This is a genomic window from Haemophilus seminalis, from assembly GCF_006384255.1.
Taxonomy (GTDB): domain Bacteria; phylum Pseudomonadota; class Gammaproteobacteria; order Enterobacterales; family Pasteurellaceae; genus Haemophilus; species Haemophilus seminalis.
In genome coordinates this window covers 287593-345263 of sequence record NZ_VCED01000003.1, presented here as the reverse complement: position 1 = coordinate 345263, position 57671 = coordinate 287593, and the positions used below count along the sequence as shown (strand labels likewise).

Annotated in this window: 50 protein-coding genes, 4 tRNA genes and 1 other annotated feature (2 of these 55 only partly in view); of the genes, 34 read left to right on the top strand and 20 right to left on the bottom strand. The window is 38.0% G+C overall.

Translation table 11 applies throughout. The annotated features are described in order from the left end of the window. The 5 genes in view from tsaE to glnE are tightly spaced (at most 7 nt apart) and all read left to right on the top strand, a layout consistent with a single transcriptional unit that may run on beyond the window. Positions 1-309, top strand: the 3' portion of a protein-coding gene (gene tsaE, locus FE813_RS06065) for a tRNA (adenosine(37)-N6)-threonylcarbamoyltransferase complex ATPase subunit type 1 TsaE (RefSeq protein WP_139989870.1). It extends 168 nt beyond the left edge of the window; the window shows 309 of its 477 coding nt (coding positions 169-477); the start codon falls outside the window, past its left edge; its stop codon occupies positions 307-309. Positions 310-316: 7 nt separating this feature from the next. After that, on the top strand, positions 317-1687 hold the full coding sequence (locus tag FE813_RS06060) for an N-acetylmuramoyl-L-alanine amidase (RefSeq protein ID WP_139989869.1): 1371 nt from the start codon (positions 317-319) through the stop codon (positions 1685-1687). Next, entirely contained in the window at positions 1688-3577 is a 1890-nt protein-coding gene (mutL, locus tag FE813_RS06055; RefSeq protein WP_139989868.1) for a DNA mismatch repair endonuclease MutL, read from the top strand. It abuts the gene before it with no gap. 7 nt (positions 3578-3584) lie between these two features. Continuing rightward, the gene (gene miaA, locus FE813_RS06050; RefSeq protein ID WP_139989867.1) at positions 3585-4520 is read left to right on the top strand and encodes a tRNA (adenosine(37)-N6)-dimethylallyltransferase MiaA; all 936 of its coding nucleotides are present in this window, start codon (positions 3585-3587) and stop codon (positions 4518-4520) included. Between the two features lie 5 nt (positions 4521-4525). Then, positions 4526-7471: a bifunctional [glutamate--ammonia ligase]-adenylyl-L-tyrosine phosphorylase/[glutamate--ammonia-ligase] adenylyltransferase gene (gene glnE / locus FE813_RS06045; protein ID WP_139989866.1), complete on the top strand. Its 2946-nt coding sequence runs from the start codon at positions 4526-4528 to the stop codon at positions 7469-7471. A 20-nt stretch (positions 7472-7491) separates the two neighbouring features. Here glnE and recN read toward each other — a convergent pair whose 3' ends face one another. Beyond that, entirely contained in the window at positions 7492-9168 is a 1677-nt protein-coding gene (gene recN, locus FE813_RS06040; RefSeq protein ID WP_139989865.1) for a DNA repair protein RecN, read from the bottom strand. Between the two features lie 110 nt (positions 9169-9278). Next, entirely contained in the window at positions 9279-10169 is an 891-nt protein-coding gene (locus tag FE813_RS06035) for an NAD(+) kinase (protein ID WP_032825633.1), read from the bottom strand. Between the two features lie 100 nt (positions 10170-10269). Between FE813_RS06035 and grpE the strand changes: the two genes are divergently transcribed. The 6 genes from grpE to FE813_RS06005 all read left to right on the top strand — a co-directional run bounded on the left by grpE (position 10270) and on the right by FE813_RS06005 (position 16366). Then, complete coding sequence (gene grpE, locus FE813_RS06030; protein WP_048954173.1) at positions 10270-10866, top strand: nucleotide exchange factor GrpE; 597 nt, start codon at positions 10270-10272, stop codon at positions 10864-10866. A 67-nt stretch (positions 10867-10933) separates the two neighbouring features. Continuing rightward, entirely contained in the window at positions 10934-11353 is a 420-nt protein-coding gene (locus FE813_RS06025) for a nucleotidyltransferase substrate binding protein (RefSeq protein WP_139989864.1), read from the top strand. Then, complete coding sequence (locus tag FE813_RS06020; RefSeq protein ID WP_111696527.1) at positions 11337-11630, top strand: nucleotidyltransferase family protein; 294 nt, start codon at positions 11337-11339, stop codon at positions 11628-11630. Before FE813_RS06025 ends, FE813_RS06020 begins: the two co-directional genes overlap by 17 nt. A 224-nt stretch (positions 11631-11854) precedes the next feature. After that, positions 11855-13978 carry an anaerobic ribonucleoside-triphosphate reductase gene (nrdD, locus tag FE813_RS06015; protein WP_139989863.1) on the top strand — a complete coding sequence of 708 codons (2124 nt, stop codon included), beginning with the start codon at positions 11855-11857 and terminating at the stop codon, positions 13976-13978. 650 nt (positions 13979-14628) lie between these two features. After that, positions 14629-15489: an acyl-CoA thioesterase II gene (gene tesB / locus FE813_RS06010; protein WP_139989862.1), complete on the top strand. Its 861-nt coding sequence runs from the start codon at positions 14629-14631 to the stop codon at positions 15487-15489. A gap of 10 nt (positions 15490-15499) precedes the next feature. Next, entirely contained in the window at positions 15500-16366 is an 867-nt protein-coding gene (locus tag FE813_RS06005) for a ferritin-like domain-containing protein (protein WP_139989861.1), read from the top strand. A 192-nt stretch (positions 16367-16558) separates the two neighbouring features. Here FE813_RS06005 and trxA read toward each other — a convergent pair whose 3' ends face one another. Further along, positions 16559-16882 (bottom strand): thioredoxin, encoded by a 324-nt coding sequence (gene trxA / locus FE813_RS06000; protein WP_048954178.1) that lies wholly within the window; start codon positions 16880-16882, stop codon positions 16559-16561. 149 nt (positions 16883-17031) lie between these two features. Next, positions 17032-18141: a methionine biosynthesis PLP-dependent protein gene (locus FE813_RS05995; RefSeq protein ID WP_139989860.1), complete on the bottom strand. Its 1110-nt coding sequence runs from the start codon at positions 18139-18141 to the stop codon at positions 17032-17034. Between the two features lie 246 nt (positions 18142-18387). Here FE813_RS05995 and FE813_RS05990 point away from each other — a divergent pair. From FE813_RS05990 to FE813_RS05975, 4 genes are all read left to right on the top strand, one after another. Further along, positions 18388-18463 (top strand) — tRNA-Gly (locus tag FE813_RS05990). Between the two features lie 6 nt (positions 18464-18469). Beyond that, positions 18470-18543, top strand: a tRNA-Cys gene (locus FE813_RS05985). Between the two features lie 27 nt (positions 18544-18570). Beyond that, positions 18571-18657: transfer RNA gene (locus FE813_RS05980), tRNA-Leu, on the top strand. 50 nt (positions 18658-18707) lie between these two features. Then, positions 18708-18783 (top strand) — tRNA-Lys (locus FE813_RS05975). 144 nt (positions 18784-18927) lie between these two features. Here FE813_RS05975 and FE813_RS05970 read toward each other — a convergent pair. Beyond that, positions 18928-19548 carry a YagU family protein gene (locus FE813_RS05970; protein ID WP_139989859.1) on the bottom strand — a complete coding sequence of 207 codons (621 nt, stop codon included), beginning with the start codon at positions 19546-19548 and terminating at the stop codon, positions 18928-18930. Positions 19549-19745: 197 nt separating this feature from the next. Between FE813_RS05970 and FE813_RS05965 the strand changes: the two genes are divergently transcribed. Then, complete coding sequence (locus tag FE813_RS05965) at positions 19746-20795, top strand: AI-2E family transporter (protein ID WP_139989858.1); 1050 nt, start codon at positions 19746-19748, stop codon at positions 20793-20795. Between the two features lie 62 nt (positions 20796-20857). Here FE813_RS05965 and xerD read toward each other — a convergent pair whose 3' ends face one another. From xerD to proC, 3 genes are read right to left on the bottom strand one after another with little or no spacing between them, the layout of a single operon-like run. Continuing rightward, complete coding sequence (gene xerD / locus FE813_RS05960; RefSeq protein ID WP_139989857.1) at positions 20858-21751, bottom strand: site-specific tyrosine recombinase XerD; 894 nt, start codon at positions 21749-21751, stop codon at positions 20858-20860. Between the two features lie 30 nt (positions 21752-21781). After that, positions 21782-22948, bottom strand: a complete 1167-nt coding sequence (locus FE813_RS05955) for a 3-phenylpropionate MFS transporter (RefSeq protein ID WP_139989856.1) — start codon at positions 22946-22948, stop codon at positions 21782-21784. Next, entirely contained in the window at positions 22948-23763 is an 816-nt protein-coding gene (gene proC, locus FE813_RS05950; protein WP_139989855.1) for a pyrroline-5-carboxylate reductase, read from the bottom strand. The genes FE813_RS05955 and proC overlap by 1 nt, the downstream gene beginning before the upstream one ends. A gap of 65 nt (positions 23764-23828) precedes the next feature. On the opposite strand from proC, the gene rdgC reads away from it, so the two are divergent. Then, positions 23829-24737: a recombination-associated protein RdgC gene (gene rdgC, locus FE813_RS05945; protein ID WP_139989854.1), complete on the top strand. Its 909-nt coding sequence runs from the start codon at positions 23829-23831 to the stop codon at positions 24735-24737. Positions 24738-24765: 28 nt separating this feature from the next. Here the strand turns inward: rdgC and brnQ are convergent, their stop codons facing one another. Beyond that, entirely contained in the window at positions 24766-26076 is a 1311-nt protein-coding gene (gene brnQ, locus FE813_RS05940; RefSeq protein WP_139989853.1) for a branched-chain amino acid transport system II carrier protein, read from the bottom strand. Positions 26077-26310: 234 nt separating this feature from the next. On the opposite strand from brnQ, the gene nhaA reads away from it, so the two are divergent. Further along, the gene (nhaA, locus tag FE813_RS05935; protein WP_139989852.1) at positions 26311-27474 is read left to right on the top strand and encodes a Na+/H+ antiporter NhaA; all 1164 of its coding nucleotides are present in this window, start codon (positions 26311-26313) and stop codon (positions 27472-27474) included. A gap of 38 nt (positions 27475-27512) precedes the next feature. Here the strand turns inward: nhaA and FE813_RS05930 are convergent, their stop codons facing one another. Beyond that, on the bottom strand, positions 27513-27974 hold the full coding sequence (locus tag FE813_RS05930; protein WP_048954187.1) for an Lrp/AsnC family transcriptional regulator: 462 nt from the start codon (positions 27972-27974) through the stop codon (positions 27513-27515). Positions 27975-28093: 119 nt separating this feature from the next. Here FE813_RS05930 and rarD point away from each other — a divergent pair, with 119 nt between their 5' ends. Together rarD and FE813_RS05920 are read left to right on the top strand one after the other, a co-directional pair. Further along, complete coding sequence (rarD, locus tag FE813_RS05925; RefSeq protein ID WP_180978692.1) at positions 28094-28984, top strand: EamA family transporter RarD; 891 nt, start codon at positions 28094-28096, stop codon at positions 28982-28984. Positions 28985-29121: 137 nt separating this feature from the next. Next, positions 29122-30540 (top strand): sucrose-specific PTS transporter subunit IIBC, encoded by a 1419-nt coding sequence (locus FE813_RS05920; protein WP_139989851.1) that lies wholly within the window; start codon positions 29122-29124, stop codon positions 30538-30540. 103 nt (positions 30541-30643) lie between these two features. Here the strand turns inward: FE813_RS05920 and uvrA are convergent, their stop codons facing one another. Next, positions 30644-33475, bottom strand: a complete 2832-nt coding sequence (gene uvrA, locus FE813_RS05915) for an excinuclease ABC subunit UvrA (RefSeq protein ID WP_139989850.1) — start codon at positions 33473-33475, stop codon at positions 30644-30646. A 152-nt stretch (positions 33476-33627) separates the two neighbouring features. On the opposite strand from uvrA, the gene FE813_RS05910 reads away from it, so the two are divergent. The 11 genes from FE813_RS05910 to FE813_RS05860 all read left to right on the top strand — a co-directional run bounded on the left by FE813_RS05910 (position 33628) and on the right by FE813_RS05860 (position 44991). Next, on the top strand, positions 33628-34119 hold the full coding sequence (locus FE813_RS05910; RefSeq protein WP_139989849.1) for a single-stranded DNA-binding protein: 492 nt from the start codon (positions 33628-33630) through the stop codon (positions 34117-34119). A gap of 199 nt (positions 34120-34318) precedes the next feature. Continuing rightward, positions 34319-35956 (top strand): glutamine hydrolyzing CTP synthase, encoded by a 1638-nt coding sequence (gene pyrG, locus FE813_RS05905; RefSeq protein WP_005636432.1) that lies wholly within the window; start codon positions 34319-34321, stop codon positions 35954-35956. Positions 35957-36145: 189 nt separating this feature from the next. After that, positions 36146-37456, top strand: a complete 1311-nt coding sequence (gene eno / locus FE813_RS05900; protein WP_139989848.1) for a phosphopyruvate hydratase — start codon at positions 36146-36148, stop codon at positions 37454-37456. 83 nt (positions 37457-37539) lie between these two features. Next, positions 37540-37959: a DUF2251 domain-containing protein gene (locus tag FE813_RS05895; protein ID WP_005636440.1), complete on the top strand. Its 420-nt coding sequence runs from the start codon at positions 37540-37542 to the stop codon at positions 37957-37959. A gap of 12 nt (positions 37960-37971) precedes the next feature. Continuing rightward, entirely contained in the window at positions 37972-38553 is a 582-nt protein-coding gene (locus tag FE813_RS05890; RefSeq protein WP_139989847.1) for a DUF1190 domain-containing protein, read from the top strand. Continuing rightward, positions 38554-39735 carry a glutathionylspermidine synthase family protein gene (locus FE813_RS05885; RefSeq protein WP_139989846.1) on the top strand — a complete coding sequence of 394 codons (1182 nt, stop codon included), beginning with the start codon at positions 38554-38556 and terminating at the stop codon, positions 39733-39735. A gap of 285 nt (positions 39736-40020) precedes the next feature. Next, complete coding sequence (gene focA / locus FE813_RS05880) at positions 40021-40875, top strand: formate transporter FocA (protein WP_106013457.1); 855 nt, start codon at positions 40021-40023, stop codon at positions 40873-40875. A 48-nt stretch (positions 40876-40923) separates the two neighbouring features. Next, positions 40924-43236 (top strand): formate C-acetyltransferase, encoded by a 2313-nt coding sequence (gene pflB / locus FE813_RS05875; protein ID WP_180978691.1) that lies wholly within the window; start codon positions 40924-40926, stop codon positions 43234-43236. 82 nt (positions 43237-43318) lie between these two features. Beyond that, a complete protein-coding gene (locus tag FE813_RS05870; protein WP_005636456.1) occupies positions 43319-43609 on the top strand; it encodes a putative quinol monooxygenase in 291 nt (96 codons plus the stop codon). 115 nt (positions 43610-43724) lie between these two features. Then, positions 43725-44465, top strand: a complete 741-nt coding sequence (gene pflA, locus FE813_RS05865; RefSeq protein WP_005635116.1) for a pyruvate formate lyase 1-activating protein — start codon at positions 43725-43727, stop codon at positions 44463-44465. 31 nt (positions 44466-44496) lie between these two features. Beyond that, entirely contained in the window at positions 44497-44991 is a 495-nt protein-coding gene (locus tag FE813_RS05860) for a surface-adhesin E family protein (RefSeq protein WP_139989844.1), read from the top strand. Positions 44992-45038: 47 nt separating this feature from the next. Here FE813_RS05860 and FE813_RS05855 read toward each other — a convergent pair whose 3' ends face one another. The 4 genes from FE813_RS05855 to thrA form a co-directional block, all read right to left on the bottom strand. Further along, positions 45039-45755 (bottom strand): DUF554 domain-containing protein, encoded by a 717-nt coding sequence (locus FE813_RS05855; RefSeq protein WP_139989843.1) that lies wholly within the window; start codon positions 45753-45755, stop codon positions 45039-45041. Between the two features lie 87 nt (positions 45756-45842). Continuing rightward, on the bottom strand, positions 45843-47117 hold the full coding sequence (gene thrC / locus FE813_RS05850; protein ID WP_139989842.1) for a threonine synthase: 1275 nt from the start codon (positions 47115-47117) through the stop codon (positions 45843-45845). 42 nt (positions 47118-47159) lie between these two features. Further along, the gene (gene thrB, locus FE813_RS05845) at positions 47160-48104 is read right to left on the bottom strand and encodes a homoserine kinase (RefSeq protein ID WP_139989841.1); all 945 of its coding nucleotides are present in this window, start codon (positions 48102-48104) and stop codon (positions 47160-47162) included. 12 nt (positions 48105-48116) lie between these two features. Beyond that, positions 48117-50564 (bottom strand): bifunctional aspartate kinase/homoserine dehydrogenase I, encoded by a 2448-nt coding sequence (gene thrA / locus FE813_RS05840; RefSeq protein WP_139989840.1) that lies wholly within the window; start codon positions 50562-50564, stop codon positions 48117-48119. Positions 50565-50599: 35 nt separating this feature from the next. Next, positions 50600-50718, bottom strand: a sequence feature (Thr leader region). 170 nt (positions 50719-50888) lie between these two features. On the opposite strand from thrA, the gene FE813_RS05835 reads away from it, so the two are divergent. After that, positions 50889-51593, top strand: coding sequence for a YggS family pyridoxal phosphate-dependent enzyme (locus FE813_RS05835; protein ID WP_139989839.1), 705 nt, complete (start codon positions 50889-50891; stop codon positions 51591-51593). Between the two features lie 76 nt (positions 51594-51669). Here FE813_RS05835 and FE813_RS05830 read toward each other — a convergent pair whose 3' ends face one another. The 3 genes from FE813_RS05830 to rlmD all read right to left on the bottom strand — a co-directional run bounded on the left by FE813_RS05830 (position 51670) and on the right by rlmD (position 55666). Then, positions 51670-52026, bottom strand: a complete 357-nt coding sequence (locus tag FE813_RS05830) for a diacylglycerol kinase (protein WP_139989838.1) — start codon at positions 52024-52026, stop codon at positions 51670-51672. Positions 52027-52040: 14 nt separating this feature from the next. Further along, positions 52041-54272, bottom strand: coding sequence for a GTP diphosphokinase (gene relA / locus FE813_RS05825; RefSeq protein WP_139989837.1), 2232 nt, complete (start codon positions 54270-54272; stop codon positions 52041-52043). Positions 54273-54349: 77 nt separating this feature from the next. Next, positions 54350-55666, bottom strand: a complete 1317-nt coding sequence (gene rlmD, locus FE813_RS05820; RefSeq protein ID WP_139989836.1) for a 23S rRNA (uracil(1939)-C(5))-methyltransferase RlmD — start codon at positions 55664-55666, stop codon at positions 54350-54352. 333 nt (positions 55667-55999) lie between these two features. Here rlmD and FE813_RS05815 point away from each other — a divergent pair, with 333 nt between their 5' ends. Both FE813_RS05815 and FE813_RS05810 read left to right on the top strand, forming a co-directional pair. Continuing rightward, positions 56000-56365 carry an SEL1-like repeat protein gene (locus FE813_RS05815; protein WP_139989835.1) on the top strand — a complete coding sequence of 122 codons (366 nt, stop codon included), beginning with the start codon at positions 56000-56002 and terminating at the stop codon, positions 56363-56365. A gap of 4 nt (positions 56366-56369) precedes the next feature. After that, entirely contained in the window at positions 56370-56663 is a 294-nt protein-coding gene (locus FE813_RS05810) for a hypothetical protein (RefSeq protein WP_139989834.1), read from the top strand. 53 nt (positions 56664-56716) lie between these two features. On the opposite strand, the gene recO is transcribed toward FE813_RS05810, so the two are convergent. Further along, entirely contained in the window at positions 56717-57427 is a 711-nt protein-coding gene (gene recO / locus FE813_RS05805; protein ID WP_114908633.1) for a DNA repair protein RecO, read from the bottom strand. 2 nt (positions 57428-57429) lie between these two features. Then, positions 57430-57671, bottom strand: partial view of an Opacity-associated protein OapB gene (locus FE813_RS05800; protein WP_118855516.1) — the 3' portion only. 163 nt of this gene lie beyond the right edge of the window; 242 of the gene's 405 nt are visible here — the last part of the coding sequence; its start codon lies off the right edge, out of view — the gene reads right to left on this strand; it ends in the stop codon at positions 57430-57432.

Sequence of the window (57671 nt, the reverse complement as noted above, 5' to 3'; positions counted from 1 at the left end):
ATCGGTCATCAAGGTAATGTAAAAAGCCCAACTTATACGCTGGTTGAAGAATACAATATTGCAGGCAAAATGATTTATCATTTTGATTTATATCGGTTAGCAGATCCTGAAGAACTCGAATTTATGGGTATTAGAGATTATTTTAATACTGATAGCATTTGCTTAATTGAATGGTCTGAAAAAGGTCAAGGCATATTGCCAGAAGCTGATATTTTAGTAAATATTGATTATTACGATGATGCACGAAATATTGAATTAATCGCACAAACAAACTTAGGTAAAAATATTATAAAAGTATTCTCTAATTAATTTATTTATGAAAACTAAAATTTTATTTTTTCTTTTTTTCTCAACGTTTAGCTTCTCTCTTTTTGCAGCCCCAATTACGATTGCGATTGACCCAGGTCATGGAGGAAAAGATCCAGGTGCAATCAGCCGAAATTTAGGCATTTATGAAAAAAATGTCACTCTTTCGATTGCAAAAGAGTTAAAAGCCTTACTCGATAAAGATCCAAATTTTCGCGGCGTATTAACACGAAGCGGTGATTACTATATTTCCGTGCCTGAGCGTTCAGAAATCGCACGTAAATTTAAAGCGAATTATCTCATTTCCATTCATGCGGATTCATCTGAATCACCTGAACGTCGCGGTGCCTCTGTCTGGGTGTTATCAAACCGTCGAGCCAATGATGAAATGGGTCAATGGTTAGAAGACGATGAAAAACGCTCCGAATTACTTGGTGGTGCAGGAAAAGTGCTTTCGCACAATAACGATAAATATCTTGACCAAACTGTGCTTGATTTACAATTTGGCCATAGCCAACGTACCGGTTATGAACTTGGCAAACATATTTTAAGTCATTTTTCTAAAGTGACGACCTTAAGCCGCAGTGTTCCTCAACACGCAAGCCTTGGTGTTTTACGTTCACCTGATATTCCTTCCGTATTAGTGGAAACAGGTTTTCTATCAAATTCTGATGAAGAACAAAAACTTAACTCCCCTGCTTATCGTCGTCGTATCGCCTATATGATTTATGAGGGATTAGTGGTTTTCCGCGGCGGAAAAGCTAAATCTTTCATAAGTGATGATATTGTTCAGAATAGCAAACAAAGTGATACAAAAAATACTGAAAAAAATGACCGCTATTCTGATAAAAATACCAATGAGAGCAGCGTAAAAGATAGTGGACTTCGGCACACAGTCAAAAATGGGGAAAGTTTAGGAAGCCTTGCGGATAAATATGATGTCAAAGTAGCAGACATTGTGACGTTAAATAAATTAAAACGCGAAGCACTTTGGATTGGTGAAACCATCAAAATTCCAGATAATGGAAAAACTCAGAAAGCACAAGATGAAAAAATAAATTCATCAAAAAATAAAGAAAGTTCGGTGAAAAAGGCAGAGAAAACGACTGAAAAAACCAACACTCCAAAAGTAGAAAAATCAGAAAATAAAACGGATAAAAATAAATCCTCAAATAAAACAAAAAAAGAGGAAACCTCATCCACTAAAAAATCTGATGAGAAAAAAGAAATCCCACTTTACCATGTCATTCAAAAAGATCAGACAATCTATGCTGTATCGCGAGAATACAATATTTCAGTCAACCAAATTTTAAAGCTGAATCCAAAATTAAAAGATGGTAAAGCCCTGAGCGGACAAAAAATTAAATTAAGAGAAAAATAAATGCCAATTAAAATTCTTTCCCCACAACTTGCTAACCAAATTGCTGCTGGTGAAGTGGTAGAACGCCCTGCGTCTGTGGTGAAAGAATTAGTGGAAAATAGCCTTGATGCAGGTGCAAATAAAATCCAAATCGATATCGAAAATGGTGGGGCAAATTTAATCCGCATTCGTGACAATGGCTGTGGTATTCCAAAAGAAGAATTAAGTCTTGCTTTGGCACGACATGCTACGAGTAAAATAGCCGACCTTGACGATCTAGAAGCCATTTTAAGTTTAGGGTTTCGTGGCGAAGCATTGGCGAGTATCAGCTCTGTATCGCGCTTAACGCTCACCTCTCGCACCGAAGCGCAAACTGAAGCTTGGCAAGTTTATGCACAAGGTCGTGATATGGAAACAACAATCAAACCCGCATCACATCCTGTCGGCACAACAGTTGAAGTTGCCAATCTTTTTTTCAACACGCCAGCCCGCCGAAAATTTTTGCGCACAGATAAAACAGAATTTGCGCATATTGATGAAGTCATTCGCCGCATTGCTTTAACAAAATTCAATACGGCATTTACATTAACACATAATGGGAAAATCATCCGTCAATATCGTCCTGCTGAAGAGCTCAATCAGCAACTAAAACGTGTCGCAGCTATTTGTGGGGATGATTTTGTCAAAAATGCCTTACGAATTGATTGGAAACACGATGATTTACACTTATCGGGCTGGGTAGCCACACCAAATTTTAGCCGAACTCAAAATGATTTAAGTTATTGCTACATTAATGGCCGAATGGTTCGAGATAAAGTGATCAGTCATGCTATTCGACAAGCCTATGCTCAATATTTACCAACGGATGCTTATCCTGCATTTGTGTTGTTTATTGACTTAAATCCACATGATGTGGATGTCAATGTCCATCCAACCAAACATGAAGTGCGCTTTCACCAACAACGCCTCATTCATGATTTCATTTACGAAGGCATCAGCTATGCGCTAAACAATCAAGAACAGCTTAATTGGCACACAGAGCAAAGTGCGGTAGAAAATCACGAAGAAAATACGGTGCGTGAACCCCAACCGAATTACAGCATTCGTCCTAATCGTGCAGCTGCGGGGCAAAATATCTTTGCGCCACAATATCATGAAAAACCACAGCAAAATCAACCGCACTTTTCTAACACACCAGTGTTGCCAAATCATGTAAGTACTGGTTATCGAGATTACCGTTCCGATGCACCGAGTAAAACTGAGCAACATTTATATGGTGAATTATTACGCACATTACCGCCTACAGAGCAAAAGGATATATCGAATACAGCACAACAAAATATTTCAGATACAACTAAAATCATCTCAACTGAAATAATTGAGTGTTCATCACATCTGCGCGCCCTTTCACTTATTGAAAATCGCGCGCTGTTATTACAACAGAAACAAGATTTCTTTTTGCTTTCATTGGAGAAATTACAACGCTTGCAATGGCAATTAGCTTTACAACAAATACAGATTGAACAACAACCATTGTTGATTCCAATCGTGTTTCGCTTAACTGAATCACAATTTCAAGCATGGCAACAATATTCAGATGACTTCAAAAAAATTGGCTTTGAATTTATTGAAAATCAAGCACAATTACGCTTAACCTTAAATAAAGTGCCAAGTTTATTGCGTACACAAAATCTACAAAAATGCGTGATGGCAATACTGACTAGAGATGAAAATTCATCACCATTTTTAACCGAACTTTGCGCACAATTAGAATGCAAAACCTTTAACACTTTAGCGGATGCACTTAATTTATTGAGCGATACAGAACGTTTACTGACGCAAACAAATCGCACGGCATTTTCCCAGTTGCTAAAACCGGTTAACTGGCAGCCTTTATTAAACGAAATTTAGATTCTTCATGAAACCAACAGCAATTTTTTTAATGGGCCCTACGGCCTCAGGCAAAACGGATTTAGCCATTCAACTACGAAGCCAATTTCCAGTCGAAGTGATTAGTGTGGATTCGGCTCTTATTTATAAGGGAATGGATATTGGCACAGCGAAACCATCAAAAGAAGAACTTGCTCTTGCGCCTCACCGTTTGATTGATATTTTAGATCCTTCGGAAAGCTATTCCGCAATGAATTTCCGCGATGATGCGCTACGAGAAATGGCAGAAATTACCGCTCAAGGCAAAATTCCGTTACTAGTGGGTGGTACGATGTTGTATTACAAAGCCTTAATCGAAGGGCTTTCGCCCTTGCCTTCTGCTGATGAAAATATTCGCGCCGAGCTTGAACAAAAAGCAGCTCAACAAAGTTGGGCAGCATTACATGCCGAACTCGCCAAAATCGATCCTATTTCTGCCTCCCGAATTAATCCAAGTGATTCTCAACGAATCAATCGTGCTTTAGAGGTTTTTTATATCACGGGAAAATCACTCACAGAGCTGACGGAAGAAAAAGGCGAAGCCTTGCCTTATGATTTTGTGCAATTTGCAATTGCCCCCCAAGATCGTCATATTTTGCATGACCGCATTGAACAACGCTTTCATAAAATGATTGAACTGGGCTTTAAAGAAGAGGTAGAAAAACTTTATGTGCGTGATGATTTAAATATTAATCTACCGTCAATTCGCTGTGTAGGCTATCGTCAAATGTGGGAATATTTACAAGGTGATTACGATCACGAGGAAATGATTTTCCGTGGTATTTGCGCAACTCGCCAACTTGCAAAACGCCAGCTTACTTGGCTGCGCGGTTGGAAAACACCAATACAATGGCTGGATAGTTTACAACCTAAACAAGCGAAAGAAACCGTATTACGTCACTTAGATTCCTATCAAAAAGGTTAGAAAAAATGACCGCACTTTCTGCCCTCATTGAACAAAAATTACAATCTCTTGGCACAATCCTGTGCCAATCTTTTCCAGAACTTTCCCCAGAAAAAATTCACGAAGCTATTCAACAAAATTCAAATCATCCAGAACTGCCTGTTTATCAATTAGGCTATGCTATGGCAATGTCTGACTTTGTGGAAAAAGTCTTGCAAAAATACCCGCACTTGGTGAAACAATGGTGGGAAAAATCGCCCTGTTTTGCAGATTGCTCTGCCTATATTGAACGTTTGAATAGAGAGTTAGCCAATGTACATGACGAAACCGCACTCTATCAAACATTACGCCAATTCCGTAACATTGAAATGGTAAAATTAAGTTTTTGTCAAAGTTTGAATCTTGCGACTGTTGAGGAAATTTTTGTTCAGCTTTCACAACTTGCAGAAAGTTTAATTATCGCTGCCCGCGATTGGCTTTATTATCAAGCCTGTGCAGAAATGGGTACGCCAATGGATGAACAAGGCAACCCGCAACAGCTTTATATTCTAGGCATGGGGAAATTAGGTGGCTTTGAACTCAATTTTTCCTCGGATATTGATTTAATTTTCACTTATCCATCACAAGGGGAAACGTCTATTGAGAATACGAATGCTCGACGTTCGGTGGATAATGGAAAATTTTTTACGCGTTTAGGGCAACGCCTTATTTCTGCCTTAGATGAATTTACTTCTGATGGTTTTGTGTATCGAACCGATATGCGCTTGCGCCCATTTGGTGACAGCGGTGCACTTGTTCTCAGCTTTGCGGCAATGGAACAATATTATCAAGATCAAGGTAGAGATTGGGAACGCTATGCGATGATTAAAGGGCGAGTATTGGGCGCACAAACAAAGGATCCCAACGTTTCAAAATTGCAAAAAATGTTACGCCCCTTTGTGTATCGTCGCTATATTGACTTTAGTGTGATTCAATCTTTACGCGAAATGAAAGGCAAAATTGAGCGAGAAGTACGCCGTCGTGGTTTGAAAAATAATATTAAACTAGGTGCAGGTGGTATTCGTGAAGTCGAATTTATCGTGCAAGTTTTTCAACTCATTCGAGGCGGGCGAGAAATCAATCTGCAACAACATTCACTCTTAAAGATCTTGCCTGAAATTACCAAACTAGGATTAATTACCGAGCAACAATTCCACGATTTACGTGAAAGTTATATTTTTTTACGCCGCGTAGAAAACATTCTACAAGCTATTAACGATCAACAAACTCAAACACTACCAACCGATGAAATAGATCAAATTCGTTTAGTCGAGGCATGTAAAACATTCACCTGTTTAAATGAAAATAATCAAACCATTGAAAAACATTATCCAATAGAAAATTGGGACGATTTTTACCGCACTTTGCAACAAAAACAAGAAAAAGTGCGGGCGGTATTTACTCAATTAATCGGTGATGAACAAGACGAGCCTTCACAAACTGATAGCCAATGGCAAGATTTTTTAGAAGCAGATTTTGAGGATATTGAACAGATATTATTAGAGAGCGGAATATCAGAAAATAATATTGACGAAGTTTTAGAAAAGCTTGCTCAATTCAAAGACAGCCTAAATCACAGAGTGATTGGTTCGCGTGGGCGTGATGTTTTGAGTCATTTGATGCCAACAGTACTTGCACTCATTTTTGAACAAGAAAATTACCGCACTTTGCTTCCACGGATTCTGAACATTATTGAAAAAATTTCGAGTCGCACGACTTATTTAGAATTATTATTGGAAAATCCTCGCGCACTTCAGCAAGTTATTGAACTTTGTGCGCAGTCTCAACTTATTTCAGAGCAACTGGCCCGCCATCCTATCTTATTAGATGAATTGCTTAATACAGAAGCGCTACGCCATCCGTTGCCATTTACCCAATATCCTGCAGAGTTACACCAATATTTGCTTCGTTTACCACCTGATGATGAAGAACAGCTTATTGATGCTTTACGTCAATTTAAACAAGCAACCCTATTAAAAGTGGCCGCAGCAGATATATTGGGGACATTACCGGTGATGAAGGTAAGCGATCATTTAACCTATCTTGCCGAAGCGATTATTGAAGTCGTTGTGAATCTAGCTTGGAAACAAGTTTCATCTAGATTTGGTGTACCTGAACATTTACAAAATGATGAAAAAGGATTTTTAGTGATTGGTTATGGAAAACTGGGTGGTATTGAACTCGGTTATAAATCCGATTTAGACCTCGTATTTTTGTACGATGCCGTAGAAAGTCAAACAACAGGTGGAAAAAAAGTGATTGATAGCAATCAATTTTACCTACGCTTGGCACAAAAGATTGTAAGTATTTTCAGCATAAATACTTCCGCTGGCGTACTTTATGAGGCTGATATGCGCCTACGCCCGTCTGGCGATGCTGGCTTAATTGGCTGCTCTCTTTCTGCATTTGCCCATTATCAATTAAATGAAGCTTGGACATGGGAAAAACAAGCGCTTGTGCGTGCTCGCCCAGTATTTGGTGAATCATCTCTTAAAACGAAATTTGAGCATATCCGCCAACAAGTACTTTCTGCATCACGAGATATTGAGCAATTAAAACGAGATGTTGTGGAGATGCGAGAAAAAATGTTCACACATTTGTCCCATTCAAAAGATGGTGAATTTAATCTTAAAACAGATCGCGGCGGTATCACTGATATTGAATTTATCGCTCAATATTTAATGCTTGCCAATGCTCCGCAAAACCCACAACTGACAAAATGGTCAGACAACGTACGTATTTTCAATGATATGGCAGAGGCTCAAATTATTAGCCAAACAGACTGCGACACATTAAAACAATGTTATGTTGATTTACGCAATGCTATTCACCATTTAAATTTGATAGGTAAATCCTCTGTTGTAGATGAAACTGAATTTGTCAAAGAGCGGTCATTTATTCAAGCATTTTGGGATAAGCTATTTAATTCATAAAATAGAAATTAAACCCCATTTTAATGAACTAGATCTAGCATTTCCTGTGCATTGGCTAAGGCTAATTCTGTAATTTCACTTCCGCCCAAAAGTCTTGCCAAGGCTGGTACACGTTCAGCTTGTGAAAGTGCGGTCATTTGTGTTTCAGTTTTATTATCCACAGTAAATTTTTCTACATTGAACTGATGGTGGCCATGACAAGCAACCTGTGGCAAGTGGGTTACGCATAATACTTGGCAACGTTCACTTAATTGACGTAAAAGTTTTCCGACAACACTGGCTGTTTTTCCGCTAATACCCACATCCACTTCATCGAAAATTAACGTTGGAATAGCCGATTGATCAGAAGTTAAAACTTGAATGGCTAAAGAAATACGAGAAAGCTCACCACCAGAGGCAATTTTAGCTAACGGTTGAGGTTGTTGACCTAAATTACTACGCAAAGTAAAAATCACATTATCCGCACCGTTTGATCCTACTTTATCTAAATCCGTATTCAACTCTACATAAAATTCTGCATTTTCCATTGCAAGTTGTTTTATCGACTGCGTGACATTCTGCGCTAAGCGAGCTGCAGAGTGCTGACGACTTGCAGTTAATGCGCTAGCTATTGCTTGCATTTGTTCAAATGCGAGTTTTTCTTGCTCAATCAACATATCTTCACTTTCAGAAAAATCTAAAAGTGCGGTTAATTCTGCTTTTAATTTTTTGTGATGTTCCACAAGATCTTCAGGCTTAACTTGATGTTTACGAGCAAGTTGTAAAGCCTGACTAATTCTCTGTTCGATTTCCTGTAAAAGTTGAGGATCCTGCTCGATATTACTCGATAAATTTCGCACTTCACTGGTTGCTTCTTGCACTTGAATCAATGCATCATTCAACATACTTTGCACTTCAGCATATTGCGGATCAAGTTCAGCTAATTCATCAATATATTGTGTCGCACGATAAAGCAAACTATCGATATTTACCGTATCATTTTCACTTAAAATTTGCAGGGCTGATTGAGAAAGTTGAGTTAACTGTTCACTGCTAGATAAACGACGTTGTTCATCTTCTAATTCCAAATATTCATTTGGTCGAAGGTTAAACTCATCTAACTCATCCACTTGATACTGTAAAAGTTGTTTACGAGCTTCATTTTCTGCCACTTTTTGTTGAAAGGTTTTAACTTGATTTTGAAGATTTTTCCATGCCTGATAATCTTCACGCATTTTCACAAGTAATTCAGAATGAGCGGCAAAATTATCAACTAACTGAAGCTGATAGTCATTTTTTAGCAATAATTGAGAAGCGTGCTGCCCATTAATATGAACAAGATATTGACCAATTTCTTTTAATTGAGACGCGGATACAGGAGTACTATTAATAAAAGCTTTAGAACGTCCGTCCGCATTAATCACACGACGCAAAATACATTCAGTTGGATTATCTGGATCTTGTAATTCTTGCTCATTCAACCATTGATAAGCAGGATTATGCGATTCTAGTTGAAAAGTTGCACAAATTTCTGCACGTTCTTGCCCTTCGCGTACCATTGAGGTTTCTACTCTTTGTCCGAAACATAAACCTAAAGCATCAATGGCAATAGATTTACCAGCCCCAGTTTCTCCAGTAATAACAGACATTCCTTTCGCCAATTCGATATCAAGCTGGCGAACAATCGCAAAATTATTGATAGTAAGTTGAGTAAGCATAGCAAAATCCTTTAACTGTATATCAATCATATTACAGCTGATTTAATTTACAGTAAAGGATTTTTTTACAGTATTTTACTGATACATTTCCACTAGGCTTTTTATAAAAATCAAAATGATTTCAACCAACCTAATTTGGTACTTAATACATTGTAATAATTATAATTTTTCAGATGAAGCAAGCGAAGTTTATGCTCGCTTTTTTGAATATGCACCACGTCATCAGGCGTAAAAGGTAAGGCTATTTGACTATCACAACCCACTTCCAATTGAGATGTATTATGCTCAGCAAAACGAATCGATATTTTGCTATCACCATCAATAACAAGGGGACGAGAAGTTAATGTATGCGGAAACATTGGCACTAGCGCAATCGCATTAAGATTCGGTGTCAAAATCGGACCACCAGCGGAAAGAGAATAAGCCGTAGAGCCTGTTGGAGTAGAAACAATTAATCCATCAGAACGTTGTGAAAATGCAAACTTATCATTGATATATACATGAAAATCGATCATATGCGCAATTTTTGCAGGGTGAATAACCGCCTCATTCACAGCATTCCCAGTCGATACAATTTCACCTGCACGCTCAATTTTTGCTTCCAATAAAAAACGTTCTTCCACAAAGAATTCTCCACGCTCTAAACAAGCTTCAAGTTGAGCATAAGCATTTTTCGGGTCAATATCTGTTAAAAATCCCAAATTACCACGGTTGATACCAATCAATGGAATATCATATTTTGCTAATACGCGAGCACGCCCCAACATATTGCCATCACCACCAATCACAATAACCAACTGTGCTTGGCAACCAATTTCATCAAGTGTTGCAAGATTTTCTGCAGGAAGCCCCAGTTTTTCAGCAACATCTTTTTCCATCATTACTTGATAGCCGCGTTCCGTTAACCAGTGAAACAAATTTTTGTGCATTTGTAGGTTAATATCATTTCTAGGTTTTCCTACAAGCCCAATGGTTTTAAAGGAACGATATAAATTATTCATAAAATAAACCGCACTTGAATTTAACATTTTCGTCATTATATAGTTTTTTGTTAGACTATAGATAACGACTATGGCGAATTTTGTATTTACGGAGAAAAAAATGTCAGAACAAGAACAAAAAATTGAAACCCCAGAAGTAGAAAAGCAAGAAGACGCTGTTGTGGAAGAAACACAACAAACAGAGCCTTCTCAAGAACTTGATCCTTTAGAAGAAGCTATTGCGCGAGTGCAAGAGCTTGAAGAACAGCTAAAAACTCAAATAGAAGAAGCGGCAAACAAAGAACAGGATATTTTACTTCGCTCTCGTGCTGAAATTGAAAATCTTCGTCGTCGTACTGAACAAGACGTAGAAAAAGCACATAAATTCGCATTAGAAAAATTCTCAAAAGACATTTTGAATACTATCGATAACCTAGAGCGTGCACTTGCCACTCCAGCAAATAAAGAAGATGAAAGCGTAAAAGCCTTATTTGACGGCGTAGAACTGACCTTAAAAGAATTAGTTTCAACCGTTGGTCGTTTTGGTGTAGAAGCTGTGGGGGTTGTCGGTGAAGCATTTAATCCTGATTTACATCAAGCCATTTCAATGCAGCCTGCTGAAGGCTTTGAAACCAATCAAATTAGCGTCGTATTGCAAAAAGGCTACACCTTAAATGGTCGAGTCATTCGCCCAGCGATGGTAATGGTGGCCGCTTAAGCCATAAGATAAAAAAGAGCGGTCGATTTTTCGGCCGTTTTTACCAATCACTCCATAAGGATCCGCAATGGTTGATTTCGATCTCACACCTTTAAAAAAGGCTATTTTACGGTTAGAAGAGGGTCTAATTCGTTATCAAGAAGACATTTCTGATATTCAAATTCGCGATGGTTTGGTTCAACGCTTTGAATTTACGTATGAAATTAGCCATAAAATCCTTAAACGTTATTTAGAAAAAACCTCCGCTAACCCTGATGAATTTGATGAAATGACTTTTCAAAATATCATCCGATTAGGAAATGAAAAAAATCTATTAATGAGAGATTGGACATATTGGCGAAAATTTCGAGATATGCGAAGCCGTACAAGCCACACTTACGATGAAGAAACTGCCATTCAGGTTGTATCTGGCATACCTGAATTTTTACAAGAAGCCAAATTTTTACAACAGGCTCTACAAGAGAAATTAGATGCTTATCATTTCTAGTCAAGAGCTTGAGATTATCAAAGCAATTTTGCAACGCTATGTGCCCGAACATTCTGTTTGGGCATTTGGTTCACGTGTTAAAGGCACGACAAAACCCTATTCAGATTTAGATTTGGCCATCATAACAAACACCCCGCTTAATTTACAAACTCACGCCGATCTAGTTGATGCCTTTTCCGAATCTGACTTGCCTTGGCGCGTTGATCTTGTAGATTGGTCATTAACTAGCGAAAAATTTAAACAAATCATTTTAAATTGTTACGAAGTCATTCAGTAATCTATTCCCTCAGTCAAAACTTTGATCTCGCTCACAAAATCAAAAAATATTTGAGAAAAGTTCTCAACAACTTAATTTGATATTTTTCTAATAAAATCAATCTCTAACAAAATTCTCTTGCAATGAAACGCCTAAAAACACTACATATTGTGTGTTGATTATCTTTTTAGATCTATATATAGTGCACTCCGCATTTCAAAAACACTATATATTGGAGCTATATCATGAGTAACTTTGGGGTCATCAAGCGCGATGGTTCTCGTGCAGAGTTTGAGATTCAACGTATCATCAATGCCATTAAAAAAGCCGCAAGTGCGGTCAATATTTCCGATGAATTTTATTGCCACCAAATTGGGCAAGAAGTAGGAAATGAAATTTTCACCCATCATCAAGGCGAGATTGATATTAATCAGATTCAAAAAATCGTTGAAGATAAATTGATGGCAAGTCGTTATCCCGAGGTTGCTCGTGCGTATATCGAATATCGTCATGATCGTGATTTAGCCCGTGAAAAACGTAGTCAGTTAACAAAAGAAATTGAAGGTTTGATTGAACAAAGCAACGTCGAATTACTTAATGAAAACGCCAATAAAGACGCGAAAGTGATTCCAACACAACGTGATTTGCTTGCTGGTATTGTGGCAAAACATTATGCCAAACACCATATTCTTCCACGCGATGTGGTGGAGGCTCATGAAAAAGGGGAAATTCATTATCACGATTTAGATTACGCGCCGTTCTTCCCAATGTTTAACTGTATGTTAGTTGATTTAAAAGGGATGCTTTCTCGTGGTTTTAAAATGGGCAATGCGGAAATCGAACCGCCAAAATCCATTGGCACCGCAACAGCAGTGACAGCACAAATTATTGCCCAAGTTGCCAGCCATATTTACGGCGGCACAACCATTAATCGAATTGATGAAGTACTTTCCCCTTATGTACAAATCAGTTACGAAAAACACCTCAAACATGCCCAAGAATGGAATGTGCCTGATGTTGAAGGTTATGCAAAAGCATTAATTGAAAAAGAATGTTTCGATGCCTTCCAATCTTTAGAATATGAAGTCAATACACTGCATACTTCGAATGGACAAACACCATTTGTTACCTTTGGTTTTGGTTTAGGTACAAGCTGGCAATCCCGCTTAATTCAGCAAGCTATTTTGAAAAATCGGATTCGTGGACTTGGAAAAAATCATAAAACGCCAGTATTTCCAAAACTTGTTTTCACCATCAAAAAAGGCTTGAACCAAACTAAAGGCGATCCGAATTACGATATCAAACAACTCGCATTGGAATGTGCATCAAAACGTATGTATCCAGATATTCTCAATTACGATCAGGTTGTCAAAGTCACGGGCTCTTTTAAAGCCCCAATGGGATGCCGTAGCTTTCTAGGTGCATACGAAGAAAACGGACGTGAAATTCATGATGGACGTAATAATCTTGGTGTAGTGAGTTTGAATTTACCGCGTATCGCGTTGGAGTCTAAAAACGAAGAAGACTTCTACCGCACTTTAGATGAACGTTTGGCTATTGCGAAAAAAGCATTAATGACGCGTGTTGCCCGCCTTGAAAATACCAAAGCTCGCGTTGCTCCCATTCTTTATATGGAAGGCGCATGCGGAGTACGGTTAAAAGCGGATGAAAATGTGGCACAAATTTTCAAAAATGGACGCGCCTCTATTTCGCTCGGCTATATCGGTATTCACGAAACCATTAATGCACTGTATAAAAAAGGGCATATTTTTGATGATGAACAATTACGTGAAAAAGGCATTGCAATTGTTCACCACCTTAGCGAGGCAGTTAAACGCTGGCAAAAAGAAACTGGCTATGCCTTCAGCCTTTACTCCACGCCAAGCGAAAACTTATGCGACCGCTTCTGCCGTCTAGACACCAAAAAATTTGGCGTGATTGAAGACGTAACGGATAAAGGCTACTACACAAATAGTTACCACTTAGATGTAGAAAAGAAAGTGAATCCTTACGACAAACTGGATTTTGAAATGGCATATCCCCCACTCGCCAGCGGTGGTTTTATTTGCTACGGTGAATATCCAAATATTCAACACAACTTAAAAGCATTGGAAGATGTGTGGGATTATAGCTACGATCGCGTGCCTTACTACGGCACAAACACACCGATTGACGAATGTTATGAATGTGGTTTCACTGGCGAGTTTGAATGTACCAGCAAAGGTTTTGTTTGCCCAAAATGTGGCAATCACGATAGCACAAAAGTGTCTGTCACTCGCCGCGTATGTGGCTATCTAGGCAGCCCTGATGCCCGCCCATTTAATGCGGGAAAACAGGAAGAAGTGAAACGGAGAGTGAAACATTTATAAAAGTGCGGCTAAATTTAGCCGATAACTTAGTACATTTTTTGAAAATAATAGGGCGTGCAATACGCCCTTTATTACGCCTATATTACTCCTATTAGCTTTTCGATATTTTTATCAATAATAAATCTCTATCTACCTCACAATCCCTTTCGAATAGGGCAATGTCTTTCGACTTAAGAAATTCTGCTACTTCAATTTTGTTGTCATGGATGTAATTGAATATCATAGTAAAAACAAAATCGGGTACAGGTCGAGATTTATCACTACCGACTTTACGTTGCCAACAGTTTACTTGGGATTTTGTGATTGAATAACCTTGCTCTTTCATGTAATCAATGAATAATTCTACATTATAAGAAAAAGGGGTCATTCTAAATAATTTAGCAAAGATTGTATTTTTATCCATATTTTCGTAAATATTCAAAATCATTGTTAAAGTTTCTAATTATAACTGTTTAAAGAGAAAATAGCCCTATAAATAACACATAGGGCATTAATTATTTATGTATTGGCCTAGTTGAAAGACATTGCCCTGTTCCAAAGGGATTAAAATTAAGTTTTTACTTCTATCTTAAAATTATTGCTAACTTTGGCATTCCCCAAAATCTCCGCTAAAATAACCGCACTTTTATCGTCTCTTCAAGGAAAGCAATATGTCAGATATTCTCAATAACCTCATTAATCTTCTTAAACTTGAAAAAATTGATGATTTAATCTTTCGCGGTGAAAGCCAAGATTTAGGTTTTCGCCAAGTATTTGGCGGGCAAGTTGTGGCTCAAGCATTATCAGCAGCAATGCAAGTGGCGCCAGAAGATCGCATTTTACATTCTTGTCATGCCTATTTCCTTGCTCCAGGAGACAGCCAATATCCGATTATTTACGATGTGGAAACCTTGCGTGAAGGGCGTAATTTTTCTGCATTACGCGTAAAAGCCATTCAACATAAAAATACCGTTTGTCATGTAACCGCCTCTTTCCAAGTGCCAGAAAAAGGTTTTGAACATCAAAATACGATGCCAAATGTTGGCACGCCTGAAGACTTTACAGATGAAAATGTAATGCTACAAAAAGTGGCTCAAACCTTGCCAGAACCACTCAATGAAAAATTTTCGGCAGAGCGTCCATTTGAGGTACGTACCAAATATTTGAATAATCCATTTAATGGGACAAAATTGCCAGCCGAACAATATTCTTGGTTTAAAACCAATAGTGAAACGCCGCTTGATATGAAAATTCAGCAATGTTTATTGGCTTATTTTTCCGATTTTCACTGTATTTTGACCGCACTTCATCCGCATGAAAAAGGCTTTTTACAAAAAGGAATGAAAGTAGCAACCATTGATCATAGTATTTGGTTCCATCGTCCGTTTGATTTAAATCACTGGCATTTGCACGCAATTGAAAGCAATAATGCGTTTGGAGGCCGTGGCTTAGCACGCGGGCAGATTTTCTCGCAAGATGGTCAATTAATCGCGACAACACAACAAGAAGGCTTGATCCGTTTTAACGAATAAGAGAGAAAAAATGACCGCACTTATTACACAATTTTGGCAACAAGTTGAAATCGCACTAAAAACAGCGAATCCACAAGAAAAATGTAGTTTAGTTAATGATCTCTACGATAATCTTCTGCCACAAATTCAATTGATTAAATTAGAAGATTTTCCTGAAGTCGTGCCGCAAAATAATATTGCTGCTTTTCCTGAAAAACCGCTCTTAGTTGCACCAAAAGATGTGCCAAAACGTTCTTTTGCCACAGAAGAAGGCTATGCTGCCACATTGCACGCAATCGCACATATTGAATTTAATGCGATTAATTTAGGCTTAGATGCGGCTTGGCGATTCGGGCGTAATGCACAAGAAGAACTTGGCGAAGGTTTGGCTTTTGTGAAAGATTGGCTGCGTGTCGCTCGTGAAGAAAGCACGCATTTTTCCTTATTCAATGAACATTTGAAAACATTGGGCTATCAATATGGTGATTTTGAAGGTCATGCTGGATTATGGGAAATGGCGCAAGCCACCGCACACGATATTTGGGAACGAATGGCGTTAGTTCCTCGTGTATTAGAAGCAAGAGGTCTCGATGCAACACCTGTTCTGCAAGAGAAAATCGCACAACGTAAAGATTTCGCCGCGGTGAATATTTTGGATATTATTTTGCGCGATGAAATTGGCCATGTGTATATCGGCAATCATTGGTATCACGCCCTTTCTAAAAAACGTGGTTTGGATGCGATGAAATGCTTTACAGAGCTTTTACACAAATATCGTATTGTGATTTTTAAAGGTGTCATTAATACCGATGCTCGTATTCAAGCAGGTTTCACGCAGCATGAGTTGGATTGGATTTATGAAGTGGAACAAACATTAAAATCTTACATGAAAAAATAAATATCTTAATGTCTTAGACTTTTGTCGTTTGTGCTATTTCTTACTTCCTCATTATGATCTTCAAACTGGAAAACAGAACGCTCAACCCAGCCATCATAAAATAACTACAACAAACAACCACTCAAATTAAAATGATAGGTGATATAAAAAAGCCATACAATTTGTAACTGTATGGCTTTATAGAACATAAAATTAAATGTGTTGATTAATAAAATTTGCCAATTGTGTTTTTGGTAATGCCCCAACTTGAGTAGCAACAACTTGACCATTTTTGATCAATAATAATGTTGGGATACTACGAACACCAAATTGTGCCGGCGTTGTTTGGTTATCATCCACATTCATTTTTACAATTTTTACTTTACCTGCAAATTCAGGAGCAAGCTCATCTAAAACAGGCGCAATCATTTTACAAGGACCACACCACGGTGCCCAAAAATCTAATAATACAGGGATATCTGAATTCACAACAATACTTTCAAAGTCAGCATCATTAATATGTAATACTTCGCTCATTTTTATTTCCTTATTTTATGAATAATGTTCAACACAAGAACATTTTTGATTTACTAGTGAAATGAAGAATAACACTGTTTTAACAAATGTAAACTTATTGTTTTAATTGTCAAAAACTAAATAGCAAGTAAAATCTCACTTTATTCTTATTATTTCAAATTAGAAAATGCCTGTAATAAATCAGCCTTAATATCTTCTACATCTTCAATACCGACTGAAAAACGCAGCAAGGTATTCGTAATTCCACGGGCTACACGCTCAGATTCCGGAATATCCATATGGGTTTGCGTTGCTGGATAAGTAATAAAACTTTCTGTGCCTCCTAGACTTTCTGCAAAAGTAATCAATTTGATGGATTTTAAGAACGTATTAACCCAAGCTTCATCTTGCAAACGGAAAGACAACATCCCACCTTTATTTGGATAAAGCACCGATTCCACTTGTGGTTGAACTTTTAAAAATTCCGCGATGGCTTGTGCATTTTCTTGATGGCGTTTCATGCGCAAAGAAAGGGTCTTCATACCGCGAATAGTCAGCCAAGAATCAAAAGGTGAAAGTACTGCACCCGCACCATTTTGAATATAAGCAATGCGATCACAAAGTTCTTGCCCTTTTGCAACGATTAAACCAACAAGTGCATCATTATGACCAGCAATATATTTAGTCCCGCTGTGAATTACCACATCCGCACCTAAATCTAACGGACGAGAAAGCACAGGCGTTAGAAACGTATTATCCACGATCAACATCAAATTATATTTTTTCGCAAGTTTTGCAATTTCAACCACATCACATTCTTCCATTAAAGGATTTGATGGGGTTTCAATAAAAATCGCTTTTGTATTTGGGTTAATTGCCGCCTCAATTTCATAAGCAGATGCTGTATTGACATAAACAGGTTTTACACTATTGTTATTTTTATAAGAAAAATCTAATAGTCGATAAGTACCACCATACACATCGCTAGAAACGATCCATTCATCTGGTGCGGTGAAAAGCGTCATCAAAACTTGAATGGCAGCCATACCAGAAGAAAACGCAAAGCCACGATCTCCATTCTCTAATTTAGCTATCGTTTCTTCTAATACTGTACGAGTTGGGTTTTTAGTCCGCGTATAGTCAAACCCTGTACTCTCACCAATTCCATGATGCCCATAAGCCGTAGAAAGAAAAATTGGCGCAGAAACTGAACCAGTTCGCTTATCACTTCGATTACCAGCTTGCGCTAATAAGGTATCAATTGCATATTGTTGTATCATAACATCCTCTAAAAACAATAAAAATTCACCGCACTTTCATGCTATAAAATACAGCTGAACATTTTGGCATAAAGGGGAAAGTGATAAAAGCAGAAATTATATTATTGAATAAATTTCTATTTATTCATCATTTTGTGAGAATTATTTAAACAAAGTGAATCTTTTTTAAACGGTTAAAAAAAATTTTTTACTCTATGATTGACAGCTTTTTAAATTTCCGTAAAATGCGCACCACTAACAGCGAATGCGGGAATAGCTCAGTTGGTAGAGCACGACCTTGCCAAGGTCGGGGTCGCGAGTTCGAGCCTCGTTTCCCGCTCCAATTCGTGGCGTGTTAGCAAAGCGGTTATGCACTGGATTGCAAATCCATGTAGCTCGGTTCGACTCCGGGACACGCCTCCATAATACGCAAATGTTAGTTGTCTATATGCCCGAGTGGTGGAATCGGTAGACACAAGGGATTTAAAATCCCTCGCCTTTCGAGGCGTGCCAGTTCAAGTCTGGCTTCGGGCACCATTTAAACACCAATCCAAAGATTTTAAAATTTACTTTAAAATCATCTAATTGGGTCGTTAGCTCAGTCGGTAGAGCAGCGGACTTTTAATCCGTTGGTCGAAGGTTCGAATCCTTCACGACCCACCAATATTAAAAACTTACAACGCTTAAAATTTTATCTTTCGATTACACAAAAAATACTAAATATATTATTCATATTCTATTTAAAATGAAAAAAATAACTGCACTTAGTTTCCTAATATGCAGTTATCTTCATATTAGCTAGAGAAATTAACGTACCTGACCTAATGGAATCTCTGCGTCTGGTTCATTTGTAATGCGATTACGTAAATCACGACGAATCACTTCAATAGTCCAGAACCAGAAAATATGTCCCACTAATTCTGAAATATGTTCATATAATGGCCACTCTGCAACTGGCGGTGTTAAACCTAATGCAGGGAAAGTAATATAGTGAACACAAATATTGGCAATAATACCAGCTCCGATACCCTGCCAAAATTTAATTTTAGGGAAGCGTTCTGCAACTATACAATAACCAATAGCAAATACTAAAGAGAAAATAATATGCGTGACACCAATCCAGTTAAATGCATGATCCGAAAATGTAAATGCAGCTTGAGTCGGGTCAATACCAATATAATCACGTAAAAAAACATGTGGTGGATTTAGAAATGCACGTGAGCATACAGAAAGAATCTGGTCTTGACTTAAACCTGTCACATCCACTTTACAAGCTGCGGCAAAGAAATCAATTGGGCTACGTGGTGGAAATGGATGCTCAGCTCCCCATTTTACAAATGCAGAAATAATTCCTGCGATGATGCCGACAAAAATAGCTACACCATAACGACGACGATTTGCAGGGCTTTGAGTAAAAATACCTGACATATTTTGCTCCGAAATTAAGAAAAAATAACCGCACTTGCTATACAAAATTTAGTCATAACCAAAATACCACACAAATTTTGTTTTAATAACAAAATCTAGGTAGGAGTGTTAAAGAATCTAAAAGATTAGTCAAGTGCCAACTATAAACAACAAATAATTTCACTTATAATAACCCAAAATATTCATTGAGAAGTACTATGTTAGAAATGTTGAGAAATTGGTACATACGCCGATTAAGCGATCCTCAAACAATGGGATTACTTGCTATTTTATTGTTTGGCTTCCTTGCTATTTATTTTTTTGGAAATCTAATCGCACCGCTGCTTATTGCTATCGTATTAGCCTATTTACTCGAAATGCCAATTCGTTTCTTAAACTTACGTTTACGCTTTCCAAGGATCATGGCCACTATTCTTGTCTTTGGTAGTTTTATCAGTATCGCTACCATATTCTTTTTAATTCTTGTGCCAATGCTTTGGAATCAAAGTATTTCCTTATTAAGTGATTTACCTGCGATGTTTAATAAACTCAATGAATGGTTACTTAATCTACCAGAGCATTATCCAGAACTCATTGATTATTCTATGGTAGATTCTATTTTTAATTCCGTACGAGAAAAAATTCTTGGTTTTGGTGAATCGGTGGTGAAACTGTCTTTAACATCAATTATGAACTTAGTTTCTCTCGGTATTTATGCTTTCTTAGTACCACTAATGATGTTCTTCATGTTAAAAGATAAAAAAGAACTTTTACAAGGAGTGAGCCGATTTCTGCCAAGAAACCGTCATTTAGCTTCCAAGGTTTGGACGGAAATGCAACAACAAATTTCTAATTATATTCATGGTAAATTATTAGAAATTTTGATTGTAACTTTAATTACTTATATTATTTTTCTTATTTTTGGCTTGAATTATCCACTTCTCTTAGCATTTGCTGTAGGGCTTTCAGTGTTAGTGCCTTATATTGGAGCTGTGCTTGTCACCATTCCTGTTGCCTTAGTCGCATTATTCCAATTTGGTGTAAGCCCAACATTTTGGTATATCATCATTGCTTTTGCCATAAGTCAACTTTTAGATGGCAATTTACTTGTTCCTTATTTATTCTCTGAGGCAGTAAACTTACATCCATTAGCAATCATTATTTCAGTATTAATTTTCGGTGGATTGTGGGGGTTCTGGGGCGTATTTTTTGCCATTCCACTAGCAACTTTAGTGAAAGCAGTTCTAAATGCTTTACCTGAAGATTAATATAAAATATTCAGATAAAGGAATAATTTAAAACAGTTTATTTCATCACTACGCGTTTTTAATTACCCTCTAGGATGAAATCTTTCATGCAATCGTTTCAATCTCTCTTTTGCCACATGAGTATAAATCTGTGTTGTGGATAAATCTGTATGCCCTAGCAACATTTGCACCACACGTAAATCCGCACCGTGATTCACTAAATGGGTGGCAAAAGCGTGGCGAAGAACGTGAGGGGAAAGTGCATCACCATCAATATCTGCAAGAATGGCATAATGTTTTACACGATGCCAGAAAGTTTGACGAGTCATTTGCTGTGCGCGCTGACTTGGAAACACAACATCAGAACTCTGCCCATTTAAGAGAACAGGGCGACCATAAAGCATAAATTGACGAACCCAATAGGCAGCTTCTTCCCCCATTGGCACAATACGTTCCTTGTTCCCTTTACCAATCACTCGCACCACGCCTTGTTGCACGCTCATGTTTTCAATCGTCAGCGAAACTAACTCCGTGACACGAAGCCCCGTTGCATAAAGCAACTCTAACATTGCTTTATCGCGTAACTCCAAAGGCACGTCCACATCTGGCGTATTGAGCAAATCAGACACTTGTTGCTCAGTTAAATATTTTGGCAAGCGACTGGGTAATTTAGGCGAACTTAGCACCGCACTTGGATCATCCACTCGGTATTTTTCCCGATATAAATATTGGAAAAGTTTACGCATCGCACTTAACATTCGCGCGGTGCTCGTGGCTTTGTAACCTTTCTCCAAACGTTCCCCCAGAAAACCTTGCAAATCAACAGCATCTAAAGTTTCCAAAGACAAGCCGTTTTTATCCAACCAATCACAAAGTGCGGTTAAATCCAAACGATAAGATTGAACGGTATTTTCTGAAAGCCCTTTTTCAATCCAATATTCGTTAAGAAACAAATCAATGAGCGCTAGATTTTTCATATTACTTTTCTACAAGGCAAGCGATGCATCCTATTTATGCTGAACAATCAAAAAGGCATTTAACTTACGAGGAATCACAAAAAATGCTGCAGCTGCAATGATACTCATAAATACAAATGTCATCGCCGGTGACGTTGGATAAATCATGCCAGCAATCGCAGTGAAAATGGCAATGAGCACCCCATTCGATAAACCATTATACAAACCTTGCAACTTCGCAATATGACTTTGCGGTTGCGTAGTGATATAGCGAACAATAGCATAATGGCACACGGCATAAGTCAAACTATGCATAAGTTGCAATAAGAATATCAACCAAAAATCTTCAATATATCCCATTACAGCCCAGCGTCCGATGCACGCAAGCGCAGAAATATAAAGTAGCACACTGATAGAAATATTTTGAAATAAGCGACGAGAAAAGAAAAATAATACAATTTCCGCTAATACGCCAATGCCCCAAAGCAAGCTAGTTTGAGAAACGGAGATCCCAATACTTGTCCAATAAATCGTGCTATAAACATAATAAGCCGCATGAGAGCCTTGAATCAGCCCTACTGCAATCATGACACGCAATGTAATGGGATTTTTCAGTAAAGCAATAAAACCAATATTATTTTGAGTGCCATCTTCAGGTATTTCATCTTTTGGGGGAATGGTTGGTTTTAAAAGCTGAATAATGGTGTAGAAGGATAAAAGTGCGGTCAAAATCCACACGATGTTTTGTTCACCAACCCAGCCAATCATGCCACCGAACACCATTACGCCAAGGATAAAGGCTGAAGAGCCAATTAAACGCACTTTGCCGTAATCCAAGCCGATTTGGCGTTGCCAAGTGGATGCCAATGAATCCCCAATCGGCATTCCCGCTGAATTCACAGAAGCATACAAACCGATAGCAATAAACAACAACCAAAAATTATGCGCAACTAAACTCATAGCCGCCATAATAATGGCCGATGCTAACGCCAATAGACGTAAGGAACTAATAATATGATTCGCTTTTTTAATCAGCGAGGAAAAAAATAATCCGCCCGCAAATCGGAAAATATAAGCACTCCCGATAACTAAACCAATCATTTCTTCACCATATTGTTGTGATTTCAACCATGCTGGGAAGAACGGCAAAAATACGCCATAAGCGCAGTAATAACCAAGAAAGCTCAGTGCGAGCCAATAAAAAGGACGAACTTGCATCAGAATAAAGTTTCCATTTCTTGTGAACGAGACAAACAAGCTTGCATGGCTTGCTCTATTGTTTGATTAAAATGTTGTGCGTCAAATACCGCTAATGCCGCCGCAGTAGTGCCCCCTTTCGAGGTGACATTTTCACGCAAAGTTGAAAGCGCAATTTGCGGATTTTCTGCCACCATTTTTGCTGCACCAAGCATCGATTGCTGCACTAATTCACGCGCAGTTTTTTCATCAATATTCATTTTGATTAAAGCTTGCTGCATCGCTTCCAGCATCAAAAAGAAATAAGCAGGACTACTTCCTGAAGCAGCAGTTACTGCGTGCATTTGAGTTTCATCATCCACCCAAACGGTTCTTCCCACAGATCCCAATAAATCTTGTGCAAAAGTGCGGTAATTTTCACTCGTATTTTTCGGTGCAAATAACCCCGCCATGCCTTTCCCCACTAATGCGGGCGTATTTGGCATGACACGTACTATCGATTTTATACTTGGAATTAATGCGTTCAAGCGTTCAGTTGAAATGCCCGCAGCAATGGAAATTAACAATTTATCGGAAAAATCCACCGCACTTAGTGGCGAACAAACATCAGCCATCATTTGAGGTTTTACCGCAAGCAACACAACTTCCGCTTTGATTACGCTTTCCATATTATTTTCTGAAGTTGCCACACCAAGATTGGCAAAGAATACTCTTTTTTCCTGATTCGGATCATTCACAATAATTTGCTCGGCAGGATAACCTTGTTTCAACAAGCCAAGAATAATAGCCTGCGCCATATTGCCGCCGCCAATAAAGGCAATCAATTTGTGTTGCATCGTTTTTCCTACTTTTATGGGCTATAATGCCGCACATTCTACCCTATATTGAAGGAAGTGTTACGATGTGGTTCAAAAATTTAATGACTTATAGACTAACTAAACCGCTAGATTGGGATCTTGCACAGCTACAAACTCAACTGGAAGATTGTCAATTCCATCCTTGCGGTGCCCAAGATCAAAGTAAATTTGGCTGGTCAGCCCCATTACGAGGAAGTGATTTACTCTATTTTTCTGTAGGAAAGCAAATTCTATTAGTGGCGAAAAAAGAAGAAAAAATCTTGCCGGCAAATGTGGTCAAACGTGAATTAGATGAACGCATTGAAAGCCTTGAACAAAAAGAAAATCGTAAACTTAAAAAGGTAGAAAAACAAACATTAAAAGATGATGTCGTGATGAATTTATTACCTCGTGCGTTTAGTAAAAATCAGCATACGGCGCTATGGATTGATACGGAAAATAATCTTATTCATGTTGATGCCGCATCGAGTAAACGCGCGGAAGATGCGCTCGCATTACTGCGCAAATCCTTAGGTTCGCTCCCTGTCATGCCTTTAGCCTTCGCGAATGAACCCTGCACGATTTTAACGAATTGGATAGTTCAAGATAGCTTACCGCATTGGTTAATTGCATTAGAAGAAGCCGAGCTTCGCGGCAGTCAGGAAGATAGCGTTATCCGTTGTAAAAAACAACCCTTAGAAAATGAAGAAATTCTCGCTCTTCTGCAAGATGGCAAAAAAGTAGTAAGTAAATTAGCCTTAGAATGGGAAGATACCTTAACTTTCGTTTTTAACGAGGATTGCAGCCTCAAACGTTTAAAATTTGCAGATAGTGTACGCGAAAAAAATGATGATATTCTGAAAGAAGATTTTGCACAGCGTTTCGATGCAGATTTTGTACTGATGACAGGTATTTTAGCCAAACTCACCGAAAATTTATTAGGTGAATTTGGCGGAGAAAAAACTAGATTATAAAGATATGCGGCTAAAAAATGCCGCAACTTTATTTTTTAATGTTAGTAAATAACTTTCCTATAAAAATGCTCACTACAAGCATCACGAATGCCGGCACTAACCATGCCATTCCTTCTGATGAAAGAGGAAAATTTTTCAATAATATGTTAATGCTTTCAGGTAACATTTGTACATTATTTAAACTATCACATAAGCTAAAGCATAGCGTGACAATTAAAGAACTATAGTAAGTCAATTTTATTGATGGTAATTTATCACGTAAAAATTGCAAAAACACTAATACAATCGCTATAGGATAGATCAATAATAGGGCCGGAATCGTAATACGAAGTAAATCAGTTAAACCATATTGAGAAACAGTGATTGTCATTGCAGTAAAAATTGCTACCCAAAACGGATAAGAAAAACGTACTGAAAATTTCGCAAAATAATCAGCTGCAGCACTCGTTACACCAACAAGAGTAGTTAAACTTGCTAGTACGATAATTCCCGCCATAATCCAAGTACCTGCTGAACCAAACAATGCCCCCACATAACGTGAGAAAACTTGTCCACCATTTGTTACACCTTCAGCAACCGAGGCACTTGTTGCACCAAGGTAAAAGAGTGAAAAGTATAATCCAGCAAGCAAAATGACTGAAACAAAACCTGCTGAAATGGTATATTTCACAATATCTTTTGTATGAACTACATTTTTTGCGGCAAGTGCACGTGAGACAATTCCGCCAAATGCAATAGCGGCAAGCACATCCATAGTTTGATAACCACTTGTTAAACCGATGAATAAAGCCTGACCAGACTCATAAGCTTTCGTGGGAGCCTGAATCTCAGATAATGGAGAAATAAAAACTGTCACCGCTACCACAACTAATAACACCAATAATGCAGGTGTCATAAATTTACCTACACTTGAAATAATCGTGTTTGGACGAATCATAAATCCCATCGCGATTAAGTTAAAAACAAGAGAAAAAACAAATCTAACTGTTGAATTATCCTCCATCAATCCTAAAGGTAACCATGCCATTTCATAAGCAACATTTGTAATTCGCGGCATGGCAAAGGTAGAACCAATTGTTAAATATAAAATAACAAGAAAAGCAGTCCCTGTCCATTTAGGTAAATCTTTCGTTAATTCTTCACCTCGCCCTAAAATAGAAACAACAACCAATGTAATAAAAGGCATAAAAACACCAGTTAATACAAACCCAAAAGAAGCACTAGCCCAATTGTACCCGGCAGTAAAACCTTCCATTGGTGGAAAAATAATATTCCCAGCCCCTAAAAATAAAGCGAAGATCATCATCCCCAAAACAATAATATCTTTACGTGAAAACATAATTTCTAACCCTAAAATAAAAAGGCGTGCATTCTACAATAATTTATTACAATGCACATAAAATCCCTATTTAATAATACGAAAAATGAGATATTCATCACAATATAATTCATGTTATCAGCAATTCATACAAAATGCTGGCAAAATCTTTCTCTCATTCCCCATTTCATATAAAAATATGCTAGTATGAGTCCTTTGTTAATTTTTTGTTATTGATTTTTGAAGGGGGATTACGTGTTACAACTTATCCAGCGATTTTTAAAATTAGAATCTGCCGGTGGAATTTTATTACTTTTATCTGCTGTAGCTGCAATGTTATTGGCCAATTCACCATTAAGTGAACAATATAATAACTTCTTAAATTTACCCGTAAGCATACAAATTGGCCATTTTGTAATCGATAAAACATTAATTCATTGGATCAATGATGGCTTTATGGCTGTATTTTTTATATTGGTCGGTATGGAAGTCAAAAAAGAATTATTTGAAGGCTCACTTTCTAGCTATCAACAAGCTATTTTCCCTGCTATAGCCGCAATAGGAGGAATGATTATTCCTGCTATCGTATATTGGTTCATTGCTAAACAAGATCCTAGTTTAGTGAATGGCTGGGCGATTCCTATGGCAACAGACATAGCCTTTGCTCTTGGCATTATGGCATTGCTCAGTAAACAAGTTCCACTTCCACTCAAAATTTTCTTGCTAGCGCTCGCTATTATAGATGACTTAGGTGCTATCGTTGTCATAGCCCTATTCTTTTCACATGGATTAAGCGTGCAAGCACTCTTCTTTTCAGCTATCGCTATTATTGCATTAGTTTTATTAAACCGATTCAAAGTTTCTGCACTATGTGCCTACATGGTTGTTGGCGCAATTTTATGGGCTTCTGTTTTAAAATCAGGTGTTCATGCAACATTAGCTGGCGTAATTATTGGCTTTTGTATCCCATTGAATGGGAAAAATGGTGAAAAACCACTACATGATTTTGAACATATCCTCGCACCTTGGTCGTCATTTATTATTCTGCCTCTATTTGCTTTTGCTAATGCTGGAGTAAGCTTTGAAGGACTCAATTTCACAATGCTCTCTTCCCCGTTATTATTAGCTATTGCACTTGGCTTAATTATAGGCAAACCAGTAGGTGTTTTTAGCTTTAGCTATATCTCCGTAAAATTAGGTTTAGCCAAATTACCTAACGGAGTTAATTTTAAACAAATTTTTGCCGTTGCGCTTTTGTGTGGAATTGGCTTTACAATGTCAATGTTTCTCGCAAGCCTTGCATTTGAGGCTGGCGCAGGTGAAACTATAAATACTCTATCAAGATTAGGTATTTTATTAGGATCAACTATTTCTGCCATCATCGGCTATTTTTGTTTAAAACAAACGACAAAGCCTTAGCATTATAATTGCAAAGTGCGGTGATTTTTCACCGCACTTTATAACACAATACCACTATCCGCCTTTGTAAAATTCATTACAAATAAACTTTTGAAAGTACGCACATGATACTCACCTGTTAAAACACGACGAGTAAATGCATGATAACTTTCCATATCTTTAACATGTAATAGCAACATAAAATCATAATCTCCAGAAATTTCATAACAACTGACAACATCTGATTCTTGTCTCATTTTACGCTCAAACTGCTCTTGATAATAAGAATGTTGATTGTTCATTTCCACCATCACAAATACACTAATTGTCCGTCCTACAGCTTTAGGAGAAACAATAGCCACTTGTTTAGTTATCACGCCTTTTTCTATTAAAAATTGAATTCGTCGTTGGCAAGTTGCAATAGAACTATTAACATTTACAGCCAATTCTTTTAAAGGTATTGTTGCATCTTGTTGTAATGCATTTAGAATATCTCGATCTAATTTATCAAGGGAATTCATAAAAATTTTTCTCACAAATCTGGCTAAATAGATAAAATTTATCACAAAGCTTCATAAATTGAGAATTTTTATTTCTATAACAACCTATAATAATTTCATCTTCAATGATGGAGTTTTCAATGAAATTAATGACTCAAGGCATATTGCTTTGCATCTTTTCTCAACTTTTATTTGGTGTCCTTTATTTATTCAGCTTATGGTTACAACCATTAAGTGGAACTGACGTTTTCGCGTGGCGAATGGTAACAATGATATTTGGTCTATTATTGATTTTATTTCCAACAATTGGTTGTAAATCAATTTTACATTTAATGACCAACATACTTGGCTATAACTGGAAACGTTGGATACTTTTCTTACTCGGTACATTTGATGCAGGAAGCCAATTTTGGCTCTTTATGTGGGCTCCGCTTAATAACGAAGGTGTAAATATTGCTATGGGATACTTCCTTTTTCCGCTTGTGATGGCTCTATTTGGAAGAATTTGGCTTAAGGAACAATTATCATCCACTCAAAAAATTGCTTTATTACTTGCCGCTTGTGGTGTATTCCATGAACTCTGGCATACACAAAGTTTTTCATGGACAAGCCTTTGGGTTTGTGCAGTATATCCCTTCTATTATTTAAGTAGAAAAGCCATGAAAATTCCTGCCTTGCAAGGCATCACCCTTGATGTAATCTTAATATCCATTCCTTCTGTCATTTATTTATCTTACCAAAGCGATAGTTTGTCTTTGATTCTTCATAATTTTCACTACTGGTACTTATTACCAGCACTAGGAATTGTCAGTGCAGTTTCACTTTCTGCAAATTTAAAATCTAGCCAGCAAATTCCTGTTAGTATTTTTGCCGTATTAAGCTATATCGAACCAGTCTTATTATTTTTAATTGCAGTATTTATTTTAAATATTCCAATGACGATAAGTGACTACTTCACCTACGTTCCTATTTGGCTAAGCTTAGGCTTGTTAGGATTAAATGGATTAATAAAAAAGCGAGATAATTATTAATTACATTATATGATTACTTACTATCAGCTTTGTTCCTTTATAACAATAAAATTCCCTTTATAGGATCATTTCACTCTAGCCTGTTTTAATCCTTTCGGCTAAAATCGCGCCATTTCTATTTAAATGAGGAGAAATCTATGAACTTCCCAAAAATAGCTGAACAAGTGATTGAAAAACTTGGTGGTAAAAATAACATTGCTACAGCAGCTCACTGTGCAACACGTTTACGTATCGTATTAAACGATGAAAGCAAAGTGGATAAAGAAGGTATAGAAGCAATTGAAGGGGTAAAAGGCCAATTCTCTGTGGCGGGTCAGTACCAAATTATTTTTGGCTCAGGTACGGTCAATAAAGTTCATGAACAACTTACTAAACAACTTGGTATTGGTGATGTAAGTAAAGCTGAAGTTGCAGAAGCTGCCTTAGGCCAACAGAATTTACTACAACGGATAGTAAAAGGTTTAGCCGATATTTTTGTCCCAATTATTCCAGCTATCGTTGCTGGAGGTCTATTAATGGGACTTTATTCAATGCTAACCTCTATCGGTTTCTTTTGGGATAATCATTCTGTTGTCACAAAGTATCCTGAAATATCTGATTTAGTTGATTTCATCAATACAATTGCAAATGCACCGTTTGTATTCTTACCTGTATTACTTGGTTTTTCAGCAACACGTAAATTTGGTGGAAATCCCTTCTTAGGCGCAGCATTAGGTATGCTTTTAGTCCATCCTTCATTATCTGATGGCTGGAATTATGCAAAAACATTGATGGAAGGAAATATTAAATACTGGAATGTATTTGGTCTTGAAATTGAAAAAGTTGGCTATCAAGGAACAGTTATTCCAACAATTATCTCGGCTTGGGTATTAGCAACATTAGAAAAGAATTTCCGTAAATTTATACCATCTTATTTAGATAACTTAATCACCCCAATGTTTTCACTTTTTATTGCGGGTTTCCTTGCATTTACGGTAATTGGTCCATTTGGTCGAGAGGCAGGCTCTCTTATTTCAGCCGGATTAGCTTGGTTATATGATACATTAGGTTTCTTTGGTGGAGCGATTTTCGGTACTTTATATGCACCAATTGTCATTACAGGTATGCATCAAACCTTTATCGCAGTAGAAACTCAATTGCTTGCCGAAATCACACAAACTGGGGGAACATTCATCTTCCCGATTGCAGCAATGTCAAACATTGCACAGGGTGCAGCTTGTTTAGGTGTAGCCTTAGCATTAAAAGATGCCAAAATTCGTGGATTAGCTGTACCTTCAGGTATTTCTGCATTATTAGGTATCACAGAACCCGCTATGTTTGGCATAAATTTACGTTACCGCCAAGCATTTATTGCTGCGATGATTGGTTCTGGGTTAGCTAGTGCATTTATTGCATTCTTTAACGTAAAAGCGATTGCATTGGGTGCCGCTGGTTTCTTAGGTATCCCATCTATCAAACCAGACAGTTTAGCAATGTACAGCATAGGAATGGTTATTTCGTTTGTTGTGGCATTCAGCTTATCTTTCTTATTTGTAAAACGTGCACATACTAAATAACCTCATTACATCAAACAAATCACAATAAGAATCAAAAAGATAAATTTCTGCTAGAAATATATCAAAAAATAACCGCACGTCAGATCAAAGTGCGGTTATTTTCTTAACGTTTTTCCAAAATTGGTTTAAGGAATCTGGCCGTATGAGATCCTTCAACTTTAGCGACTTCTTCAGGCGTGCCAGTCGCAATAATTTGCCCGCCACCGCTTCCGCCTTCAGGGCCAAGATCGACAATCCAGTCTGCCGTTTTAATCACATCAAGATTATGTTCAATGACGACAATAGTATTTCCTTGGTCGCGTAATCGATGCAGTACTTCCAGTAATTGCTTAATGTCAGCAAAATGCAAACCAGTCGTCGGCTCATCTAAAATATACAAGGTTTTACCCGTATCACGTTTAGAAAGCTCCGTAGCTAGCTTAACGCGCTGCGCTTCACCGCCTGAAAGTGTTGTGGAAGATTGACCTAATCGAATATAAGACAATCCCACATCTATCAAGGTTTGTAATTTTCTTGCAATCATTGGTATCGCATCAAAAAACTCGCGAGCTTCTTCCACCGTCATATCTAAAACTTGATGAATCGTTTTACCTTTATAACGAATTTCTAAGGTTTCGCGATTATAGCGTTTACCTTTACATTGATCGCAAGGGACATAAACATCGGGTAAAAAGTGCATTTCAACTTTGAGTACACCATCGCCCTGACAAGCTTCACAGCGTCCACCACGTACGTTAAAGCTAAAACGCCCCGGATTATAACCACGCGCACGCGCTTCTGGCACTCCTGCAAAAAGTTCACGAATCGGGGTAAATAAGCCTGTATAAGTCGCTGGATTTGAGCGTGGCGTGCGTCCAATCGGACTTTGGTTAATATCAATAACTTTATCGAAATGCTCTAATCCCTCGATAGATTGATAAGGTGCGTAATCCGTCTTTTCTGCTCGATTTAATGCATTTTGCGCAAGTGGAAATAAAGTATCATTAATGAGTGTTGATTTTCCTGAGCCTGATACACCGGTTACGCAAGTAAACAAACCAACGGGAATATCTAAATTTACATTTTTTAAGTTATTCCCTGATGCCCCTTTAAGTTTGAGCCATTTTTTCTTATCAAGTGCGGTGCGTTTTTTCGGGATTTCGATTTTATCTGTGCCCGATAAAAATTTTCCTGTAATGGAATTTGGATTTAGCATAATTTCATCAGCGTTTCCTTGCGCAATAACTTGTCCGCCATGCACGCCAGCACCAGGTCCAATATCAATAATATGGTCAGCCGCACGAATCGCGTCTTCATCGTGCTCAACAACAATTACCGTATTACCAAGATTACGCAGATGAATTAACGTGTTAAGTAAGCGTTCATTATCACGTTGGTGCAAGCCAATCGAAGGTTCATCTAATACGTACATTACACCAACAAGCCCCGCACCAATTTGACTAGCAAGGCGAATACGTTGTGCTTCACCACCTGAAAGGGTTTCTGCAGAACGAGAAAGAGAAAGATAATTCAAACCAACATTGACTAAGAACTGCAAACGCTCACGAATTTCTTTAAGAATTTTTTCTGCAATTTGCGCTTTTTGACCAGTGAGAGAAAGTGCGGTGAAAAATTCGAGCGTTTCACCAATACTTTTTTCCGCGATCATTGGTAAATTCGTTTTCCCAATATACACATTACGCGCTTCTGGTCGTAAACGAGATCCGCCACAGTCTGCACAAGGTCGATTGCTAATATTTTTCGCCAATTCTTCTCGCACCGACATTGATTCCGTTTCTTTATATCGACGAGCCATATTATTCAAAATACCTTCAAAAGGATGCTTGCGAATAACCACATCGCCACGATCATTCATATATTGGAATTCAATTTCCTCTTTGCCTGAGCCATGCATAATGATGTGTTGAATTTTCTTTGGCAAAGAGTCATAGGGCGCTTCAACATCAAAATCATAATGTTTCGCCAATGAGGTGAGCATTTGATAATAATAGAAATTACGACGATCCCAACCTTTTACCGCGCCACCAGCAAGGGAAATAGTTGGATTTTGCACCACACGATCTTCATCAAAATATTGTTGCATACCCAACCCATCACAAGTAGGGCAAGCTCCGGCTGGATTATTAAAGGAAAATAAACGAGGTTCTAATTCTGGCACAGAATAACCGCAATGTGGACAAGCAAAATTTGCCGAAAAAACTAATTCTTCCGCTTTCGGATTATCCATATCTGCCACAATCGCGGTGCCACCTGAAAGCTCTAATGCGGTTTCAAAAGATTCGGCTAAACGTGTTGCTAGATCTGGCCGCACTTTAAAGCGATCAACCACTACTTCAATAGTATGTTTTTTCTGTAACTCTAATTTTGGTGGATCAGATAAATCACAAATTTCGCCATCAATACGCGCACGAATATAACCTTGTGCAGCAATATTTTCTAAAATCTTAACATGTTCACCTTTTCGATTTTTGACAACTGGCGCAAGTAACATCATCTTGCTGTCTTCTGGCAAACTTAATACCTTGTCCACCATTTGACTAATCGTTTGTGCCGTTAATGGAACATCATGATCTGGACAACGCGGTTCACCTACTCGAGCAAACAATAAACGTAAATAATCGTAAATTTCCGTAATTGTTCCCACCGTAGAACGTGGATTGTGTGAAGTAGATTTTTGTTCAATCGAAATTGCAGGGGAAAGTCCCTCAATAGAATCCACATCAGGCTTTTCCATTAAAGATAAAAACTGACGTGCATATGCTGAAAGAGATTCAACATAGCGGCGCTGCCCTTCCGCATAAAGTGTATCAAACGCTAAAGAGGATTTTCCCGAACCTGAAAGCCCAGTAATTACTACAAGTTTATTGCGTGGAATAGTTAGATTTATATTTTTCAGGTTATGGGTTCGGGCCCCACGAATATCGATATTTTCCATAAAATAACTCAAAAGAATAAAATAAGTTTAAATTCTGCGATCATTATCGCATATTTTAATATCTGTGCAAATATCCAGTTAAAATATATAGATCTTTTGAAAAATTTCAGGCAAAATAACCGCACTTTTTTAGATAAAAAATGAGGTTTTTTATGGCTGGAGTTAATAAAGTCATTATTGTGGGTCATCTAGGCAATGATCCTGAAATTCGTACCATGCCAAATGGCGATGCCGTAGCAAATATTAGCGTAGCGACGAGTGAAAGCTGGAATGACCGCAATACTGGCGAGCGCCGTGAAGTAACGGAATGGCACCGTATTGTATTCTATCGTCGTCAAGCGGAGATTTGCGGTGAATATTTACGCAAAGGCTCTCAAGTATATGTGGAAGGTCGTCTAAAAACGCGTAAATGGCAAGATCAAAATGGTCAAGATCGTTACACCACAGAAATTCAAGGTGATGTAATGCAAATGCTTGGTGGGCGTAATCAAGCTGGTGGCTACCCTAGTGATATGGGATCTGCGCCACAACCTTCTTACCAAGCTCGTCAAACTAACAATGGTGGTAGTTATCAATCATCTCGTCCAGCACCACCACAGGCTGAGCCACCAATGGACGGATTCGATGACGATATCCCTTTTTAATTAAAATAATTTGAAAACCATCTTTTGATGGTTTTCTTTTTTCTCTGGGTTTTCATTGAGATAATTTTCTAAATCAGGTAAACTACCGTCCCGTCTTTGATAGCTAGTTATCTTCGATTTTTGACCGCACTTTTGGTTGATTTTGTCTGTAAGATGATTAGCTATAATCATTTATATCCCAATACAGATTAGGTTCCCTATGGCTACAAATTATATTTTCGTCACTGGCGGTGTGGTTTCATCGTTAGGTAAAGGCATTGCGGCGGCATCATTGGCGGCAATTTTAGAAGCTCGTGGTTTAAACGTAACCATTATGAAATTAGATCCATATATTAATGTGGATCCAGGTACGATGAGCCCAACCCAACATGGGGAAGTTTTCGTTACACAAGATGGCGCAGAAACAGATTTAGACTTAGGTCACTATGAGCGTTTTATCCGTACTAAAATGACTAAACGTAATAACTTCACCACAGGTAAAATTTATTCTGAAGTATTACGTAAAGAGCGTCGTGGCGATTATCTTGGTGCAACAATTCAAGTGATTCCACATATCACCAATGAAATTAAAGATCGCGTCATAGCTGGCGCTCAAGGTCATGATGTTGTGATTGTTGAAGTAGGTGGTACCGTTGGGGATATTGAATCACTCCCATTCTTAGAAGCATTACGTCAATTAGCTGTTCAAGTTGGTCGTGAACACACGTTATTTATGCACTTAACTTTAGTGCCTTATATTCCAACGGCGGGTGAAGTAAAAACTAAACCAACCCAACATTCGGTAAAAGAATTGCTTTCTATTGGTATTCAACCTGATGTGTTGATTTGCCGTTCAGATCGTATGATTCCACCAAATGAGCGTGCGAAAATTGCTTTATTCTGTAACGTTCCAGAACGTGCAGTCATTTCATTAAAAGATGTAAATTCGATTTATCAAATCCCAGCATTATTAAAATCTCAAGGTTTAGATGATTTTGTCTGTGAACGTTTCCGTTTAACTTGTCCTGAAGCGGATCTTTCTGAATGGGAGCAAGTGCTTTACAAACAAGCAAATCCAGTGGGGGAAGTGACCATTGGGATGGTGGGTAAATATACTGAGTTACCCGATGCTTATAAATCTGTAAATGAAGCGTTGAAGCATGCGGGTTTAACTAATCGTTTAAGCGTTAACATTAAATATATTGATTCCCAAGATGTTGAAACCAAAGGTGTTGAAGTATTAAAAGGCATTGATGGTATTCTTGTTCCTGGTGGATTCGGTTATCGTGGTGTGGAAGGTAAGATTCGTACCGCACAATATGCACGTGAAAATAAAATTCCTTACTTGGGCATTTGTTTAGGTATGCAGATCGCATTGATTGAATATGCACGTAATGTAGCGGGTTTAACTAAAGCAAATTCATCAGAATTTGATAAAGATTGTGAACAACCTGTGGTGGCATTAATCACGGAATGGCAAGATGCCGATGGTAATACGGAAGTGCGTACCGATGAATCTGATCTTGGTGGAACAATGCGTTTAGGCGCACAACAATGTCATTTGGTGTCAGGCAGTCGCGCTCGCGAGCTTTATGGCAAAGAAACCATTGAAGAACGTCATCGTCATCGTTATGAAGTGAACAATACCTTACTTCCACAAATTGAAAAAGCAGGATTGAAAGTAACTGGCTTATCTGCAGATAAAAAATTGGTAGAAATTATCGAAGTGCCAAATCATCCTTGGTTTGTCGCTTGCCAATTCCATCCAGAATTTACTTCTACGCCTCGTGATGGTCATCCGTTGTTTGCAGGCTTTGTAAAAGCAGCTTATGAAAATCACAAACAATCTGTGAAGTAATTGATTAAATTGGACTAAAAGAGCGGTGAGAAACGACAAATTTTTTCACTGCTCTTTTATTTTGTAAAAATAGATAAAGATCAAAGCATACGCATTTTTTACAAGACAAAATCTCAAAATAGCTTTATCATATCGCCTGTTTTAGGCTCGCCTAACCCGTTTTAATTAACTTAATTGAGGAAAATAAAAATGGCAAAAATCGTTAAAGTGATTGGTCGCGAAATCATCGACTCACGCGGTAATCCAACTGTTGAAGCTGAAGTTCATCTTGAAGGTGGTTTTGTTGGTTTAGCAGCAGCACCATCTGGTGCATCAACTGGTTCTCGCGAAGCATTAGAATTACGTGATGGTGACAAATCTCGTTTCTTAGGTAAAGGCGTATTAAAAGCTGTAGCAGCAGTAAATGGCCCAATTGCTGAAGCAATTCTTGGTAAAGATGCGTCTAACCAAGCTGAAATCGACCAAATCATGATCGATTTAGACGGAACCGAAAACAAATCTAACTTTGGTGCAAACGCAATCTTAGCGGTATCTTTAGCAAATGCAAAAGCAGCTGCAGCGTCTAAAGGTTTACCTCTTTACGCTTACATTGCAGAATTAAACTGCACACCAGGCGTTTACTCTATGCCATTACCAATGATGAATATCATCAACGGTGGTGAACACGCAGACAACAACGTTGATATCCAAGAATTTATGATTCAACCAGTTGGTGCGAAAACATTACGTGAAGCACTTCGTATCGGTGCTGAAGTATTCCACAACCTTGCTAAAGTATTAAAAGCTAAAGGCATGAGCACTGCTGTTGGTGACGAAGGTGGTTTCGCGCCTAACCTAGCATCTAACGCTGACGCTTTAGCATGTATCAAAGAAGCTGTAGAAAAAGCAGGTTACGTATTAGGTAAAGACGTGACTTTAGCAATGGACTGTGCATCTTCTGAGTTCTACAACAAAGAAACTGGCAAATACGAAATGAAAGGCGAAGGCCGTTCATTCACTTCTCAAGAATTCACACACTATCTTGAAGAATTAACCAAACAATACCCAATCGTGTCTATCGAAGACGGTCAAGACGAATCTGACTGGGAAGGTTTTGCATACCAAACTAAAGTGTTAGGCGACCGCGTTCAATTAGTGGGCGACGACTTATTCGTAACTAACACCAAAATCTTAAAAGAAGGTATCGAAAAAGGTATCGCAAACTCTATCTTAATCAAATTCAACCAAATCGGTTCTTTAACTGAAACTTTAGCAGCAATCAAAATGGCTAAAGATGCAGGTTACACCGCAGTTATCTCTCACCGTTCAGGTGAAACCGAAGATGCGACTATCGCTGATTTAGCGGTTGGTACAGCAGCAGGTCAAATCAAAACTGGTTCTATGAGCCGTTCTGACCGTATTGCGAAATACAACCAATTAATCCGTATCGAAGAAGCATTAGAACGTGCTGGCACACCAGCCCCGTTCTTAGGCTTAAAAGCGGTTAAAGGTCAAGCGTAATTCACGCTGAATTTACTGTAAAATCTCACCGCACTTTGTATAAAAGTGCGGTGTTTTTATATCTAATATTTAAAGGAAAGGGAATGTTACATTTAACTTTAGAGGATGAACTCTTTTTAGGAACGCCAAAGCAAGTGGGGACGCATTCTACGGTATTTGAGCATTTTGCTGTGATGTTTGAAGATGACGGTGAAACAGGCTATTTTTATGCACTTGATATGCGTCAAAATGCTCAACCGATAGTTGATATGTTGCACGTGTATAATGTTGATTCAACCTCTAATCATCATGAGGCTCGTAAACTTGAAATTTGTTGGGATGAGAGTGGTTATTTAGCATTATTGCTTATTAATGGCTATCCTCATGCCGTATTTGATTTTGCCCGTTTAGTCGGCTATAACAGCAATAAATATCCACAACCAGATTTAATGAGTATGTGGACTCGTGAAGAAATTACCAATAAACAGGCCGAGCAATGGCTAGGCGTGAAAACTATTCGATAAAAATTGAGAACAATGAAAAAGAAAAATCAGATTTTAGTTAGTTTATCTATTGTGGCCTTATTAGGAGGCTGTTCAGAAGAACAAGTACAACGTGATGTGTATCAGTCTTTAGACGATTGTTTAGCGGATTGGAAAAAAATTGAGCTTTGTGAGGCAGATAAAAATACCGAGAATACTCAGAAAACTGAAACCACACCACGGCAGGGGCTTGGTTTAAATATTCGTGATAATGGTAATGAAGAAAGTGCGGTAAAAAATCCAGCTGAAAATAATGCACAAGCTAATCAAAGCGAGAACAGTGCTGAATCAACTGCAAAAGCTGAAAGTACCGATCCTTCTTTAGGGGCTGCGATTGCTGGTGGCGTTATGGGGTATATGGCGGCTCGTGCAATTAGTAGTTTCCTTGGCCCGAGCTATCACCCTGGAAATCGAGCTGTCACCACACCAACAGGGCAAGTTGTGCAACCGCAAACAAATCGTTCTGTTGGAAAACCAATGCTCGTGAAAGGAAATGCAGGAAGCATGAATAGCAAACCTGTATCTCGTGGTGGTTTTAGTAGCCTAAATAATACTAATCGTAGCAGTGGGGGCTAAATGAAACGTGTAACAGGGTTTCCTACTCGACCAGATATGGTGCAACAGCTACTTAATGTTGGGTTTGATTATTATAACTTGCCTTCCAGTGATGGATCTCATTATTGGTCTGATAATGTCGCCTATGAATTTACCTTAGCGGAAATTGATCGCATTGAGGATACAACTAATGAATTGCAGTCAATGTGTTTAGATTTTGCGGCGGATGAAATTAAAAAAGGCGATTATGAAAATTATCGTTTTACGGAGTTGCAAAAACAGCTTATTGAAACCTCTTGGCGTAATCAAGATCCTTATTTATATGGACGCTTTGATTTTGGCTATGATGGCGACAACCTAAAAATGTTTGAATATAACGCCGATACGCCAACATCTTTGTTGGAGGCTGCGGTTGTTCAATGGCAGTGGTTGGAGCAAATTGAGGGCTTGAAACATCGTGATCAATTTAACTGGATTCATGAAGAATTAATAAAACATTTCCAATTTTTGAAACAACAAAGTGGCAAAACAGATTTCCATTTGAGTGCTATGCAGGATGCTGGTCGCGAAGATTGGGGCAATGTGGATTATTTAGCTGATGTGGCTTATAACGCAGGTTGGAATATTCATCAATTAGCAGTGGAAGATATTGGCTATAACAGCGAAACAAAAAAATTTGTAGATTTAAATGAGCAACCTATTGAAATGTTATTTAAATTGTATCCTCTGGAATGGCTAAGCCACGCTGAGTTTGCTCGTCATATTACGGTAGCTCAAACACGATTTATTGAACCAGCGTGGAAAATGTTGTTAAGTAATAAAGCACTATTGGCAAAACTTTGGGCGCGTTATCCTAATCATCCGAATTTATTGCCTGCTTATTTTACGCCTTTCGAATTACCAAAAGATTTATCGATGTGGGTGAAAAAACCATTGTTAGGTCGAGAAGGTGCCAATGTCTTCTATTATGAGAAAAACAATGGCGTAGAATTTGCAGCGAAAGGAAGCGAACACTCTACGTTTTATGGTAATTCAGGTTATGTTTATCAACAAAAATTTGAATTGCCGAGTTTTGATGGAATGTATCCAATTATCGGCTCTTGGGTTGTGGGTGATGTGGCTTGTGGTATGGGGCTACGCGAAGATTTTACTGCAGTGACAGGGAATGATAGCCATTTTATACCTCATTATTTTGTACCTTAAATGTGTCCTGAGTATTGCTAAAATAACTATAAAACAAACCGCACTTTTGTCTTTTTTGATAAAAGTGCGGTTATTTTTTTACCTAAAAACTATTACTAAAGAGTTATGGTTATTTTATCTGAAAAAATCTTGCAAAATATCAAATTTTGTTAGAATAAATCGTAGCATTTCTTTGAAATGAAAAATTAAAAGAGTAAAATGTCCCTGGTAGTAGAAGTATTTGAAGTTGTAAACATATTAGAAGTATTAAATTTTCATCAATTTTTTAATATTTGGAGTTTGATTATGGCATCAGAAATTCAAAAACTGTCTTCTGTTGCGCTCACACCTGTTGAAGCAACGGATTGTGCAGAAAGTACAGCTACTTATAAAGCAAATAAACGTCCATTTTTATCGTTTATGTCTGGCATTAGTGCTGGAGCTTGTATTGCTTTAGCTTTTGTATTTTACACGACAACACAAGCTGCTAGTGCCGGAGCACCTTGGGGACTGACCAAATTAGTGGGTGGGTTAGTTTTCTCATTAGGTGTGATTATGGTGGTGATATTAGGATCTGAATTATTCACCTCTTCTACTTTAACATTAGTTGCCCGTGTTGGTGGTAAGATAACCACAACGCAAATGATCCGAAATTGGATTGTAGTATATTTAGGCAACTTTGTGGGCGGTTTATTTATTGCTGCAGTGATTTGGTTTGGGGGACAAACCATGGCAGCAAATGGCCAATGGGGTTTAACAATTCTTGCAACCGCCCAACATAAAATTCATCACACGTGGTTTGAAGCATTTAATCTAGGTATTTTATGCAACATTATGGTGTGTGTGGCGATTTGGATGTCTTATTCTGGTAAGACTGTTACAGACAAAGCTTTTATTATGATTATGCCGATTGGTTTGTTTGTTGCGTCAGGATTTGAACACTGTGTGGCTAATATGTTTATGATTCCGATGGGAATTATTACTGCACATTTTAGTACTCCTGAATTTTGGCAACAAATCGGCGTTGATCCGATGAAATACGCAGATTTAGATTTGTATCATTTCATTGTGAAGAATTTAATTCCCGTAACGTTGGGAAATATTGTCGGCGGGGCAATTTGCATGGGGGTATTCCAACGTTATTTAACCAAAACGCATTAAAGATTAAAGATTTATTTACTTATTTATTAATTAACAAAGGAAATGACTATGTCAGAACTTAATGAAGCGCAAAAATTGGCGTGGGCTGGTTTTACTGGTGGTGATTGGCAAGAAAATGTCAATGTACGTGACTTTATCCAAAAAAACTACACCCCATATGAAGGTGATGATTCTTTCTTAGCAGGTCCAACTGAAGCGACAACAAAACTTTGGGAGGCTGTAATGGAAGGAATCAAAGTTGAAAACCGCACACATGCACCATTAGATTTTGACGAGCATACGCCTTCAACAATTACTTCTCACGCACCAGGTTACATTAACAAAGACTTAGAAAAAATCGTTGGTCTTCAAACTGATGAACCTTTAAAACGTGCCATTATGCCATTTGGTGGTATCAAAATGGTGGAAGGTTCTTGTAAAGTTTATGGTCGTGAACTTGATCCAAAAGTGAAAAAAATCTTCACTGAATATCGTAAAACCCACAACCAAGGTGTATTCGATGTTTATACGCCAGACATTTTACGTTGCCGTAAATCAGGTGTATTAACCGGTCTTCCTGATGCTTATGGTCGTGGCCGTATCATCGGTGACTACCGTCGTGTAGCGCTTTATGGTGTAGATTTCTTAATGAAAGATAAATACGCACAATTCTCTTCTTTACAAAAAGATTTAGAAGATGGCGTAAATCTTGAAGCAACAATTCGTTTACGTGAAGAAATCGCAGAACAACACCGCGCATTAGGCCAATTAAAACAAATGGCTGCAAGCTATGGTTATGATATTTCTAACCCAGCAACTAATGCTCAAGAAGCCATTCAATGGATGTACTTTGCTTATCTTGCTGCAATCAAATCACAAAATGGTGCAGCAATGTCATTCGGTCGTACTGCAACCTTTATCGATATCTATATCGAACGTGATTTACAAGCAGGTAGAATTACTGAAACTGAAGCGCAAGAATTAGTTGACCATTTAGTCATGAAACTCCGTATGGTTCGTTTCTTACGTACACCTGAATACGATCAATTATTTTCTGGTGACCCAATGTGGGCAACTGAAACCATCGCAGGTATGGGGTTAGACGGTCGTACATTAGTAACCAAAAATACATTCCGTATTTTACACACCCTTTACAACATGGGTACTTCTCCAGAACCAAACTTAACCATTCTTTGGTCTGAACAATTACCTGAAAACTTCAAACGTTTCTGTGCGAAAGTATCGATTGATACCTCATCAGTTCAATACGAAAACGATGATTTAATGCGTCCAGACTTCAACAATGATGACTACGCAATCGCATGTTGTGTATCACCAATGGTTGTTGGTAAACAAATGCAATTCTTCGGTGCGCGTGCAAACTTAGCGAAAACATTGTTATACGCAATCAACGGCGGTATCGATGAAAAATTAGGTATGCAAGTAGGTCCGAAAACTGCACCAATTACTGATGAAGTATTAGATTTCGATACAGTAATGACCCGTATGGACAGCTTTATGGATTGGTTGGCAAAACAATATGTGACTGCCTTAAACGTAATCCACTATATGCACGATAAATATTCATACGAAGCAGCATTAATGGCATTACATGATCGTGATGTATACCGTACCATGGCTTGTGGTATCGCAGGTCTTTCTGTTGCGGCTGACTCACTTTCAGCAATCAAATATGCGAAAGTTAAACCAGTTCGTGGCGACATCAAAGATAAAGATGGCAATGTTGTTGCAACTAACGTAGCAATCGACTTTGAAATCGAAGGTGAATATCCACAATATGGTAACAACGATAACCGTGTTGATGACATTGCTTGTGACTTAGTTGAACGTTTCATGAAGAAAATTCAAAAACTTAAAACTTACCGTAATGCAGTGCCTACACAATCTGTATTAACCATTACTTCTAACGTGGTTTATGGTAAGAAAACTGGTAACACCCCTGATGGTCGTCGTGCTGGTGCACCATTCGGACCAGGTGCGAACCCAATGCACGGTCGTGACCAAAAAGGTGCGGTAGCATCATTAACTTCTGTGGCTAAACTTCCATTTGCTTACGCGAAAGATGGTATTTCTTATACCTTCTCAATCGTACCAAATGCGTTAGGTAAAGATGCAGAAGCACAACGTCGTAATCTTGCTGGCTTAATGGATGGTTACTTCCACCACGAGGCAACAGTTGAAGGTGGCCAACACTTAAATGTGAATGTGTTAAACCGTGAAATGTTGTTAGATGCAATGGAAAATCCGGATAAATATCCACAATTGACTATCCGTGTATCTGGTTACGCAGTACGTTTCAACTCTTTAACTAAAGAGCAACAACAAGACGTCGTAACTCGTACATTTACTGAGTCTTTCTAAATAAATAGAATTATGCTTTAATGTAAACCACTCACAGACTAGTTTTGTGAGTGGTTTATTTTTATATATAGGAGAGCAAATTATGCTAACAGTTATTGCCCAATTTTCAGTAAAAGCGGACAAAATTAATGATTTTCTAACTCAATGCCAAGAATTAATTAAGCATACTCGTCAAGAAACAGGATGCGTATCTTATGAATTACAACAAAATAGCGAGCAGGCTAATCATTATGTTTTTATTGAGCAATGGAAAAGCAAAGCCGATTTAGAACAACATTTTGCAACGCCACACTTTACCTCAATTGTACCTGTATTGGTCGAGTATTGTGAACAAGCGCCAGTGGTGCAAACCTTTCAAAAAGTCAGCGAATAATGACCACACTTTGATAAATATATTTTAATTATGAGCCTGATTTAAATCAGGCTCATTTTTTATAGACTAAATCTTTGGTAAAATTTAGCTATATCTAATTTTAGGAAATTTATGTATGTCAGTTCTTGGAAGAATTCACTCTTTTGAATCCTGTGGCACTGTAGATGGGCCAGGTATTCGTTTCATTTTATTTATGCAAGGCTGCTTGATGCGCTGTAAATATTGCCACAATCGTGATACTTGGGATCTTGAAGGTGGTAAAGAAATCAGTGTCGAAGATTTAATGAAAGAAGTCGTGACTTATCGCCATTTTATGAATGCTACTGGCGGTGGTGTTACGGCATCTGGCGGTGAGGCTGTCTTACAAGCTGAGTTTGTCCGTGATTGGTTCCGTGCTTGTAAAGCGGAAGGGATTAATACTTGCTTAGATACAAATGGTTTTGTACGTCATTATGATCATATTATTGATGAATTATTAGATGTAACGGATCTTGTTTTACTTGATTTAAAAGAGCTTAATGATCAAGTTCATCAAAATCTTATTGGGGTACCAAATAAACGTACCCTTGAATTTGCAAAATATTTGCAAAAACGTAATCAACGTACATGGATTCGTTATGTCGTTGTTCCTGGTTATACCGATAGCGATCACGATGTGCATTTATTAGGTCAGTTTATTGAAGGTATGACCAATATTGAAAAAGTTGAACTTCTTCCTTATCATCGATTAGGTGCGCATAAATGGAAAACCCTTGGTTTAGATTATGAGCTTGAAGATGTATTACCGCCAACTAAAGAATCGTTAGAGCATATTAAAACGATTCTAGAAGGTTATGGGCACACTGTAAAATTCTAGAGTGAATATCAGCTAACATAAGGAGTGAATAATGAAAAAACTGATTTTAATATTATCATTTGGGTTACTTAGCGCTTGTTCTATTCATCCTAAACAAAATCCAATACAACAAGATGTAAAACTCGCAACACCAACAGAAATTAGAAATGGCTATGTTCGTCTAGTGAAAGATATAAATTACTATATCGATACTAGTTCAATTTGGGTTGATAATGAAGAACCTCAAATTGTCCATTTTGATGCAGTGATTAACTTAGATAAAGGCTTATTTGTTTATCCAGAAACTAAACGTTATGCCCGTTCTATTCGACAATATAAAATATTAAATTGCCAAAACTATCACTTAACCCAAGTCCGTACTGACTTCTACGATGAATTTTGGGGCGAAGGCGTACGTGCAGCCCCTAAAAAACAAAAAAAACATACTTTACGCCTAATGCCTGATACTACACTTTATAATGCCGCACAAATTATTTGTGTAAATTATGGTAGAGAAATATCTGAAATAAAATCAACTAAAAAATAGAAATAAAAAATAGCTATAAATAAATTTATAGCTATTTTTCTTCTCTATTAAAAAAAACTTTGCCAAAGATGAGAAATCGGCATTACTAAAAAAAGTGCCGGTAGCATATTTGCTACGTGGAACATTTGAATATTGCAAATTCGAAAACCTGTAGCAATCATCAACACTCCACCTACAGCGCCAAAATCAGCACGCATTTCAGGTGTGACAAAAGGGATAATAAATACTGCTGAATATGCCAAAATAGATTGTAATAAGGTTTGTGGGATAAAAATTGTTGTCACCGCATAACCTAATGTTGTTGCAAAAATCATTGCAGTGAAAAAGTCCAAGAAAGATTTTACGATTAAGATGCTTGGGTCCCCTGTCATACCTTCATTCATTGCACCAAAGATTCCAGTTCCACTAAAAGAAGCAAGAATCACAAGAGCCACAAATTTTCCTAAAAATTCATCATGACTAATCCCTTTAGGGGCAGAAGGAAATACCCGTTCTACTAGACTTTTAGCATAGCTAGCCAATTTATTAATACCATTTTCAAGCAAGATGATTTCACCAATAATTGTTCCAATCAGTATAGATAAAACCATTACTGGCATACTTTCTACTTTAGAAAGCATTACTATTCCCATACACATTGAACACAAACCAAAAATTAATGTTAAATTAATTCGTAATCGTTCTGGTAATTTTCCACCAATCATTGCACCGATTAATGCGCCAGTAATAATTGCTGCCGCATTAATATAAGGCCCAACTATCATTATACTTCCCCTATTTTTCAAAAATAAAATAGCGCTTAAATATCAAGCGCTATCTTTAACATCTCGATTAAAATTCACCGCACTTTATTACTTCAATAAGTAAGCCCGTAGTTGTGCAAAATCATTATCCATTTCATTAGAAAGTAATGGTAGCTGATTATGTTTATCCAGAGCTTCTGGTAATGAAAGCTGAATACCAAGAATACGTTCAACAGATTCTTTAAATTTTGCAGGATGTGCTGTACACAGGAAGATTCCTGTTTCACCCGCTTTAAGTTGATCTTTCAGCACCTGGTAAGCTATCGCACCGTGAGGTTCACATAAATAACCTTTTGCCTGCATCGCTTTTAAGGTATCTTCTGTTTCGCTATCACTTAGCATACCCGAACCTAAATCAGTTAAATTCCAACCATTTCGTTTAAACAATTCTTCCACTCTCGGCCAATTATTTGGGCGACTTACATCCATTGCATTAGAAAGGGTTGCAACTGTCGTTTTAGGATCCCAATTACCCGATTTCAAATAACGTGGCACCGTATCATTTGCGTTTGTTGAGGCAATAAAGCGTTTTATTGGCAAGCCTAATGTTTTTGCTATTAATCCCGCAGTTAAGTTACCAAAATTACCACTTGGCACAGAAACCACAACATTATCACGTTTTTCTTTTGGCAACTGTGCTACAGCCTCAAAGTAATAACAAACTTGAGCTAATAAGCGGCTGATATTAATAGAATTTGCAGAGTTAAGTCCGATAGCTTGGCGCAATTCAACATCATCAAAGGCTTGCTTAACTAAAACCTGACATGCATCGAAATCACCGTTAATCGCAACTGTACGAATATTCCCACCTAAAGTACAGAATAGCTTTTCTTGTAATGGGCTGATTTTGCCTTTTGGATAAAGGATAACTACATTAATATTTTCTAATCCATAAAATGCATGTGCTACAGCCGCCCCAGTATCACCAGACGTAGCCGTTAAAATAGTAATTTTGCCATCACCACGAACTGCTGCAAGCGCCTGGGCCATAAAACGGCCCCCAAAGTCCTTAAATGCCAATGTGGGACCATGAAATAATTCAAGTGCATAAATATTATCTTCCACTTTTTCTAATGGTGCGGTGAAAGTAAACGCATTTTTCACCATCTTATCTAACGTTGCTTTCGGTAATTCTTCACCAATTAATGCACCTAGAATTTTTTGGCTACGTTCAATAAGAGGTAATTCAAGTAATTCATCAATGTTATTAAGTTGAGGAATAACTTCAGGAAAGAATAAACCTTGATCCCGACCAAGACCTTGACGAACAGCCTGAGAAAAAGTGACTTGTTCTTCGGGATGTTTGATATTGTATAAATTCATATTTAATCCGTTTTTAATCTGATTTTATCTATTTAAATTAACTTATTTAATTTCTCTTGCGCCTTCGTTATCGACCTTGCATACATGCACAAAACCTTCATTATTTTGTAAATAATGATTCTCTAAATAAGTTGAAAGTTTAATTGCGGTTTGTAAGTCTGGAGCAATAGAGAAAATTGTTGGCCCTGAGCCTGAAATACCAGTTGCAAGTGCACCTAAGTCTCTCGTAGCTTGTTTTACTTCAGCAAAATTAGGTAACAGAGATTCACGATAAGGCTCGGCAATGACATCTTTCATCATAATCGCAGCAAGGTTTTCCTGATGGGTATGGCAAGCATGTACAAAGCCCCCCAAATGACGACCATGGGCAATCACGTCTTGTCGAGTATAGCTTTTCGGTAAAATTGCACGAGCTTCAGCAGTAGAAACTTCAATTCCCGGATATGCTAACACCCAATACCAATTATCAAAAAATGGAAGCTTTTGACAAATATTGCCGAGCGATTGCACCATAAATTGCACACCGCCAAGATAGCAAGGTGCAACATTATCATAATGGATTGAACCAGAAATACGACCTTCCAATTCGCCCATCATTTCAAGCAACTCCATTTTCGAAAAAGGTTCATCATGAAACTGATTTAATGCCACTAATGCAGCAACAATAGAACAAGCACTAGAACCTAAACCAGAGCCAATAGGCATATTTTTTTCGAGCGTTAAACGCAAAGGCTTCACATTCCCTCCACGTAATTTTAATTGCTCAGTAAATAGCACATAAGCTTGGTAAACAATATTTTTTTGTGGTTCTTTCGGTAATTTACGAACAAAATAGCCCGCACTTTCTAACTCAAAACCACTTGAAATAGATTCTATTTGAACTACATCACCTAACAGAGAACCATCAATAGGAGAAATCGCGACGCCTAAAGTATCGAAACCTACGCTAATATTCGCGCTAGATGCAGGGGCGTAAATTCTTAACATTGGGAATCCTTATTAATGTTGTAATGTTCTTAAAATATCTGCAAAGATACCTGCCGCCGTCACCGCATTGCCTGCGCCATAACCACGTAATAAAAGTGGGATGGGTTGGTAATAACGAGTATAAAATGCCAAAGCATTTTCACCATCTTTCACTTTATAAAGTGGATTATTCTGATCGACTGCAACAATAGATACTTTACATTTACCTTCGCAAATTTTTCCAACATAACGCAATACTTTGCCTTCAGCTTTAGCGGTGGAAACACGAGCGTTAAACTCTTCATCAAGCTGTGGCAACATTGCCATAAATTCATCTGCAGATTTTCCTTCAGAGAAGCCTTTCGGCAATACACCTTCAACTTCAACATCTGAAAGTTCAAGCTCAATTCCTGCTTCACGAGCAAGAATTAATAATTTGCGCGCTACATCTTGTCCAGAAAGGTCATCACGGGGATCTGGCTCAGTAAAGCCTTTTTCACGCGCAAGTGCGGTTACTTCTGAAAGAGAAAGTCCTTCCTCCAATTTACCAAAAATAAAGGAAAGGGAGCCAGATAAAATGCCTTCAAAATATTCAAGTTCATCACCCGCAGCAAGTAAGTTTTGAAGATTTTCAATTACTGGCAAACCAGCGCCCACATTCGTTTCATATAAGAATTTATGTTGGCTTGCTTGAGCATTTTGGCGTAACTCATTGTAATAAGCTAATTCTCGTGTATTCGCTTTTTTATTTGGCGTAACCACATGGAAACCTTCTTTTAACGCACGAGCATAAAGCCCCGCTACAGATTCGGCTGAAGTACAATCTACAAATACTGGATTCACCACATGATGTAATTTAATGAAAGAAAGCAGTACATCAAAATCTGATGGCTGAGTCGCATTTTCTAAATCGGTTTTCCAATCGTCTAAACATAATCCATTTTCATCGAGCAACATGCGGTTGGAATTCGCAATAGCACAAACTCGAATTTCAACATTCTTCTTTGCTAGATACTCCTTTTGACGCTTTACCTGCTCAATTAATTCTCCGCCTACTCCACCGACGCCCACTAAAAACATATCCACTACTTTTTTATTATTGAAAAGCGCCTGATGGGTAGCTTTCACCGCTTCAATCGCTTTATTTTGCGGCACAACTGCAGAAATTGAACGTTCACTAGAACCTTGTGCAATCGCCACAATGCTAATATTTGCCTGTGCTAACGCAGAGAAGAAACGAGCAGCAATGCCTTTCGCTTGCTTCATTCCATCGCCCACAACAGAAATAATGGATAAATCTTTAATCACTTCAATTGGTTCTAATTGATGTTCATTTAATTCATTAGCAAACTCAGTTTCTAGTACGGTTTTCGCTACTTCTGCAGATTTCACTGGCACACAGAAACTAATACTATATTCAGACGAAGACTGGGTAATTAAAATGACTGAAATGCCTGCGCCTGACATAGCTGAAAATACACGAGATGCCATACCAACCATGCCTTGCATACCTGGGCCTGACACATTAAACATAGCCAAATTATCTAAGTTAGTGATACCCTTGACTTGTAAACCTTCTGATTTTACATTGCCATCAATAATCGAACCCGGCGCAGAAGGATTTCCTGTATTTTTAATGACACAAGGAATATTTTGTGGCAACAATGGGCCAATCGTACGAGGATGAATCACTTTCGCACCGAAATAAGAAAGTTCCATCGCTTCACGATAAGAAAGAGTTGGCAATAAACGTGCATCAGGCACTAAACGCGGATCGCAAGTATAAACGCCATCCACATCGGTCCAAATTTCGCATACGATTGCGCCTAAACAAGCGGCTAAACAGGCTGCAGAATAATCTGATCCATTACGACCGAGTAGCACCAACTCACCTTTTTCGTTACCCGCAGTAAAGCCAGCCATAAGCACTACTTTATCTTTTGCGATACTTGCTGCATCAACACGTTTTGTTGATTCTTCAATTTCAACAGAAGATTCAAGGTAACCGCCTTTTGCCAATAATTGTTTAACAGGATCCACAATATGTACGCTATAGCCACGCGCTTCAAACCAAGCTTTCATCATAGCGATAGAAAGTTTTTCACCGCGGCAATCAATCGTCGCTTTAACTGAATCTTCTACTTTTCCTGCTTGACGAATTTCTTCTAATAATCCTTTGATTTGAGCAAATTCAGCATCAATAAGCGCTTTGGTGCCATTTAAGTCGAATTGATTATTTTCGGCATGTAAGCCATTGATGATGTTATAGAAAATTTCGATTGCTTCGTTGAAATGCGTATCGGTTGGTTGATTTAATGCAGCTTTTTCAGAAAGGGCGACGAGATGATTAGTTATTTTGGCTGGTGCTGATAAAACACCTGCTGCCTGCTCTTCTAAATGAGCTTGCTCGATCAATTTCGCTGCTTGGGAAAAACGTTCCGGATTTGCAAGCGAAGTGCCGCCAAATTTAAGTACGCGCATGATTGGTTCTCCTAGAGATATTGTGTTTTTAAATTTATAAAAAAACCCGCTATTCAGTTGAATCGCGGGTTTTCTGTATCCTGTTTTTTGGTGCACTAACCCGCGCCATTAATCATAGTAATGGTCATCATAATGGTGGTAATCGTGCTAATGATTACGGATAAAGTGCGGTTATTTTTCATTGTGTTTTATCTTGAAAAACGAATGCGTAAAGAAATACCGAAATTTCCCGAGCTTGTCAAACAGAAAGTGACAAATTTTTCAGAAATTTTCTCAGTAAATAAATTTCGTGTAAACTAACCGCACTTTTATAAAGGAGAACCTATGGATATCCAGCATAATCTCAACCTAATTCATCAAAAAATTGAAACGGCTTGCGAAGAAGCTAAACGCAATCAAAATACCGTAAAATTACTTGCCGTATCTAAGACCAAACCTATTTCCGCTATTCTTTCGTCTTATCAAGCTGGACAAATAGCCTTTGGGGAAAATTATGTGCAAGAAGGTATAGAAAAGATCCAATATTTTGAATCGCAAGGTATTAACCTTGAATGGCATTTTATCGGTCCATTACAATCGAATAAAACCCGTCTCGTGGCAGAACATTTTGATTGGATGCAAACGCTTGATCGAGCAAAAATTGCAGATCGTTTAAATGAACAACGACCGACTAACAAAGCACCATTGAATGTCTTGATTCAGATTAATATCAGCGATGAAGAAAGTAAATCTGGTATTCAACCTGAGGAAATGTTAACACTGGCAAAACACATCGAAAATTTACCGCACTTATGCCTACGTGGCTTAATGGCAATACCTGCGCCGACCGATAACATCGCAGAACAAGAAGCCATGTTCAGAAAAATGTCAGATCTATTTGAACAACTTAAACAAGCCTCACCCAATCAACAAATTGATACACTTTCTATGGGAATGACGGATGATATGCCGAGCGCAATTAAATGTGGATCAACAATGGTAAGAATTGGTACCGCTATTTTTGGCTCAAGAAATTATACCCAAAAGTAAAATGAATAATTAAAAACGGCTTATGTTTCCATAAGCCGCCCCAAAATATACTGTACCTTAAAAAATATTCCGTATGTTAGAAAAATAGGATTCCCCCCCAAACAATAGCAACAATACAAAGAGCAATAAATACCGATGCAGAACCTTGATCTTTCGCACGCCCTGAAAGTTCGTGGCGTTCTGTACCAATGCGATCGACAACAGCCTCCACCGCACTGTTTAAAAGTTCTAACGCCATCACAAGCAAAACAGAAGAAATCATCAAGATAATTTCTATTTTTGTTTCGCCTAAAAAGAAAGCAAGAGGAATTAAAATGCAGGCTAAAAAACATTCGTGGCGAAAAGCCGTTTCATTTTTAAACGCACTTTTTAAGCCTTGTAATGAATATTTAGTGGAATTGATTAAATGGGTTAGCCCCGTCGTTTTATACATAAATTTTCCTATTTTTATAAACGTTTCGCTTCGATAACATCATCTAATTTTGCTAATCGAGCCAATATTTTACTCAAACTTTCAACATTATGGAGTTCAATTTCCATATCAATGGTAGCAAGCTGTTTTTTGGTATCAGCACGGCTTGACACCCCTAACACGCTAATTTTTTCATTAGCTAGAACCGTCGTAATATCACGCAATAAGCCATTGCGATCGCCTGCCACAATACGGATATTAATATGGAAACCACTTGCGTAATTTTCGCCCCAAATGGATTCCACCACGCGCTCAGGGTGAGCAGCTTGCAAATCTAAGAACTGTTCACAATCCGCTCGGTGAATAGAAATACCACGCCCCATTGTGATATAACCAACAATCGCATCGCCAGGAATGGGTTGGCAGCAACGTGCAATATGATGCATAAGATTGCCCACACCTTCCACAATCACGTAGCCATTTTTTTTCTCAGATTTCTGCTGAGAATTTACCGCACTTTTGTTAGCAACATGGCGTAAAATTTCCTGATCAGCTTCTTCAGCGGTCACTTTAATCAATTTACTTTGCAAGAAATTGATTAAATTATTTAAACGAATATCGCCACTGCCAATACCCGCATAAAGATCGTCCAAATTTTTCAAGTTATAGCGTGGTAACGCATAAGGTTCCACTTGCTTTATACTTAAATTCAAACGCGCTAGTTCATTATCGAGTAATTCTTTACCCGCTGGAATATTTTTATCGCGATCTTGTTTTTTAAACCACGCTTGAATTTTGGCTCGAGATTTTGCAGTGTGAGTAAATCCTAAATTTGGGTTTAGCCAGTCGCGGCTCGGGTTCGGATTTTTCTGGGTAATAATATCAATTTGATCACCCATTTGTAGCTGATAGGTAAATGGAACAATACGCCCTGCCACTTTTGCCCCGATGCAGCGATGACCAATTTCACTATGAATTGCATAAGCAAAATCTAATGGTGTAGATCCCGTTGGCAAATCCACTACTTCGCCTTTTGGCGTAAACACATATACACGATCGTCAAACACTTGGCTACGCAGCTCTGCCATCACTTCGCCAGAATCCGTAATATCATCTTGCCAAGCCAGCAATTTGCGCAACCATGCAATTTTTTCTTCGTAGGCAGACATGCTGCCCGTATTACCTTCCTTGTATTTCCAGTGAGCCGCCACCCCTAACTCTGCATCATCATGCATTTGTTGGGTTCGAATTTGCACTTCAATTGGCTTGCCACCTTTACCTAAAACAACAGTATGAATAGATTGATAACCGTTCGGTTTCGGGTTTGCGACATAATCGTCAAATTCTTTGGGTAAGTGTTTAAATTGAGTATGAACAATCCCTAGTGCGGTATAACAATCTTGTAATTTTTGCACGATAATTCTGACCGCTCTTACATCATATAAACCGCTAAACTCAAGATGCTTTTTCTGCATTTTGCGCCAAATACTGTAAATATGTTTCGGACGACCATAGACTTCAACTTGCTCGATATTTTCACGTAAATAACCGCTCAACTCACTGACGAAATCAGCAATGTAATGTTCACGATCAAGACGACGTTCCTGCAATAATTTAGCAATAGCACGATATTGTTCAGGATGAAGATAACGGAAGCAGTAATCTTCTAACTCCCATTTCAACTGACCAATCCCAAGACGATTGGCAAGAGGGGCATAAATATAAGAACATTCTTTGGCGGCAAGGACTTTGTCTTCCTCTGCGCAACGATGCTCTGCATCACGCAAGAAAGTAATACGTTCGGCAAGTTTAATGATTACGCAGCGGAAATCGTCCACCATCGCTAACAACATACGGCGAACATTATCCACTTGTAACGCGTTAGCGGAATGACTGGCATTGAGTTGACGGATGTTATCCATTTCCAACACGCCTTTAAGTAATTTAGTTATTTTCGCACCAAACTTTTCTTTTAGGCTTTCCCAGTCTGTTAATTTATTTGCAACGATAGGAAACAACATTGCAGTAAGCAATGTTTCCGCATCCATATTAAGTTCGTGCAAAATTTCTACCATTTCCACGCCAGACTGGAGCATCAAGGTAGCATTCTTCATTTCATCGGGATGGGTGCTCATTAAGTCACGTGCGTAATACCACGCATCGTTCAAACTTTTTTCTGTTTGTTCTGCCAGTTTTAAGCCAGCACACCATTGTTCAATCACAAAATCCTGCGGATTTAACAAATGAGAACCACGAACAGCAACCATAACACCCCCTTGTTGATGAAGAGCAAGCAACTTCCTGTCGCTTTTATTTTGGGTGGATATTGTACCGAATAACCGAGTTATTTTGTAGTGAATAACGTTATCGATTCCAAATGTCCCGTATGAGGGAACATATCTATCACCGCACTTTTTTCAATCTTGTAGCCAAAATCACGTAAAATTTCTGCATCGCGCACTAATGTTGCGGGATTACAAGACACATATAAAATTTTCTCAGCTTTCAGCTCACACAAAGCATTTAACGCGAAAGCTGCGCCACTGCGGGGAGGATCAAGCAAGATTTTATTGAACGACTGACGTGCCCAAGGTTGTTCAACAAAAGATTGGTCAAGATCCGCTTGGAAAAATTCAATATTTTTGATTTGGTTTCTTGCGGCATTTTGCTCCGCTTTTTGGACCATTTCAAAAACACCTTCAATTCCTACCGCACTTTTCACGCGTTTGGCGAGAGGAAGCGTAAAATTTCCCATACCGCAAAATAAATCTAGCACGCAATCCTGTTGGTTCAATTCAAGCCAATCCAAGACTGTATTGACCATACGTTCACTTAATGCACGATTTACTTGAATAAAATCACGAATATCAAAATGTAATTTTATGCCATCAGAAAATTGATAATAAGGTGAATCGCCATAGATTTGTTCAATGCCTTCATCGCTTTGTAAAAACAACATTAACTTTTCTTGTTCAGCAAATTTGAGCAATAAAGTGCGGTCAATTTCCGAAAGGTTTTTGGTGTAACGTAACAACATTGCGACGCCATTATCGGCCGCCACAAGTTCAATATGCCCAAGCTGTTTCGACGCAGAGAATTGTTCTAAAAGTTCGGTTAATTTAGGCAGTAAATAATTAATTGCAGGTTCTGCCACTTCGCAAGATTGAACAGTAATTAAATCGTTGGTATTTTTCTGACGAAAGCCCATTTCGATTTGTTTTGTGTTTGGATTAAACCATAAACTCAAACGCACACGACGACGATATGCCCAAGCATCGCCACAAATCATAGGTTGAAATGAAATCGGCGCTGACTGTAATTTACTTAATCGTTTAAACAATGCAGATTCTTTCGCTTTCCTCTGCATTTCAATAGGAATATGTTGCCCTTGGCAACCACCACAACGCATAAAATGAGCACATTTAGGTTCTAAACGTTCAGAACTTTTTACTCGCCATTTTTTTGCCATAGCATGCCCATATTGTCGTTTATCTTCCAGAATACGACATTCCACTTTTTCGTTCGGAAGTGCATTTTCAATAAACCAAGTTTTACCATTAATTTTCGCTACGCCTAAACCTTGATAATCTAAATCAAGAATATCAGCCGTAATGGTTTGAACATTTTTTGTTTTTTGCTTTGGGGTATAAAGAAGAACCATTGTTTGAAGAAGAATTACGCCAAATCAGTTAAGTATACACATTGCAGAATAGTTATTCATTGATATTCCATTTGATGGAATCAATACACGTTGACCCCGCAAATATTGGCATAATTTTTATTTAGAGTAAATCACTGATAAGAAAAGGTGTAAGTGGCAACCGCATTTACTGTACCATCTGTGATATTTCCATCTTTATATAAGCGAGTAATCGCTGTTTTTTATACTCTTTTTATAGCCAATTTTCCAGTAAGTATACTTACTGGTGTTATCTCTTTACAGAGATAACACAAAACATCTTACTAAGAAATTTTCTATAATAAGGAATGAAAAATGAACAAGTTTAAAATAACTGTTACGACAATATTACTAGGTTTATCATTAATAAGCGTATCTACTTACACTTCTGCATGGACTGCTGAACAATCAAAAATAGCAGCAGCAATGTCGGATCGCTTAATGCAGGCAGTGAATGAAGTGGAAGCACGTAATTATTCTAAAGCTATAGAATATGCTGAACCTGTAGCAAACACACCTATTACTGAATACAACCAAGAGATTGTTGTAATGGCTCAATTTTTCCTCGGCTATAGTCATTTAGCTAAGAAGAACAAAAAGAAAGCAATATTATGGCTTCAAAAAGCTTGTAAAAATGGCCATTCTGATAGTTGCGAAATGTTAGAAAACAATAAGAAATAGTAAAATGAATGATCTATTTATTAGTTCTGTAATTCTTATAGTTTTACCTTTAATTGCATTATTGGGATTAAAAGTAATGAATATAAAAAGAACAATTGGAAAAATTATCGCACTTGTGTCATTAAGTGTTGGATATACTTTTACCTTAGGCGATGTTCTTACATTTAATAATGAAAATATGCCTATCTTAAATTGCATTCAGCTAGTATATTATTCTGCAATAAGTTTCTTTGTTTTCGGCTTTGCTGGATTATTTTTTAGCACAAAAGCGGGAATAAAAGAAAACGGTTCAGAATAAACCTCATAGGCAAACATTGTTTGCCTTTATTTTTGCTTTACATTTTTAAAAAATCATTTTAACAAGAGAATGTGCTGTGAGAATAATTCTCGGCTTTTTAACGGTTTATCGCCAAGATAAGGTTTCAGTGCAATACGAGTAAAACGTTTTGCCGCTTGACGTACCGCATCATCAGAAAAATCAAGAGCTTCAAAGGCTAACAAATCTCTTCCGTAAAAAGTGAGATTATCTTTCACTAAGGACGCGATGAACCCTTTTTCCTCACGATAACGATATGTCATTGAGAAATCGACTGGCTCGCCAGACCCTGCACAATGCAGAAAATCCACGCCGTAACCGAGAATTTGTAAAAGTTGAAATTCAAAAAGACGCAGAGTTGGCTCAACGTTGGTTTCAGTTGCCAAGCCTGTTAAGCATTTTAAATAATGTTGAAACAGCGAAGGATTCGGCGTTTCAGGCTCAATGACACGAGTCAGTAACTCATTCACATAAAAACCGCTATAAAGTGCGGTTTGTTGTAAAGGAAGTGTTATTGCGGCGGGTTCTGCTTTAGTGAGGGTTTTCAATGAGCTTTTTCCCGTCCAACGCAACAATAAAGGTGTGAAAGGCTGCAAAACCGACTTCCAAGATGAACGCTTTGCTCGTGCCCCCTTGGCAATCACGGTTAGGCGACCGCTTTCTTCAGTAAACAAATCGACTAAAAGACTCGTTTCACTATAAGGGCGACGATGAAGAATAAAGCCTCGTTGGAGTTCGGTTTGCACAATTAATTACCGGATAAACGCTCTACGGGTTGTAACACACATTGTTCCGCTAAAATTTCACCTAAATTAGTTTTTAGCACACTAAAATCATCGCGCTCTTGCCATGTCCAACGAATATTGCCGTAATTTTTACCGCGCTCAGAAATCATTAATGTCAATTTTTCTGACATAGAATTGAAAGTCACCGTAATGTGATGCAATGATTTTTTACGTTTTTTTTGAGTGGAATGAACAATACGAACTT

Coding starts and splice junctions, on each gene's coding strand:
- pyrG (WP_005636432.1), top strand. CDS start 34,319: ATGGCTACAAATTATATTTTCGTCACTGGCGGTGTGGTTTCATCGTTA.
- FE813_RS05890 (WP_139989847.1), top strand. CDS start 37,972: ATGAAAAAGAAAAATCAGATTTTAGTTAGTTTATCTATTGTGGCCTTA.
- FE813_RS05970 (WP_139989859.1), bottom strand. CDS start 19,548: ATGTCAGGTATTTTTACTCAAAGCCCTGCAAATCGTCGTCGTTATGGT.
- rdgC (WP_139989854.1), top strand. CDS start 23,829: ATGTGGTTCAAAAATTTAATGACTTATAGACTAACTAAACCGCTAGAT.
- recN (WP_139989865.1), bottom strand. CDS start 9,168: ATGCTTACTCAACTTACTATCAATAATTTTGCGATTGTTCGCCAGCTT.
- thrA (WP_139989840.1), bottom strand. CDS start 50,564: ATGCGCGTACTTAAATTTGGCGGCACTTCGCTTGCAAATCCGGAACGT.
- xerD (WP_139989857.1), bottom strand. CDS start 21,751: ATGAAAAATCTAGCGCTCATTGATTTGTTTCTTAACGAATATTGGATT.
- FE813_RS05895 (WP_005636440.1), top strand. CDS start 37,540: ATGTTACATTTAACTTTAGAGGATGAACTCTTTTTAGGAACGCCAAAG.
- FE813_RS05835 (WP_139989839.1), top strand. CDS start 50,889: ATGGATATCCAGCATAATCTCAACCTAATTCATCAAAAAATTGAAACG.
- proC (WP_139989855.1), bottom strand. CDS start 23,763: ATGCAACACAAATTGATTGCCTTTATTGGCGGCGGCAATATGGCGCAG.
- FE813_RS05965 (WP_139989858.1), top strand. CDS start 19,746: ATGTTAGAAATGTTGAGAAATTGGTACATACGCCGATTAAGCGATCCT.
- rlmD (WP_139989836.1), bottom strand. CDS start 55,666: ATGGTTCTTCTTTATACCCCAAAGCAAAAAACAAAAAATGTTCAAACC.
- FE813_RS05930 (WP_048954187.1), bottom strand. CDS start 27,974: ATGAATTCCCTTGATAAATTAGATCGAGATATTCTAAATGCATTACAA.
- FE813_RS06035 (WP_032825633.1), bottom strand. CDS start 10,169: ATGAATAATTTATATCGTTCCTTTAAAACCATTGGGCTTGTAGGAAAA.
- mutL (WP_139989868.1), top strand. CDS start 1,688: ATGCCAATTAAAATTCTTTCCCCACAACTTGCTAACCAAATTGCTGCT.
- FE813_RS06060 (WP_139989869.1), top strand. CDS start 317: ATGAAAACTAAAATTTTATTTTTTCTTTTTTTCTCAACGTTTAGCTTC.
- FE813_RS05810 (WP_139989834.1), top strand. CDS start 56,370: ATGAATGATCTATTTATTAGTTCTGTAATTCTTATAGTTTTACCTTTA.
- FE813_RS05855 (WP_139989843.1), bottom strand. CDS start 45,755: ATGATAGTTGGGCCTTATATTAATGCGGCAGCAATTATTACTGGCGCA.
- pflB (WP_180978691.1), top strand. CDS start 40,924: ATGTCAGAACTTAATGAAGCGCAAAAATTGGCGTGGGCTGGTTTTACT.
- FE813_RS06020 (WP_111696527.1), top strand. CDS start 11,337: ATGCTTATCATTTCTAGTCAAGAGCTTGAGATTATCAAAGCAATTTTG.
- tesB (WP_139989862.1), top strand. CDS start 14,629: ATGTCAGATATTCTCAATAACCTCATTAATCTTCTTAAACTTGAAAAA.
- FE813_RS05885 (WP_139989846.1), top strand. CDS start 38,554: ATGAAACGTGTAACAGGGTTTCCTACTCGACCAGATATGGTGCAACAG.
- thrC (WP_139989842.1), bottom strand. CDS start 47,117: ATGAATTTATACAATATCAAACATCCCGAAGAACAAGTCACTTTTTCT.
- FE813_RS06005 (WP_139989861.1), top strand. CDS start 15,500: ATGACCGCACTTATTACACAATTTTGGCAACAAGTTGAAATCGCACTA.
- relA (WP_139989837.1), bottom strand. CDS start 54,272: ATGGTTGCTGTTCGTGGTTCTCATTTGTTAAATCCGCAGGATTTTGTG.
- trxA (WP_048954178.1), bottom strand. CDS start 16,882: ATGAGCGAAGTATTACATATTAATGATGCTGACTTTGAAAGTATTGTT.
- FE813_RS05955 (WP_139989856.1), bottom strand. CDS start 22,948: ATGCAAGTTCGTCCTTTTTATTGGCTCGCACTGAGCTTTCTTGGTTAT.
- FE813_RS06025 (WP_139989864.1), top strand. CDS start 10,934: ATGGTTGATTTCGATCTCACACCTTTAAAAAAGGCTATTTTACGGTTA.
- FE813_RS05815 (WP_139989835.1), top strand. CDS start 56,000: ATGAACAAGTTTAAAATAACTGTTACGACAATATTACTAGGTTTATCA.
- focA (WP_106013457.1), top strand. CDS start 40,021: ATGGCATCAGAAATTCAAAAACTGTCTTCTGTTGCGCTCACACCTGTT.
- miaA (WP_139989867.1), top strand. CDS start 3,585: ATGAAACCAACAGCAATTTTTTTAATGGGCCCTACGGCCTCAGGCAAA.
- pflA (WP_005635116.1), top strand. CDS start 43,725: ATGTCAGTTCTTGGAAGAATTCACTCTTTTGAATCCTGTGGCACTGTA.
- FE813_RS05995 (WP_139989860.1), bottom strand. CDS start 18,141: ATGATACAACAATATGCAATTGATACCTTATTAGCGCAAGCTGGTAAT.
- nrdD (WP_139989863.1), top strand. CDS start 11,855: ATGAGTAACTTTGGGGTCATCAAGCGCGATGGTTCTCGTGCAGAGTTT.
- brnQ (WP_139989853.1), bottom strand. CDS start 26,076: ATGTTTTCACGTAAAGATATTATTGTTTTGGGGATGATGATCTTCGCT.
- uvrA (WP_139989850.1), bottom strand. CDS start 33,475: ATGGAAAATATCGATATTCGTGGGGCCCGAACCCATAACCTGAAAAAT.
- FE813_RS05920 (WP_139989851.1), top strand. CDS start 29,122: ATGAACTTCCCAAAAATAGCTGAACAAGTGATTGAAAAACTTGGTGGT.
- FE813_RS05860 (WP_139989844.1), top strand. CDS start 44,497: ATGAAAAAACTGATTTTAATATTATCATTTGGGTTACTTAGCGCTTGT.
- FE813_RS05870 (WP_005636456.1), top strand. CDS start 43,319: ATGCTAACAGTTATTGCCCAATTTTCAGTAAAAGCGGACAAAATTAAT.
- rarD (WP_180978692.1), top strand. CDS start 28,094: ATGAAATTAATGACTCAAGGCATATTGCTTTGCATCTTTTCTCAACTT.
- glnE (WP_139989866.1), top strand. CDS start 4,526: ATGACCGCACTTTCTGCCCTCATTGAACAAAAATTACAATCTCTTGGC.
- eno (WP_139989848.1), top strand. CDS start 36,146: ATGGCAAAAATCGTTAAAGTGATTGGTCGCGAAATCATCGACTCACGC.
- thrB (WP_139989841.1), bottom strand. CDS start 48,104: ATGTTAAGAATTTACGCCCCTGCATCTAGCGCGAATATTAGCGTAGGT.
- grpE (WP_048954173.1), top strand. CDS start 10,270: ATGTCAGAACAAGAACAAAAAATTGAAACCCCAGAAGTAGAAAAGCAA.
- FE813_RS05830 (WP_139989838.1), bottom strand. CDS start 52,026: ATGTATAAAACGACGGGGCTAACCCATTTAATCAATTCCACTAAATAT.
- FE813_RS05910 (WP_139989849.1), top strand. CDS start 33,628: ATGGCTGGAGTTAATAAAGTCATTATTGTGGGTCATCTAGGCAATGAT.